This is a genomic window from Moraxella catarrhalis (assembly GCF_001656295.1).
In the GTDB taxonomy this organism is placed as follows: Bacteria; Pseudomonadota; Gammaproteobacteria; order Pseudomonadales; family Moraxellaceae; genus Moraxella; species Moraxella veridica.
This window is the reverse complement of sequence record NZ_LXHE01000010.1, coordinates 1-57,671: the sequence shown is the minus strand read 5'-3', so window position 1 is coordinate 57,671 and position 57,671 is coordinate 1. Positions and strand designations below refer to the sequence as shown.

Here is a 57,671-nt window from a genome sequence, read left to right as displayed (position 1 = left end):
AATCTCAGGCAGGTAGCGAGATGGCTTATTGGTGCAGATGGCAAGCACAAACCCTGCCTGCTTTAAGCGCTCAAGCCCTTGGGTAACCCCTATATAGCTTTTGGTTTTATCAATCGTTTGGCGAGCATATTCCGCCAAAAATATGTCATGCGCCAAATATAGCGCCTTAGCATCATCAATCTTATGTGCAGCCAGCGCACGCTCAACAAGCTTAAGCGATCCATTACCGACCCAGCTTTTGATGGTGTCGATTGGCATGATGGGCAACTCAAGCTGAGCATACATACGATTGACAGCCGCCGCCAAGTCAGGGGCGCTGTCGATCAGTGTACCGTCCAAATCAAATATAACCAGGCTTTTAGTGTGTGGTGCAGAATTTGGCATAATATGTCTCATCGGGGCTAATCAATAGTGCGGAGCAATCAAAGCATCATCAATGAATTGTAACACAGCTCATAAACTTTGGGGAATTTTGATATCCATAGCAATAATTGGCGTCAATCCTGGTCAAATCAGTTGTTTTTGATTGATATAAATGACGATTCTTGATTTAAAGTTTTATAATGATCAAAAATAAAGTTGCTTTTTGGATCTTTATGCACGGATCATGGCGACTTTAGGCTAAAGCTGACAAATTGTTGTCATTATGGCATGGTCAGCGGCGCAAAGATTTCATCATATTTGTCAAATGCCTGTAAAAATTCGTCCACGTGAGCAATCATGGCAACATTTCATTGCAATATTTGGCTGAATTTTGCCAAAACAGGGAATTTTTTGCAAAACTTTACACAGCGCCTATAAAACACGCACAGTCAAAATGAAATATTTTGTTACTATAGAACCATCTTCTTAGACAGCGGAAGAACCATCTTCTTAGACAGCGGAAAAAACCATCTTCTAAAGTCTAAAACTTGATTAATTACCAAGGAGAAAAACGATGAAAACCCTATCAAAAACTTTACTTGCTCTTTCTGTCTCGTCACTATTGGCTGTCAGCGCGAATGCAGCAATCAGCTACGGCACGTCAGCAGAAGCACAGCCTTATGTGGGTGTGAAGATCGGTCAAATTGATGCTGATCAAATTGACGGCAAAAACACTGCTTATGGCGTGTATGCAGGTTATAACTTCGACCAAAACTTCGGTGCTGAAATCGAGTATGTCGGTTCTGACACAAAAGACTTTAATGTTGGTGCTCGTCCAGTAGAAGGTGATGTGAAGTCTTATGGCGCTTATGGTACATATCGCTATAACTTTGTTAACACCCCATTTTATGCCAAAGGCAAACTGGGTATTGCTAAGACTGAAGTCGATGTGACCAGCCGCGATGCTATCCCTTACACTGATAACAGTGATAAGACAAGCCTAGCAGGTGGTGTGGGTGTTGGCTTTAAACCAGCAGCTAACTTTGGTATCGAAGCAAGCTACAACTACTTGTCAAAAGATGCTGATATGATTGGTCTAGGTGCTCATTTGGCTTTCTAATTGCCAACTGAAAAACTAAAAAAAGATCCTTGAATGAGGATCTTTTTTTTGTGGCTATTTACTAGTAATAAAAATTATTAGTGATAAACATGCCAAACTGAGGCTTAGTCAGATGACCGCCAAAGTATGACGCTGCTTTAAAGGGGTGTTATCCCAATGCTCAACGGCATGATTAAGAATTTCATGAGGTTTGGCGGCACGCATATCTTCAGTGGTGCGCTGACCTAAGAGCTTTAGTGCATATATCAGTGTTTCGCTGGGCTGTTTTGTGTCTATTGGCGTCGCAAGATTTTGTTTGGACAGTTTTTGACCATCTGAATTCATCAATAAAGGCAAATGATAAAAATAGCTCGGTATTGGTAGGCGGCATTTGTGCAGAATATCAATTTGAGCCACTGTCATGGGCGTGATATCCAGTCCGCGCATGATGTGCGTGATGTTTTGTAAGCCGTCATCAATCGCGCAAGCTAAAATATAATTAATCATTTGATTTTGGCGTTTGACCACAACATCACCCAGGCTCAAAGCTGGATTATCCCAAATCACGCCTTGTAGTCCATCGACAAAAGCTGTCTCAACATTAGGCAGCTGTAAGCGAAGTTTACTTTTAGGATGAGATTTATCCAAATTTTTATGCAGGCAAAAGCGTGGATATAGGATGGGCTGATTGAGTGCGTGGGGTTCGGCGATGTGATTTCGGTGGGCGTCGAGCTGTTTTCTTGAACATTGGCAGGCATAGGTGATGTCAGACAGTTTATCGGATAAAAAATCATTATAAATGTCTGTGCGTTTAGATTGGTAGGTAACTTCTTTGTCCCAATGTAGCCCAAGCCTATCCAAATCATGTAAAATGCTGTCTGTGTACTCAAGTCGACAGCGTTCAAAATCCACATCTTCGATGCGTAACAGCCACTCACCGCCCAATGATTTGATATGACAAAAGCTCGCTACCGCCGTGGTTAGCGAGCCTAAATGCAGATGGTGTGTCGGTGAGGGGGCAAATCGTCCAATTGGTTTTGGTATCAATGGGCTATTGACCGTGATTTTGTCTTTCTTTAATTTCAGACAGTGTCTTACAGTCGATGCATTGTGTTGCCGTTGGGCGTGCTTCTAGGCGACGCAGACCAATTTCTGTACCACATGTCTCACAATAGCCATAATCTAAGGTTTCGATGTCAGCCAAAGATTTGTCAATTTTGCGGATAAGCTTACGCTCACGGTCACGGGTACGCAGTGCCAAAGCAAACTCCTCTTCTTGAGTCGCTCGGTCGTTAATATCTGGCATGGTGTTGGTTTCTTCGTGAATATAGGTCTTTGTGCGTTCAGCTTCTGTTATTAATTCTTCACGCCAGTTTTTTAAGATGGTGCGAAAATGTGCTAACTGTGCATCAGACATATAGTCTTCGCCTTCAGTGGGCTGATAAGGGGTAAAGGTGGCTGCGTTCATCATCCCGTTTATCCTTATGGGTGCAAGTATTCATGATAAAACAAAGCTTGCAGGCTATTAAACTGCCTTACGGCAAAAAAATTGCAATTACTATATCAAAAGATGATTAAAATAGCTAATATTAATTTGCATTATTAAGACAAAATGAATGCGTATTTTGCACAATTTGTATGTAACTTGATACGATGCCTTTGTTGTCAATCTGTATCATACGGCAGCCAGCAGGCGTGTCAGCAATTTGAAAATTATCCACAAAAGGCATGAATTGACGGTCTGTGGAAGGACAGCTTAGCAGCTGAACCTGATGTGCTGGTAGCGGATGCAGCGTATGTACTTGATGCACATGTCCGCACAAAATCGTGTGAACATGAGCGTGTTTTTTAATCACATGCCAAAAATCTTGATGATTTTTGAGTAGATGAGCATCTATCCAATCTGAACCGACCTTTGTGGGGTGATGGTGTAGGGCGATGATGGTGTGTTCAGAGTGAGTGGTTAAAGTTTGATCAAGCCAAAGTAGTGTTTCATGAGTTAATAACCCAAATATTTCACCTGATACACTAGAATTTAGTAATAAAATTTGCCAATCATGCCCTGCTTGAAAAGTATACCGAAAGCAATTTTTTAGGCGTTGATCGGGCAAAATCGGCACATGTATCCGCTCTTGGTGTGCCAAATGAATGCCAATTTCGTGTGTCACATCATGATTGCCAGCGACAGCCAAATAGGGCGTTTTGGTTACTTTCAGTTGATTAAATAACCAATCATAAGCATCGCTATTACCATCATTCACCAAATCACCTGTCAAAAGCCATAAATCTGGGTTTAGATGCGTTGCTGTCTGAAAAACTGCCAAAAACCGCTGATAACTGGGGGCTTGACCAATGTCCCCCGTCAGGTGTAGATCGGATAATTGAACGATATTAAAGGTACGGTTATTGGTAATGTTAGGCATATTTGCTTAGGATTTTTTTGCAGGCAAAGGTAATAAAAAACCCAATGGCAAGCATGAGTACGATGGATAAGCCTGTTTGAATGTCAAGCCACACACTCCCCCAAACCCCTGCAGTAACAGCAATTTGGGCAAATACGATGGATAAAAATACCATCATCGTTGGTGATTGTGCAAACAAACGGGCAATCAAGGCAGGTAATATGAGAAGTCCGCTGATTAACAGACTGCCAACCGCCTGAAGTGCCACAGCACAAAATCCCGCCAAAAGCCCCATAAAAAATAGATGCTGATGTAATGGGTTAATGCCCTGAATTTGGGCAAGTGCTTCAGAGGTTGCCAGCTTAACCTGAGATTGCCAAATGAGTTTTAAAATGACCAAGCCCATTGCAATCAGCATGCCAAGTCTTGGTAAATCCGACCAATCCATATCAAGCAAGCTACCAAACAAAAACCCAAGCACATTTGCTTGTTGCTGAGTGAGCTGAGTGAGTGTCAGTAGCCCCAAGCAAAGTAGCGTGGACGCCAATACTGCCAAGGTGGCATCATTAGGAAGTCTTTTATCTTTGAGTAAGGTTAAAGCAATGATGACAGCAATGCTAATCATACCAATGCCCAAATCAGCAGGCAGGTTTAGCCATACGGCAAGTGCGATACCAAGCAATGCGCCATGTGCCAGAGTATCCGAAAAAAAAGCCATACGCCGCCACAAGACTAGGCAGCCTAACGGTGCGGATAATAATGCAATCAAGACACCAGCAATCCAAGCAGGTGCGATAATTGGTAGCCATTCACTCATGCGGTGTCTCGATGTCTATGACCGCTCTCAAGATGCTCATGATCCAAATGATGATCGCAGTGGGTATGTTGATGGATATAAGGTGCTTGGTAGCCAAACAGTTGCACAAATTCAGGTGCGATCGCAATTTGACTTGGCACGCCTTGACAGCAGATGTGCTTATTTAAGCAGATGACACGGCGAGAGCCTTTCATGACCCAATGCAAATCGTGTGATACCACAAGCATCGCACATTGTAAAAACTCAGGCAGCTGATCTAAAAACTGATACAACCAGCTTTCGCTTTCTGGATCTAGCCCTTGCATGGGTTCATCAAGGATTAATAGTTCAGGCTTATCTAATAAGGCACGCGCAAGTAGCACACGCTGTGTCTCGCCACCTGATAAATGATGCATCTGTTTGGGTAATAAAGATGTAATGGACAGCTTGTCAAAAATGTCATCTTTTTGAGCTTGAGTTAATCGCTTTGGATTGGCTTGTCTGAGCAAATCGATGACGCGTAAGGGAAGAATGGTTGGTACATTAAAGCGCTGCGGCACATAGCTGATATGACGCACTTTTTTGGTAATTTTACCGTGAGTTGGGGTTAATAAGCCCAAGATAAGCTTAACTAAGGTGGACTTGCCTGCACCATTTGGACCGATTAAGCTAATCATCTCACCTGCATGAATATTCATGCTGACACCACTCACCAAATCGCCATCGCTCACACGATAGCTGACTTGGTTTAATTGTAGGATGATTGGCGTATTATGGCTTTTGGTGGCAGTCACGACACACGCCTTTGAGTTCTATGGTGCTACGCTCAACCAAAAAGTTTGCATCTTTGGCAGCAAAATTCATCATACTATCGACAGGAAGGTTGCTACATTCTTCCACTTTTTGACAGCATCGGCAGATTAAAAATGCTGCGGCGTGCTGATCTCTGGGGTGGCAACAAGGGACATAAGCATTCATGGAGCTTAACTGATGAATCAGCCCTTCTTCAATCAAAAACTCCAATGAGCGATACACGGTCGGCGGTGCAATATTGGTTTTTTTTGCATTTGCATCAGACAAGCGGCTTTGCTGAAGTGCACTGATCAAGTCGTACGCCCCCATCGGTTTGTCTGCCTGCAAAATCAGCTGAAAGACCTCTTCACGCAGAGGTGTAAATCTAGCACCTCGTTTGGCGCAGTAAGCTTTAGCATCAGCCAAGCGCTGCTTGGGGGTTTGATGATGTTCATCATGATGATGGCTATGGCAATGATGATGAGCTAAATGCATAACAACCTTTTAAAATTGGGCAATAAATCAATAATGATCAGTGATAACCGTTATGGGTATCCACTAAGCCAACCACCGCAAAAGATTGATTTAGTCCATAAATTGATAAATTTGACCGTTGATTGACTTTAACTTTATCAGTTATATTATAGCAGTAATTATCAATCAAGACCATCATTTCAAGACCATCATTTTAAGTTATGCGGTAAACAAAACCAAGATATTATCCAATGCTTTAGATGGCAGATTTCATGTTATAAAATAACATTTTGATGTCAGCTGTGCTATAATTGAATCATTTTTAGAATTTGGGGTACTTATCAATGACAACATTTGCATCACGAACGCTTTTTAAAATCTCTGTTTTGTATCAATCTTTAAAATCTGTGATTATATTACCCATCACCACGATTTTTTCAGTATCTGCGATGGCTGGTATGGTCAGCGTCAGTAATTATCCGCTTGCACTTTTAAGCCATGAAGTTACCCAAGGTCAGCATGATGCCAAAGTGCTGCTTACTGCTGGCGATGTTGGGCATCATGGCTCACTATCACCAAGCAAAGTCAAATTGGTTGAAGACAGTGATTATGTCATTTGGTTTGGTGAATCACTTGAACAAAATTTGGTCAAAACATTGGCAGATGCACCGAATGCAATTTCATTGCTAAAATTTAACGCCTTTAACCGTCTGCCTTTAAGGCATATTGATGGTAGCCAAAAACCAGATTCAGAAGATGCACATATTTGGCTTGATCCAGAAAATGCCAAAGCCATCGTGCGTGCGTTATCTGTGGTGCACAGTCATGCCAACCCAGAATATAAAGCCAAATATGCCCAAAATGCCGCAGATTTTGAGCAGCGTATGGATAAAGCCGTTCAAAGCGTACAGGTCAATGGCATGACACCGTATTGGGCGTATCATGATGCTTTTCAGTATATCGAACAAGCGGCAGGGCTGAAATTTGCAGGGGCTTTGACGCCCGATCATCACTTAAACCCAAAAGCCAGCCAATTTAAGCTGCTTAATCAAACAAGACCACAGCCGTCCATGTGCCTTGCGTCTCAAGGGATAGTCTCAGATGGCATTAAAAATAAGCTTGGTAATGTGAGCGTGGCTGTTATTCAAGAAGACATGAGTGGAATGGGCGAGGATTTTGTCAGTGCGTGGCTAGCGCAGGTGGATGCGCTCCAAAAATGTGCTGGTATTAAATAATTCTTGCTTAGCAGAAGGCGGCTCTTTATAATCAAGCCTTTCAACCAACATCTTTAAGATTATGAGCCGTCCTGCCCAACGTAATAAAAAATCTGCCATCTATAAAGCCCAAATGCGCCAAATTTGGGCAGTTTTGGGCGTCATGATCTTTGGCTTGGTGCTAAGCTATGTGATGGCAGATGCTGATAGACTGATCGCCAAAGGTCTGTCGATCGGCGCTTTGATTGCCTTTATTGGGCAGCTGATTTTTACTCACATCGCTTACCACACTGTGGGCGCTAAGTACGCTCGTCAAATCATGCTTAATACTTATTTGGGTCTTGTGATCAAATGGGCGACGACCTTGGCTTTATTTGCTTTTGTGTTCTTAAAGATTCAACCAATCAGTACAGTTTCGGTCATCATAGGATATATTATCTTGATTATCAGCCAAAATTTGGTATTGATTAAGATAAAATAATTTGCCTATCAAATCCCTACTTGCATTATTTGTATCAAAATTATCAATCAATCAATCAATCAATCAACCCATAAAGACCATGCATCTTAGATAGAAAAGCGAGTAATTGATCGGTAGCTTTTGTGAAACATTAGATTATTTTAAAATATTAGTAATATTAGCTATCATTGATAAAACTCTTGAAAATAGTTTGATAACAAATTGTTTACTCTCAAGAGAATCATAAAATTATGCAATTTTCCCATAAATTTGCAAAATTTCGGCAATAAAATGGTGATTTGGTCTTTACATATTGCCAACACTAAAGTAAGATACTCTGTTAGTTACAAGTACAATTTATTGTTATGAATTTCATAAGTATTTATGAAATTCATTGATTTTTTAAATCAATGCAAAAGTATGGATTTTGTCGGAATTAATGGACAAGGGAAGTACGGTTGATGAAATATTAATCAGCCAAACTGCTGACAATGGATTGAAAAGAGTTAAATGGTAACTTCGTTTTTTGATTTGGCGTTTATCACCAATTTTTCTTTTTTGAGTTAAAATAAGAAGCTTATTTATGGCAGCCGAACAGACATCTACAGAATATATTGCTCACCATTTGACCAATTGGACATTTGGACACCACCCTGAATTGGGCTGGAAAGTGGCTCATGATGCCGCTGAAGCTCAGCAAATGGGATTTATGGCGATCCATGTGGATTCCATGCTGTGGTCAATTGGTTTGGGTATTTTCTTTTTGGCGCTTTTTTGGGCGGTTGGTCGTAAAGCGACTTCAGGCGTTCCAACTAAGCTACAAGCTTTTGTTGAGATGATTGTTGATTTCGTAGACAACAGTGTTCGTGAGTCTTACAATGGTCCATCAAAGCTGATAGCACCGCTGTCATTGACGATTTTTGTGTGGATTTTTTTGATGAACTTAATGGATTTGGTGCCTATTGACTGGATACCAAGCGTGGCTCAATGGGTAGGTTCATTAATGGGTCATGATCCACATCATGTATATTTCAAAATTGTACCAACCACAGACCCAAATATTACTTTGGGTATGGCGATTGGCGTATTTTTCCTAATCATTGGTTTTGGTTTGAAATATAAAGGCGTTGGTGGCTTTATTGCAGAATTTACATTGCATCCTTTTAGTGCAAAAAATCCAATTTTGCAAGCTATCTTAATCCCAATTAACCTAGTACTTGAAATTGTTACCTTATTAGCAAAACCAATCTCATTGGGACTGCGTCTATTTGGTAACATGTACGCAGGTGAGCTTATTTTCATCTTGATTGCACTGATGCCATTCTGGATTCAGTGGGCGCTGAGCGTGCCTTGGGCAATCTTCCATATTCTAGTTATTACTCTTCAGGCGTTCGTGTTTATGATGTTGACGATTGTATACTTGTCGTTAATCTCAGCAGAATCCGAACATTAATTTGAACCTTTTTTAATAACCCTTGATTTTAGGTCATAAGGAGACATCATGGATCCAGTAATCGCACAGTACACACTACTTGCAGTAGCTCTACTAATCGGTGCAGGCGCACTAGCAACAGGTATCGGTTTTGCTATCCTAGGCGGTAAATTCCTAGAAAGTACTGCTCGTCAACCTGAGCTTGGTTCACAACTACAGACCAAAATGTTCATCGTTGCAGGTCTGCTTGACGCCGTACCAATGATCGGTGTTGGTATCGCAATGCTTTTATTGTTCGCCAACCCATTCGCATAAGCTGAAACCGTCAGTTTAACGACCACCTTTGGGTCTTAGATACAAAGGTGGGCATCACCTGACTTTCACTAACAACGAGGTGATTGGATGATCAATTCAACCATTTTCGGTCAGCTGATTGCTTTTGCAATCTTTGTGCTATTTTGCATGAAGTTTGTATGGCCACCACTGATCGGCGCGATTAATGAGCGTCAACGTAAAATCGAAGAAGGCTTAAATGCCGCAGAAAAAGCAAAGGCGGATTTGGTTTCTGCTGAAAAGCAAGTAGAAGCGGAATTTGCAGCTGCTAAGACCGAAGCTGCATCTATCATTGAGCGTGCGAATAAAACCGCCAACCAAATGATTGAAGATGCCAAAGAACAAGCCCGTCTTGAAGGCGAGCGCATCATCGCCGCAGCTCATGCAGCTGTAGAGCAAGAAGCTGCCCAGACTCGTGAACAACTACGCTCACAAGTGGCCAGTCTTGCTGTACTGGGTGCTGAAAAGATTTTGCAAGACAAAATCAATGAACAAGAACACGCCAGCATGCTTGAACAGTTGGCGGCTAAGCTGTAATTAGAGGATATCATGGCTGAACTTACTACCTTAGCTAGACCATATGCCAAAGCAGCATTTGATTACGCTAAAGAGCATAATGCAATCAGCAATTGGGAAGCCTTTTTGTCGATCGCAAGCGATGTTGTACGCAATGAAGATTTTGCTTCACTGCTTAACAATCCAGCCATTTCTGCACAACAAAAAGCAGATATTCTGATGGATGCCTATGGCAAATTAACAGCAGAGCAGGCATCTCAAGCGTTAACCAACTTTACAAAACAGTTGGCAGAGCATGACAGATTGGCACTGATGCCTGAGATCACTGCTCATTACACCAAGCTAAAATCACAAGAGCTTAAACAGGTTGATGCTTACGTAACTTCAGCCTTTCCACTAACCGAAGCTCAAAGTAAAAAGCTTCAAGAGCGATTAGCGCTCTCAACAGGTTCTATCGTTATTTTGCATGAATCTGTAGACCCAAGCTTGTTGGGTGGGGCTACGATCAAGGTGGGTGACAAGTTTACTGATGGCTCAGTGCGTGGCAAGTTAAAACAATTAAAGACTCAGCTAACTGCGTAAGTAGTGAGCTGTCTAAATCAAAGGAAACAAGGCAATGCAACAATTGAATCCAGCCGAAATCAGCAATCTGATTAAGCAGCGTATTCAAGACCTTGACGTAAGCGCAACTGCAAAAACTGAAGGCGTTATCGTCAGTGTCTCTGATGGTATTGTGCAAATCCATGGCCTAGAAGAAGCTATGTATGGCGAGATGATCGAGTTTGAAGGTGGTGTGTACGGTATGGCACTAAACCTTGAACAAGATTCAGTCGGTGCAGTTGTACTGGGTGAATATCTTAGCTTGCAAGAAGGTCAAAAAGCATATTGCACAGGTCGTATTTTGGAAGTACCAGTCGGTCCTGAACTATTAGGTCGTGTCGTCGATGCGCTGGGTAACCCAATCGATGGCAAAGGTCCAATTAATGCAAAATTGACTGATAAAGTCGAAAAAATTGCACCAGGTGTTATCGCTCGTCAATCTGTTGATGAGCCTGTTATGACTGGCTATAAAGCGGTAGATACCATGATACCTATTGGTCGTGGCCAGCGTGAGCTGATCATTGGCGACCGTCAAACTGGTAAAACCGCCTTGGCAATCGATGCGATCATCGCTCAGAAAAACTCAGGCATTAAGTGTGTGTATGTTGCGGTTGGCCAAAAACGTTCTACCATTGCTAACGTCGTACGTAAGCTGGAAGAAACAGGCGCATTGGCTTATACAACCGTTGTGGTTGCTTCTGCATCTGAGCCAGCAGCGCTTCAGTATATCGCACCTTACTCAGGTTGTACGATGGGTGAGTACTTCCGTGATCGTGGTGAAGATGCACTGATTGTTTATGATGATCTATCAAAACAAGCTGTAGCTTATCGTCAGATTTCCTTGCTACTACGCCGTCCACCTGGACGTGAAGCTTATCCAGGCGATGTATTTTATCTACACTCACGCCTTCTAGAGCGTGCGTCACGAGTTAATGCGGATTATGTTGAAGCATTTACTAATGGTGAAGTAAAAGGTAAAACTGGATCTTTGACAGCATTGCCCATCATTGAAACTCAAGCTGGTGACGTATCAGCATTCGTACCAACCAACGTTATTTCTATTACTGATGGTCAGATTTTCCTTGAGTCAAACTTGTTTAACTCAGGTATTCGCCCAGCGGTCAACGCAGGTATTTCGGTATCTCGTGTTGGTGGTGCAGCTCAGACCAAAATTATCAAAAAGCTATCAGGCGGTATTCGTACAGCACTTGCTCAATATCGTGAACTTGCTGCGTTTGCTCAGTTTGCCTCGGATCTAGATGATGCTACCAAGCAGCAGCTAGAGCATGGTGTGCGTGTTACTGAGTTGATGAAGCAAAAGCAATATGCACCGATGTCTATTGCTGATCAAGCAGCAGTTATTTATGCATCAAACGAAGGCTATCTGTCTGATGTGCCTGTAGAGAAGATTGGTGCGTTTGAAGAGGCTTTCTTGCGCTATCTTCGCACAGAACACGCTGCATTGATGAATGAAATTGATGAAACTGCTAACTATAACGATGACATCGAAGGTCGTCTAAAAGCTGCGGTTGAGTCATTCAAAGCATCAGCAAGCTACTGATTGTAGCAAAGAAATATGGTGTGTTAAGCGTTTGTTTTAACGCACCATAACCCTTTTTATAATAAGTCCAGTATTGGAATAATTATGGCAAGCTTAAAAGAAATTCGTGCTAAAGTAACCAGCATTAAAAGTACGCAAAAAATTACGCGTGCAATGCAAATGGTGGCTGCCAGTAAGATGCGCCGTGCCCAAGAGCGAATGGAATCGGGTCGTCCGTATTCGGACGGTATGCGCCGTGTCATTTCACATTTAGTGCAAGCGCAATCAGATTATAAGCATCCCTATATGGTTAACCGTCCGGTCAATCGTGTTGGTTTTGTGGTTGTAACTTCTGACCGTGGTCTGGCAGGTGGTTTGAACATCAACCTATTCAAAAACTTGTTAAAAACAGTCAAAAGCTATCAAGAGCAGTCAGTTGAAATTGAATTTGCAGTGATAGGCGCAAAAGGCGTAGGCTTTTTTAAGAACTTTGGTGGTAGAGTAACCTCAGCTGTCACTGACTATGGCGATAACCCTGCGCTTGAGCAAATCAACACGCCAGTTCAAGCCATGCTTGATGACTACTTGAATGGAAAATTAGATCGCATTTACTTGGTGTATAACCAGTTTATCAATGCCATGGCGCAAAAACCAGTAGTTGAACAGATTGTACCATTGGCAGAGGGCGAGTTTAATGACAGTGAGCTTCAAGCGCACAGTTGGGATTATATTTATGAGCCGGATACTAAAACGCTCATTGATAGCTTGCTCCTACGCTATATTGAATCTGTGGTCTACCAGTCCGTTCGTGAAAACGTTGCCTCTGAACAGTCGGCTCGTATGGTAGCAATGAAGGCGGCAACAGATAATGCTGGCAACTTAATTAAAGAATTACAATTGGTTTATAATAAGCTCAGACAGGCAGCGATTACACGAGAAATCTCAGAAATCGTTGGTGGTGCTGCCGCTGTTTCTTAATTGACTAATTTTAGATAATAGGAGAACGCAATGAGCGGTCGTATTGTACAGATTATTGGTGCGGTTATTGACGTTGAATTTGACCGTGGTCAAGTGCCACAAATTTATGACGCATTGAGTGTCGATGGTACAGAAACTACACTTGAAGTACAGCAACAGTTAGGTGATGGCGTGGTTCGTACCATTGCTATGGGTTCAACTGAAGGCTTGAAGCGCGGCTTGTCGGTTTCTAATTCAGGTGCGCCAATTTCGGTGCCAGTAGGTCAAGCAACACTGGGTCGTATTATGGATGTCTTAGGTCGCCCAATCGATGAAGCCGGTCCAGTAAACGCTGCTGAAAAATGGTCTATTCACCGTGAAGCACCAAGCTATGATGAACAATCAAACTCAACCGAACTGTTAGAAACAGGTATTAAGGTGATTGACTTGCTTTGCCCATTTGCTAAAGGTGGTAAAGTTGGTTTGTTCGGCGGTGCAGGTGTTGGTAAGACCGTTAACATGATGGAGCTAATCAACAACATCGCTCTTAAACACTCGGGCTTGTCAGTATTTGCTGGTGTGGGTGAGCGTACTCGCGAAGGTAATGACTTCTACCACGAGATGCAAGAAGCGGGCGTTGTTAATACTGATGACTTTACAAAGTCTAAAGTAGCCATGGTTTATGGTCAGATGAATGAGCCACCAGGAAACCGTCTACGTGTTGCCTTAACTGGTTTGACAATGGCTGAATATTTCCGTGATGAAAAAGACGAAGCAACGGGCAAAGGCCGTGATGTTCTGCTGTTCGTAGATAATATTTATCGTTACACATTGGCAGGTACTGAAGTATCAGCACTTTTAGGTCGTATGCCATCTGCGGTAGGTTATCAGCCAACCCTTGCAGAAGAAATGGGCTTGTTACAAGAGCGTATTACATCTACTCAATCAGGTTCGATCACTTCTGTTCAAGCAGTTTATGTACCAGCGGATGACTTGACTGACCCATCACCAGCAACGACATTTGCTCACTTAGATGCAACGGTTGTACTAAGCCGTGATATTGCATCACAAGGCATTTATCCTGCGGTTGACCCACTTGATTCTACTTCACGTCAGCTAGATCCACAAGTCATTGGCGAAGAGCATTATGCAGTCGCTCGTGGCGTACAGGAAGTTCTACAGCGTTATAAAGAGCTAAAAGATATCATCGCAATTTTGGGTATGGACGAGCTATCAGAAGAAGATAAACTTGTGGTTTATCGCGCTCGTAAGATCCAGCGCTTCTTGTCTCAGCCATTCCACGTTGCTGAAGTCTTTACTGGCGCGCCAGGTAAATATGTGGCATTGCGTGATACCATCGCTGGCTTTAAAGCGATCATTGACGGTGAGTACGATGATCTGCCAGAGCAAGCATTCTATATGGTCGGCGGTATTGACGAAGTTGTTGCTAAAGCTGAAAAATTAAAAGCATAAACTGTTGCAGCCACAGTCAGATAGGGATCTGGCTGTGGCATGATCTAACGACTGCTGATCTATTGGGAGAATGATATGGCAACTTTTAAGTGCCGAGTTGTGAGTGCTAGAGAAGAGTTATATGTCGGTGACATTAGCATGTTGATTGCAAATGGTCACTCTGGCGAGATTGGCATTTTGGCAGGTCATACACCATTGATTACTTTGCTAAAACCAGGTCCTATGCGTATGAAATCTGCCGATGGATCAAGCGAAGAAGTGATTTATGTGTCGGGTGGCGTGCTTGAAGTGCAGCCTCATGTTGTAACAGTGTTGGCTGACTCTGCAGAACGCGCGCATGATTTAGATGAAGCTAAAATCGCTGAGGCTCGTCGTGCTGCTGAGCAGATGCTGGTTAATCAAACAGATACCCTGCAAACAAATGCTGCATTGGCTGCATTGGCAGAATCGGTAGCTCAGCTACAAACCATTCAAAAATATAAAAATCGTGCTTAATGCGCGATTTATATGATTAAATTGTGATAAAATAAAATCAGTTTAGGTTATTGTGGTGGTGACATCACTTTAGGATAATTATGACTGCTGCCCCTGAAAAAGAAGATATACCCCGAATCTTAATCGTCGAAGACGATGAAAGATTAGCGATGCTTACGCAAGATTATTTGCGAAAAAATGGGCTTGATGTAGCCATTGAGACTGATGGTACTCGTGCTATTCGTCGCATTATCAGTGAACAGCCTGATTTGGTTGTGTTGGATGTCATGCTGCCTGGAAGTGATGGTTTGACAGTCTGCCGTGAAGTGCGTGCGCATTACCAGCAGCCTATCTTGATGCTGACTGCACGAACCGATGACATGGACCAAGTATTAGGACTAGAGATGGGTGCGGATGATTATGTCGCAAAACCAGCTCAGCCCCGCGTGCTATTAGCTCGCATTCGTGCTTTATTGCGTCGCTCTGATACCGTGCCATCTGATACCTCTCCACAACGCTTAGAATTTGGCGATTTGGTCATTGATAATGGTGGTCGTTCGGTTACGCTTAATGACGATTTGGTTGACTTTACCAGTGCTGAATATGATCTTTTATGGTTGTTGGCGTCTAATGCGGGTCGAATTTTATCGCGTGAAGATATCTTTGAGCGTCTGCGTGGCATTGAATACGATGGTCAAGATCGCTCAATTGATGTTAGAATTTCTCGCATTCGCCCCAAAATTGGCGATGACCCAGAAAACCCAAAACGCATCAAAACCGTACGCAGTAAAGGCTATCTGTTTGTCAAAGAAGGCAATTAATTCATGGCATCTTGTTTCGACAAAGTGATGCGTGCGAAGCCAGCTGTTGCTGGCTTTCATTTTATCAGGCGCTGTTTGATATGACTTTGGTTAGTTTTGCAGAAAGAAGTATCTTTTTTAGAATTTATGCAGGACTTTTGCTTGTCTGCTTATCTGTTGCTTTTTTTGCTTATCTATTGGTAGATACCATCAACCAAGAACGGGCTCAGTCTTATCGAGAAACAGTGGCAACGGGCGTTTTTTATTTGATTGGTCAAAGTGCCATTCATCAAGAAACCAACGCCCAAAAAAATTATTGGTTAAATGATATCAGTGCGTTATTTGGGAGTAATTTTGAAATTATTCCCATGGATTCTGTTGAGTTTAAAGCCAGAGAAATGCGTCGCATTGAAGAGGCAAAAACTGTCGTACGGTACGATCCTTACACCAATCAATCGACATTTTACCATCATCTTGAGGGTACCGATGAGATTTTGACGGTCAAATTGACTCAGGTTGGTGAGCGTCAAGTACGCGCAATGACGATTTTTTTGTTAGATGATTTATCGTATTTTCATGGTTATGAGCAAAAACAGGCTCGCCTTGAATATTTGAGTGAAAAATTCAGTTATCCGATTTATCAACAGTCCATCAATAATTTGTACCTTGACCATGATCAAATCGCCAGACTAAAACGGGATGAATTGGTCATTTCTTATCAAGATGGAATTCGAGGTCAAGATTCGACCATCTCATTTATTGTCGCTTCAGAAGTTGAAGATGAAGTGATCGTGGTTGGACCTGTGGCTTTATTTAATTGGTTTCCGCTGAATCTTTTGGCAAGTGTTGCACTGATTTGTGTTTTATTGATTGCACTTGGCGTGTATGCCTTGATTTTTCCTTTAGAAAGGCGTCTTCAGTTGCTACAGCTTGGTGTTAATCGTGTGGCTCAGGGTAATCTTGATACCAAAGTTCAAGTAGTGGGACAAGATGACATTGCTAGACTGTCAATGACATTTAATGCCATGACAGAACACATCAAACGCTTGATTGAATCACAAAGAGAGCTTACTCGAGCGGTATCACACGAACTGCGAACACCTGTTGCACGCATTCGCTTTGCGGGCGATATGCTGGCTGATACAGACGATGAAGACTCTCGGCAGCTGCAAAGACAGTTTATTGATGAAGATATTGAGTCGCTCAATGAATTGATTGATGAGATTTTGACTTACGCAAAGCTTGAGGAGGGTTCTCCGAAGCTTGATTGGGAAATGGTGAATTTGCGTGATCTGATTGAGCAAATTGAGCGTGAAACCAATGCATTAGGCAAGCCCATTCAACTGATTTGTAAATTACCGCCTGCGAAAGCTGTGGCGATGGCAGATAGGCGGTATCTACACCGTGTGGTTCAGAATTTGGTGGGTAACGCGCTTCGCTACGCGCAATCAACTGTTATGTTAAGCGCTGGCGTTGTCAAGGGTGAGGCGTTCATCAGCGTTGAAGATGATGGGCATGGCATTGCAGAAGAAAATCGTGAAAAAGTCTTTATCCCATTTGCCAGATTAGATGATAGCAGAACTCGGGCATCGGGTGGATATGGCTTGGGCTTATCCATCGTTAGCCGAATTGCTTTTTGGTTCAATGCAAATCTATCGGTAGACGAAAGCCCAACGCTGCATGGCGCAAGATTTATCATGACATGGCCTGTTAAACAAGTGGGCGTCGTGGTCGCAGCCGATGAGCTAACCCAAGATAGAGTTGAAAAAACCATTCATCAAAAGGGCGCTACGTTGGATTGATTGGCGTAGTGTCAAAATCATCATTTGGCGTATCATTAATTTGGGTTATCAAAGGGATTTTGACGCAAACTTGTAGTCCGCCATTGGGATGATTGATGGCCTCAACCACGCCTTGATGAAGATGGGCAATACGGCTGACAATCGCCAAGCCCAGACCGCTACCTTGTGTGGTACGAGCAGACTCACCGCGCTCAAACGGCTGCATGATCCGCTCAAGCTGATCTTCTGCCACACCCTCGCCTTCATCTTTGACGCATAAAATCAGCGTCGGGTAGTGATCAAAGATATGATCATTTTGTATGTTTTGAGCTGGGGGTGTGATTGTTGCGATCAAATGTATTGGTTGCTCCCCATAGCGAATGGCGTTATTGACCAAATTGACAATAAGTCGCTTGATTGACAAGGGTCTGACAGGAACCGACTGAGCCACTGTAGACTCATATAAAAATCTCACGCCATCAAACTGAACCATAATTTCTTTGAATATGGCATCCAAATTGGTTGGTTTGACAGGCTCATCAGAACCATCTTTCATAAAAGAGATGAATTGTTCTAAAATGGCATCCATATCTTCAATGTCATAGACCAAACCCTCACGGAAAAATTCATCAGGTAGCATCTCGGCGGTCAACCGCATACGAGTTAAAGGTGTTCGCAAATCATGACTGATACCTGCAAGCATAATAGTGCGTTCTTTTTGAGCTTGATTGAGTGTTGTAAAGAGCCGATTAAATGCTGTATTGGCTTTGCGAATTTCATTGGGTCCTGTTTGGGTAGGTAAGGTGGTTGCGTGACCATGAAGGATATAATTGTTTGCAGCACGCTCTAATTTTTTTAAAGGACGGTTTAGTCCTCGTACCAAAACTAAAATAGTCATAATAGTCAGTAGTGGCAAGCCAAATAAAAATCCGTAAATAACGCCTGTGCTGTACTGTGAATAATACATCATCGGCTCACGAATCCAGATATCAGGATGGGCGCTGTCATGAATCCAAAGTTTGGGGGTGGGTTTGAATTTAAAATACACTTCCACCTCACGACCAAGTGATTGCGATATTTCTTCTGCCATAATTTGGGTAAGATAAACAACCACAGGTTTATCGGTGACGCTTGGAAAATCTTGGGGGTTGGTGATGATTTCAATGTGCGTATTATCTGTTAGCCATTGCATAAATTCAGGATTATCATGCCATTCATCGCCCACTGAGGTTAGTAGTTTAATTTCAGTGGATAAATAACTGGCATGGTTTTTAAGCTCAGGCAAATAAAGGCTTCTCCAAAATAATGATATGGATAATGCAACGCTAACCAAGACAATAAAGCATACCATGAGCAATGTTTGCAGTGTATTTGAATACAGTTTATAATTAATTTTTGCTAAAAAAATTCGAAATTTTTTATTCGTGTTTTTATTCATGACTAACTGCCTATGATTTGCCCAAGCGTATTTTAACACAGCTTAAACCGAGCTTTTTAAGCAAATTTTGATAAAAATTCATTTTTTGCTTTTAACTTGAGTAATTTCTTGTTATAATTAATCTTTTAGTGGTTCAGGTTCGAACGGCTCATCCTCATTAATATCGAATCTGTACCATGCTCTAATTCTTGCAAATGATTTTTAGATTTTTATTTTATAAAAGAGAGTTATCATGGTAGTTATTCGTCTAGCTCGTGGCGGTTCAAAAAAGCGTCCATTTTATCAAGTTGTTGTTGCTGATAAGCGTGCATCTCGTGATGGTCGTTTTATCGAGAAAATCGGCTTTTTTAACCCAATGGCACGAGGTCAAGAAGTTGAAACCCGCATTGATTTAGAAGCTTATAATGCTTGGATTGCCAAAGGTGCACAGCCAACAGAGCGTGTTGCTTCAATTGTTAAAGCATTGAACAAAGTAGCTTAATCGCGCTTTGATCTTACGGTTTGCGTTCATGGGAGCGTAAACCGTTTTGTGTTATTTATTTATCACGATTTTACAGTAAGCGATCACCACCTTGACTATAAAAGCAAACTCTTCTAAAACCGTTGCCCCTGAGGCTTCAGAACTGGTTAAGATTGCCACCTTAAAAAAACCTTATGGCATCAAAGGTTGGCTTTGGGTTTTTAGTGAGACGGATGAAAGAGACAGTATCTTTGAGATGCAGCCTTGGTGGATGAAAACTGCCACAGGCTTTAAGCCGATCACCGTGAAAGATTGGCGTGTGCAAGGTCAAGGGCTGGTGGCTTGTTTTCTTGAGATTGCTGATCGTAATGTCGCTGAAACCATGAATGGTACAACCATTTGGGTTTCTAAAGACAGCTTTCCTAAGCTTGCCGATGATGAATATTATTGGTCAGATTTGATCGGGCTTACCGTCATTAATGAACAAGGTGAAAATCTTGGCATCATCAAAGAGATGTTTGAGACGGGTGCGCACGAAATTATCTCGCTAAAGCCAACCCCTCAAAGTATTGATGATGAGGCACGCTTGATTCCTTGGCATAGCGATGTGGTGCTCTCGGTTGATCTGCCTAATAAAACCATGCTTGTCGCTTGGGGATCTGATTATTAATTATTTGTCATTTTTAATCCTTTTTAGGGATTGAAACTCATAAGCATTTGGGGTGGCTGCTGTGTTTTTTGCGGTGATCAGTATTCTGCCAGAGATGTTTAGCGCCATCAAAGACTTTGGCGTGGTAGGCCGCGCGGTCAAAAATGAACAAGTGGTTATCCACGTGATTAACCCAAGGGATTTTACCACCGATAATTACCGTCGGATTGACGAACGCCCATTTGGAGGTGGTCCTGGTATGGTCATGATGGCAGAGCCACTTGAAAAAGCGATCATACATGCTCAAGATTTGGCTAAGCAGGCAGGCTGTGACATCCACAATGGTCAATGCCCTGTGGTATATCTCTCACCGCAAGGAGAGACTTTGAGCGAGCCTTTGGTGGCTAGCATGCCAAGTTTGGATGGCATGATATTATTATGCGGTCGGTATGAAGGGATTGATGAGCGGCTCATTACGCGCTATGTGGACAAAGAAATCTCCATTGGCGACTATGTGCTGACGGGCGGTGAGCTGCCTGCCATGGTCTTGATGGACAGCGTGATTCGTCGATTACCTAAGGTCATGGGTGATGATCTGTCCGCCGAGCAAGATTCGTTTGTTGATGGGCTTTTGGATTGTCCGCACTATACCAAGCCACTTGAGTTTCATGGCGAAGCGGTGCCATCTGTCTTACTTTCTGGGCATCATGCCAATATTGCCAAATGGCGTTTTTTAGAACAAGTTAAGCGTACCAAGGCACGTCGCCCAGAGCTTTGGGAAGACTTTCAACCCAATAAACAGCAAGCCAAGTGGCTAAAAGACTTGGAAGATTAATTAAATCTGTATGGTTCAGATGTAGCGTGCGTGATGCCGCTTTATTAACGATGGTATGCGACTTTTTAACCATTGCTTAACTTTGTGTTTTGCAAGAAAGTTTTAGCCTCTGCCATGATTATCAGGAGAAATCTTGTGAGTAACAAACATCCTTTAGTACAAGTTGTTGAAAATGCACAACTAAGAAACCACCCAGCTTTCGCACCAGGCGACACTGTTGTTGTTCAAGTGAAGGTTCGTGAAGGCGATCGTGAGCGTTTACAGGCTTTTGAAGGCGTTGTCATCGCTAAGCGTAATCGCGGTCTAAACTCTGCATTCACCGTTCGCAAAATCTCAAGCGGTGTTGGTGTTGAGCGTGCATTCCAACTACATTCACCATTGATCGCTAGCATCGAAGTGAAGCGTCGTGGTGATGTTCGCCGTGCCAAATTGTACTACTTGCGTGAGCGTTCAGGTAAATCTGCGCGTATCAAAGAAAAATTGGGTGCGCGTAAAGGCGCAGAATAATCTGCTCTCTACCATGTCCAAAAATCCCCAAGTTCAGGCTTGGGGATTTTTATTTATTGTCTTATTTAATTTCTAGAGTGCATTCGGATGGCGTCACGCTTTATTTGCTGCAGCCTTTTGGTCTAAAATCATCATCTACATCGGTTTCACATTTCCATCCATCTTTGGAAGTATGCTTCCAGGTTAATTGTTTATTATGTAGGGCACTGGCGGCATTACCGCCAAAAACAGCTTTAATGGTGCTTTTAGTATTGCCTTCATTATTTGGTAAAGTAACAGTTGGCTTGTTGCCTTGCATCAAGTCACTATTTATTGTATCTGCTTTACAATTTTCAGCGTTGAGACCTTGAAGCAAGCACATTTCAACAGCAGTGCGTAGCTGACTGGTTTCCATCATCACACGATTAACTTGAGCGGTAATGGTGTGCTTTTGATATTGAGGTATGGCAAACATCGCTAAAACGCCAATAATCAATACCACAATCATCAGCTCTATTAGGGTAAACCCTTGCTGTGCCTTCATAAACTTATCCAAAAAATTAAAAGTGCTCATTTTGCCATACCATTTATCAATATACAATAAAAAATTATTGAAAATGAACTACTTGGTCATCAATATGATATTGCAAGCCGCATCATCAGTTTAAGAGTAATATGGTATCGCCTAAGGATACATCATCCATCAAATTTACAATACTGTATCAGGTGTTTAGACATATTTATTAATTTAATGGGATATTTTTTAAATAAATATCGATTATCTTGGGATATATTTTGTAATTATCGCGGTTTTGGGCTATTATTATAAGTGGAAAAGTAACACTTGTTTATGTTCAAAAACAAGTAAGGTTATCTTTAGGCACTTGTAAGTATAATGAACGGTCATTGACTTACAAGCACCGATTAAGATCGTTTAGTTTAAAAGAGGATATGCTATGTTAGAACAATATAGAGCTCATGTTGAAGAGCGTGCAGCATTAGGCGTGCCACCACAGCCATTGACTGATGTACAAACTGCCGATTTGGTTGAGCTGCTAAAAAATCCACCAGCAGGCGAAGAAGATTATTTGGTGGACTTGCTTGAAAATCGCGTTCCAGCAGGCGTTGACCAAGCCGCTTATGTCAAAGCTGCGTTTTTATCTGCCATTGCAAAAGGTGAGACTACCTCTCCTCTGATCTCAAAAGAGCGTGCCGTATATCTATTGGGCACCATGTTGGGTGGTTATAATGTTGCGCCACTGGTAGAATTGCTTGATAATGAAGAGTTGGCTGGCTTGGCAGCTGAAGCACTCAAAAAAACCTTGTTGGTTTTTGATGCTTTCCATGATGTCGAAGAAAAAGCCAAAGCAGGTAATGCCAACGCCAAAGCTGTGCTAGAATCATGGGCAGAGGCGGAGTGGTTCACTAGCCGTCCTGAAGTACCAGAAGAAATCACCATCACTGTATTTAAAGTGACTGGCGAAACCAACACTGACGATCTATCACCTGCACAAGATGCTTGGAGCCGTCCTGACATTCCATTGCACGCCAACGCCATGCTAAAAAATGAGCGTGATGGCATTGAGCCTGAGCAGCCAGGTGTTGTAGGTCCGCTTACCCAGATCAAAGACTTGATCGCTAAAGGCAATCCTGTGGCGTATGTGGGTGATGTTGTGGGTACAGGCTCAAGCCGTAAATCTGCAACCAACTCGGTGCTATGGTTCTTTGGTGATGAAATCCCTCACATTCCAAACAAAAAAGATGGCGGCGTGTGCTTAGGCGGAAAAATTGCACCAATTTTCTTTAATACCATGGAAGATGCGGGTGCGCTGCCTGTTGAGATTGATGTTACTGAGATGAACATGGGTGATGAAGTTACCCTGAAAATCAATCACGAAACTGCTGTTGTGACTGCTTTTAAAGACGGTCAGCAAATCGCTGAATCACCACTTAAAACGCCTGTGCTGCTAGATGAAGTGCGTGCTGGTGGTCGTATTAACCTAATTATCGGTCGCAGCTTGACGACCAAAGCTCGTGAATCATTGGGTCTAGAGCCATCTACCTTGTTCCGCACCCCAGATCAACCTGCTGATACAGGTAAAGGCTTTACTTTGGCACAAAAAATGGTCGGTCGTGCTTGCGGTTTGCCAGAAGGTCAAGGTATCCGCCCAGGCACATATTGTGAACCTAAGATGACGACAGTTGGCTCGCAGGATACCACAGGTCCAATGACTCGTGATGAGCTGAAAGATTTGGCTTGCTTGGGCTTCTTAGCAGACCTAGTGATGCAGTCTTTCTGTCATACCGCTGCTTATCCTAAGCCGATTGATGTTGTCACGCATCATACCTTGCCTGACTTTATTATGAATCGTGGTGGTGTGAGCTTGCGTCCAGGTGACGGCGTCATCCACTCATGGCTAAACCGTATGCTACTGCCTGATACTGTGGGTACTGGCGGTGACTCTCATACTCGTTTCCCGATCGGTATCTCATTCCCAGCGGGCTCAGGCTTGGTTGCCTTTGCGGCAGCAACAGGTGTGATGCCATTGGATATGCCAGAGTCTGTCTTGGTTAAGTTCAAAGGCAAAATGCAGCCTGGCATCACCTTGCGTGATCTGGTTCATGCCATTCCTTACTATGCCATCCAAGAAGGCGATCTAACGGTTGAGAAAAAAGGTAAGAAAAACATTTTCTCAGGTCGTATCCTTGAGATCGATCTGACCGAAATGGAAAATGATCTGACTGTTGAGCAAGCATTTGAGCTGTCTGATGCGTCGGCTGAACGTTCGGCTGCAGGCTGTGCCATCACGGTATCAGAAGAAAAAGTCGCTGAATACTTGCGCTCGAACATTGTTATGCTCAAGTGGATGATCGCTGAAGGCTATGGTGATGCGCGTACCTTGTCTCGCCGCGCTGAAAACATGCAAAAATGGCTTGACAATCCAAGCCTGATGAAAGCTGATCCAGATGCTGAATACGCCAAAGTTTACGAGATCGATCTATCTGAAATCAAAGAGCCGATCTTGTGCTGCCCAAATGACCCAGATGATGCTAAGCTATTGTCTGAAGTGGCAGGCGATAAGGTTGATGAAGTATTCATCGGCTCATGTATGACTAACATCGGTCACTTCCGTGCTGCAGGTAAGCTTCTATCAGAAGTACCAGCAGGCAGCTTGACGACTCGTATGTGGATTGCGCCACCTACCAAGATGGATGAGCGCCAGTTGATGGATGAAGGTTACTATAATACCTATGCGCAAGCCGGTGCACGTACAGAAATGCCAGGCTGCTCGCTATGTATGGGTAACCAAGCGCGTATCGCTCCTAACTCAACAGCGGTTTCAACTTCGACACGTAACTTCCCGAACCGCTTGGGTCAAGGCGCTAACGTTTACTTGGCGTCTGCAGAGCTTGCGTCTGTAGCAGCGGTTATCGGCAAACTGCCAACAGTTGAAGAATATCAAAAATATGCAGGCAAGCTTGATAACATGCAAGCAGAGGTATATAACTATCTGAACTTTGATCAGATGGCTGACTATACTGGTAAAGCTGACAAAATCGACGTCGCTCAGCTTAGCTAAGATATCATAACCATCCAAAATACCGTTATCTGATGATGACGGTATTTTTTTGCGTTTAAAATTTAAAAAATAATTTGCATAGACAACTATTATTTGCTATTATTAGTATATACAACTTATTAACATTTTTATCAAGTTAAATTCTATTAAAAAGGATATTATTATGACCAAATTCACTCGCACTGACACCAGCCGTGTCATCCAAGCACCCACAGGCACAAGCTTGACTTGCAAAAGCTGGCTGACCGAAGCGCCATATCGCATGATCCAAAACAACCTACATCCTGATGTTGCCGAAAATCCCCAGAGCCTTGTGGTGTATGGTGGCATTGGACGTGCTGCACGCAACTGGGAGTGTTATGACAAAATCTTGGAGACACTCACCGAACTTGAAGATAACCAAACCTTGCTGATCCAATCTGGCAAACCTGTGGGCGTGTTTAATACGCATGCGAATGCGCCGCGTGTACTCATCGCCAACTCAAACCTTGTCCCACGTTGGGCGACGTGGGAGCATTTTAATGAGCTTGACCGCAAAGATTTGTTTATGTATGGACAGATGACCGCAGGCAGTTGGATTTATATTGGCACACAAGGGATTGTGCAGGGCACTTATGAGACCTTTGCTGAAGCAGGACGACAGCATTTTGGTCATGGTCAAGATAAAAGCACTGATAATTGGAAGGGTCGCTGGATTTTGACTGCAGGGCTTGGTGGTATGGGCGGCGCTCAGCCACTGGCGGCGACCTTTGCAGGGGCTGTGTCACTGAATATCGAATGCCAGCAATCCAGCATTGATTTTCGCTTGCGTACAGGCTATGTGGATAAGCAAGCCCGTGATCTTGACCACGCTTATGAGCTCATCAAAGAGCATGCCGACAAAGGCGAAGCGGTATCGATTGCCTTACTTGGCAATGCTGCCGAAATTTTACCACAAATTGTTAAACGCGCCAAAAACGCTGGTGACAACAAGCACTTTAAGCCTGACTTTGTCACTGACCAAACATCCGCCCATGATTTGATCAATGGCTATTTGCCAATCGGCTGGACGGTTGATGAGTGGAAGGCGGCACAAGCCGATCCAAGCCAACACGAAAAATTGACCCAAGCAGCTGCCAAGTCGTGTGCGGTGCATGTACAAGCCATGCTCGACCTACAAGCCATGGGCGTGCCTGCCACTGACTATGGCAATAATATTCGCCAAGTCGCCTTTGATGAAGGGGTGAAAAATGCCTTTGATTTCCCTGGCTTTGTCCCTGCTTATATCCGTCCGTTATTTTGTCAAGGTAAAGGTCCGTTTCGCTGGGTTGCATTGTCTGGCGATCCAGAAGACATTTACAAGACCGACCAAAAGATCAAAGAGCTGTTCCCTGATAACCAGCATGTGCATAACTGGCTGGATATGGCAAAAGATCGCATTCATTTTCAAGGTTTGCCGGCGCGTATCTGCTGGCTTGGTCTTGGCGAGCGAGACAAAGCAGGCTTGGCGTTTAATGAAATGGTGAAAAACGGCGAGCTAAAAGGTCCGATTGTCATTGGGCGAGATCACCTAGATACGGGTTCTGTGGCAAGCCCCAACCGAGAAACCGAATCGATGAAAGACGGGACGGATGCGGTGTCTGACTGGGCTTTATTAAATGGTATGCTGAATGTGGCAGGTGGTGCTACTTGGGTGTCTTTGCACCATGGCGGGGGTGTCGGCATGGGCTACTCTCAGCATTCTGGCATGGTGATTGTCGCTGACGGTACGGATGAAGCTGCCGCGCGCTTGGCTAATGTGCTCGTGAATGACTGTGGCAGTGGTGTGATGCGTCATGCCGATGCTGGCTATGAGCTTGCCATTGAAACTGCCAAAAATTATGGATTAAAGTTGCCGATGCTAGAGTCTTAATCTTTGGATTAATAAAACTCAGGGCAAAAGGCGATCGATTGCCTTTTGCCCTGATGTGTTTTGATCTATAAATATTGCTCAAAGGAATTGTCTGTTTTAAGGAAAAAAATGAATAACAACCACCATTATAAGTCAAACACCTTAGCCGTCATACAGATGACTGGATTTAGCCTATTGGGCATTGCGCTGTTTTTTGTGCCGATCACCATCGGTGGCAAGCGCACCATTGCTTTTGATCATATGGCTGGCTACTTGGTGAACGAGCAGCGTACCTTGGCTGTCATTTTGTTATTTTTACTTATGATTTATGGCGTTGCCAAGCCGTTTGTTTCTGGAACATGGCGCTCAAATGCGACCAATGTGGTTTTAAGTGCGTTTAAGGTATTGGGTTTGGTCTTGGCGGTCATGTATGTGACAGGCACTGCGCCTGACATGCTGATGACCAAAGACATGCTGCCATTTTTGTTTGAAAAATTAGCGTTGCCAGTTGGTATGATCATTCCCATTGGCGCACTCATGCTGTCCTTTTTGATTGCTTTTGGCTTACTTGAGATGATGGGCGTAATCATGCAGCCTGTGATGAGACCGATTTGGCGGACTCCAGGATCATCGGCGATAGATGCTGTGGCGTCATTTGTGGGCAGTTATTCTGTCGGTCTTTTGATTACGGATCGTGTGTATCTCAAAGGGGCGTACTCTGCCAAAGAAGCGGCGATCATTGCCACTGGATTTTCGACGGTTTCGACAGCATTTGTGGTGATTGTCGCTAAGACTTTGGAATTGATGCCGTTTTGGAATGTGTATTTTTGGTCGTGTCTGGTCATTACTTTTTTGGTGACAGCGATCACAGCTCGGCTGCCGCCCATTAGAAATATGGATGATCAAAAAACCATTACTGATGAAATTGATTTTAATCAATCACGCCTAAGTCAAGCATGGCAAACAGGTGTCCAGACCGCCAAAAGTGCGCCGCCGCTGTATCGAGTTTTGGGGCAAAATCTTTGGGATGGCATCCAAATGTCTGCAGCGGTCGTGCCTGCCATCATTGCCATTGGCTTATTTGGGTTATTATTAGAAAAGTACACGCCCGTCTTTGACATTCTTGGTTTGGCTTTGGTGCCGTTTACTTGGCTGGGGGGATTGTCCGATCCTATGGGCGCTGCCAAAGGCTTGTCTTCTGGGCTGGCAGAGATGTTTTTGCCTGCGCTTTTATTGGCTCAAAACGATGTCTTGACCCGTTATGTGACCGCAGTAGTGTCGGTCTCTTCGGTGGTATTTTTTTCGGGCATGGTGCCTTGTGTATTGGCAACCAAAATCCCTTTGTCTGTCGCTCAAATGGTCTTAATCTGGTTCATACGCGTCGCATTGAGTATTTTATTTGCTTGCGCATTTGGTCATTTGGCGATACATTTGGGCTGGATCTATTAATTAATTAAGGATATTTTCATGAAAAATACGGTGTTTCTCTCAGCAGGTCGGCTGACTTTTGATCAGCTTCGCAAAATTTATAATAATCCAGTGACTATCACGCTTGATCCTGACAATTATGCTCAAATTGATCGATCGCATGAAGCGGTTCAAGCAATTATCAAAAAAGACAAAGCCGCTTACGGTATTAACACAGGCTTTGGTCTGCTTGCCAAAACACGCATCGCCGATGATGAGCTTGAACTCTTACAAAGAAACTTGATTTTAAGTCACTGCGTGGGCACAGGCGAGCGTCTGCCTGACAATGTCGTCCGCTTGATCATTGTGATGAAATTATCAAGCCTAGCCCAAGGCTGCTCTGGCGTGCGCCGCGAGGTGATTGATGCTTTGATGGGTTTGATTAATCATGACATCATGCCAATCATCCCAGCCAAAGGCTCGGTGGGGGCAAGTGGCGATCTGGCGCCTTTATCGCACATGACATTGGCAATTTTGGGTGAAGGGCAAGTGGTGGTGGATGGTCAAACCATATCTGCCAAAGAGGCGCTGGCTCAAGCTGGCTTAACACCAATCAAACTGGCAGCCAAAGAAGGACTTGCGCTGATTAATGGAACGCAAGTTTCAACAGCCTTGGCGATACGCGGTTATTTTATGGCGCAAGATCTGTTGGCGGCGGCTACAGTTGTGGGCAGTATGTCTATCGATGCTGCGCGTGGTTCAGATGCGCCTTTTGATGCGCGCATACACGAAGTGCGTGGGCATTACGGACAAATTCAAATCGCCAAAACTCATCGAGAACTGATTGAGGGCAGCGCCATCCGAGAATCTCACGCACAAGATGATGAGCGCGTGCAAGATCCGTATTGCTTAAGATGCCAGCCTCAGGTCATGGGTGCGTGCCTTGATATCATCAACCAAGCAGGCAAAACCTTACTCACTGAAGCCAATGCCGTCACTGATAATCCGCTGATTTTCCATGATGATGAGCCTGTGGCGATCTCTGGGGGTAATTTTCATGCGGAGCCAGTGGCTTTTGCTGCTGATATGCTGGCGCTGGCGCTCAGTGAGATCGGATCGATGAGTGAGCGCCGTGTTTCTTTATTGATTGATCAGACATTATCGGGCGGGCTGCCAGCATTTTTGGTGAAAAATGCAGGCTTAAACTCAGGCTTTATGATCGCTCATGTCACGGCAGCGGCTTTGGTCAGTGAAAATAAATCTTTGGCGCATCCTGCCTCCGTGGACAGCATACCAACCAGTGCCAACCAAGAAGACCACGTGTCTATGGCGACTTTTGCTGCTCGTCGTCTGTATGAGATGGCACACAACACCGCCACAGTGGTGGGAATTGAGCTGCTTGCCGCGGCTCAAGGTGTGGATTTTCATATCCATAATGGCTTATCAACATCACAAAAAATCTCTCAGGTGCACAGTCAGCTGCGTGCTGTGGTTGATTTTTATGATAAAGATCGTTACTTTGCCAGTGATATCGAACATGCCAAGCAAATGGTGTTATCAGGCGAGCTGTTAGAGAGCTGGTCGGAGCTAAGATCGGACTGGTATGTGAATGCATGATTTAATGCGTGTGATCATTTTATAATTTAATTTGGAAAAATTTATCATGGTGGATTTTGTTTCTTTTGTTGCCAGTGACTATACTGGACGCAGCGATCCTTTAGAGTCGGACAGGTCGTTATACTGGCATCAGATGGTGCAAGGTTTTGATTATCAGCGCATTGGATTGATTGGTTTTGCCAGTCATGAAGGTGTGAAGCGTAATCTTGGACGCATTGGGGCAATCTCTGGACCTACCAAAATCCGCCAATTTTTTGCCAAGCTTCCTATAACGCCAGACATCCAAGATGCGTATGGTCAATTAAATCACTTGGTCGGGGATGCAGGCGAGATTGTTTGTGAAGATTTTGCACAAATCATGCCGCATAGTCTTGAGTCCGCCCAAGCACTGTATGCCGACAAAGTGACTGAGATTTTGGCTCAAAACTCGGTCGCCATTGGCTTGGGTGGTGGGCATGAGATTGCTTTTGGTAGTTTTTTGGGCTTGTATCAATTTTTGAAATTCAAAGATACTTCCCAAAAGATTGGTATTATTAATTTTGATGCGCATTTTGACTTACGCACTGATGAGTATGCCACTTCAGGTACGCCATTTTTACAAATCAGCGAGATGGTGGGTCAGGATTTTGCGTATTTTTGTGTAGGTATCAGCCGTTTTGGTAATACCGCAAGTTTGTTTGATAAAGCCAATCAGCTTGGCGTTGACATCGTTAGTGATGATGAGTGCCATCGTCTGCCGTATGATGAGATTTGGCAGCGCTTGGCGGAGTTTATCGAGGCTGTGGATGTGCTGTATGTGACCGTCGATTTGGACTGCTTGCCAGCGGGTGTGATGCCAGCGGTCAGCGCTGTTAATCCAAAAGGCATTGACTTGGATTTGCTTGAGTTTTTACTTACTAAGATCATTGATACAAATAAAGTCAAGGTGCTTGATTTTGCGGAATTTAATCCTGCTTATGACATTGACGATCGAGGCGCAAAAGTGGCTGCTCGTCTATTGGCTGTATGCGTAGAACAGCTATTGCTGACATCGCATGATCCCACAATCTGATGCTTGATTGATTTGGTATTGTTAATGTTAAGCTAAATGGTCTGATGTGTGATTGGTCGGTTATTTTACAAATTTTAAATCTAAAAAAGATAGTAATAAAGGGGAGATGATGACTCATTTTGATACGTTGATCATTCATGCAAATTTGGCGACCATGAATGATGAATTTGGTTTTGGTGGGCAGACGCCTTATGGACAGATCCTAGATGGCGCGATCGGAATCAGCGAAGGTAAGATTCAGCATATCACCCATTCGGCTGCAGGGCTGACGGCTGATCAGGTGATAGATGCCAATCATCAGTGGCTCACCCCTGCTTTGATTGATTGCCACACTCATTTGGTCTATGCAGGTAATCGCAGTAATGAATTTGAGATGCGTTTAAATGGCGTGGATTATAAGACCATCGCCAACCAAGGCGGGGGCATCGTCTCAACGGTCAAGTCAGTGCGTCAGTCGAGTTTTGATGAGCTTTATCAAGCCAGTGAAAAGCGCTTGCAAGCTTTGATCAGCCAAGGTGTGTCAACCATTGAAATCAAATCTGGCTATGGTCTGGATTTGGAAAATGAAAGAAAAATGCTCTTAGTCGCCCAAGCATTGGGTAAAAACTACGGCATCACAGTCAAAAAAACCTATCTGGCTGCCCATGCGCTGCCACCAGAGTATAAAGATCAGCCTGATGAGTATATCGATCAAGTCTGCCAGTGGCTGCCGATTTTATATGAAGAAGGCTTGGTGGATGCGGTGGATGCATTTTGTGAAAATATCGCGTTTAGTCCAGAGCAGGTGTCAAAAGTGTTCGATGTGGCGCAGTCCTTGGGTTTGCCTGTCAAACTACATGCCGAGCAGCTATCAGATATGGGCGGTGCAGGTCTTGTGGCAGCTTATGAGGGGCTGTCCGCTGATCACATTGAATATCTTAATGACAATAATATTGAAAAAATGGCGGATAAAGGTGTCGTGGGCGTGCTTTTGCCGATAGCGTTTTATGTCCTTCGCGAGACCAAGCTGCCACCGATAGATCGTATGCGTAAGCAGGGCGTCTCTATGGCAGTCTCCACCGACTGCAATCCTGGCACATCACCGTCCACATCTTTACTGCTTGCGATGAACATGGCGTGTACTTTATTTCAGCTCACGCCAGAAGAAGCACTGGCAGGGACGACACGCCACGCCGCCAAAGCATTGGGGCTTGAGCATCAGAAAGGTCAGCTCAAAGTGGGGTTTGATGCAGACATCGCCTTTTGGGATATCAGCCGCCCTGCAGATTTGAGTTATTTGATTGGGCAAAATACCCTACAAACGCTTTTGGTGGGTGGTAAGGGTTATAATCTTAGCGCCCAATAAACCAGCGCCAAGGCTGCAAAGCGCCCAATGCCATGCCAATCAAGCCGATGACTAGGGTGGTATTTAGCATCTCTCCAAGTAGCGGCACTGCAATGATACTGGCAATAAAGGGCGCTAAGTTGGCGATACTACCTGCTTTAAAGATGCCAATTTGTGCCACCGCTTTGGCATAGGTTAATGTTGCGATGATGACCACAAAAATACCGTGAAATATCCCTTGAAATACCAAGTGTAAAGGCTTGGCTTGATCGAACGCTGGCGTGACAAAGCAGGCATAGATCAGCGTATAAATGATCGCTGACCAAATGGCGACGCCGCACATGATATGCCAGGCAGAAAAGCTCCATTTGCGCAGTAGTACCGAAAACAGCCCCCAGCATAGACCACTGGCAATAAACATCAAATCGCCGCGCCCAAAGTGCCCATCGCCAATGATCATGCTGACGGTCATAAATAGCAAAGTTATCACGATGATTGATAAACCTATGCCGGTCTGTCTGTCAATCGGCTGTCTTAGCATCAGATAGCCGATGAGCGCGGCAAATAGCGGGAATGTACCATTCAAAAACACCACGCCGTGCGCCACAGGGGCATAAAAAAATCCGCTATAAACAAACACACAATAGCCGATACTACCGGTCAAAGCTAGTACTACCATTTTAAAATCAAAAAGAAAGCGATAGTCTTTTTTCCACCATAAAATGGGCAAAAGCACAGCGGCGGCGATACCAAATCGAAGAAGTAATACATCCCAAATCTGAATCTGCCAATAGGCATTCATTCGAGCCATCAGCCCAAACGCACCCCAAATACACATGGTGATAAAGGTAAATAAATAGCCTTGTTGTTCATCAGATAAAGAGCGAAATACAGTCATAAACCACCGCGCAGACGGCAAAAACGCTATTGTATCATGCGGTATCTATAAACCCTAGCGATGAATCATCAAAAAATATTAAGCCTGAACTGCAAAGGAGCAAAATATTGTTACAAAAATGACCCATTGGTCAAAGTTATCATTTTTTGAACGAAAATTTACGTTCTGTAGTTTACAAAACCGCGCGGAATGTGTATTGTATTAGGGTCTGTGTTTTTATTTAATGTAACAAAAGAAGAGGATTCTATGAAAATATTAGTCGCGGTAAAACGTGTCGTTGACCACAATGTAAAAGTGCGTGTAAAAGCTGATGAGTCAGGTGTAGAGCTTGCCAATGCTAAGATGAGCGTTAACCCATTTTGTGAAATTGCCATCGAAGAAGCGGTACGCCTAAAAGAAAAAGGCGTCGCAAGCGAAGTAATCGCTGTCTCTATCGGCACCAGCCAGTCTTCAGAGCAAATCCGCTCAGCATTGGCATTGGGCGCCGACCGCGGTATTTTGGTTGAAACTGACGCCAAAGCACAGCCGCTACAAGTCGCCAAAATCCTAAAAGGTGTGGCAGAAGCTGAAGGTGCACAGATTGTACTACTGGGTAAGCAGGCGATTGACGACGATAATAACCAAACAGGTCAAATGCTTGCAGCGCTGATGGGCGTGGGTCAAGGTACCTTTGCTTCTGAAGTTGTGGTTGAAGGTGATAAAGTGAATGTCACGCGCGAAATCGACGGCGGTCTTCAGACGGTGGCGCTATCACTACCTGCAGTGATCACTACTGACTTGCGTCTGAATGAACCACGCTTCCCTAAGCTACCAAATATCATGGCGGCTAAGAAAAAGCCACTTGATACCAAATCACCTGCAGACTTTGGGGTGGAAATGACTTCTAAGCTTGAAACCATCAAAGTATCTGCACCAAAAGAGCGTTCAGCAGGCGTTAAGGTGTCATCGGTTGATGAGTTGATCGACAAGCTAAAAAATGAAGCGCGCGTTATTTAATACCCATTACAAAGTTTAAGGATAAAAAATTATGACAATTTTAGTATATGCAGAGCATGATAATAAAGAACTAAAGTCAGCGACCTTGTCGACCGTAACCGCTGCATCGCAGATGGGTGGTGATATCCATGTGCTAGTAGCAGGTGCTGATTGCCAAGCTGTGGCAGAAGAAGCTGCCAAAGTGGCAGGCGTAAGCAAGGTATTGGTCGCGGATAACGCTGCCTATGCCAATCAGTTGGCAGAAAATGTTACTTTGCTAGTCAAAGATTTGGCGGGTGATTATAGCCATATCGTGGCGCCTGCGACGACTACTGGCAAGAACTTTTTGCCACGCGTAGCAGCGCTTTTGGATGTGAGCATGGTCTCAGACATTACCGCTGTGGTAGATGCCAATACTTTTGAGCGCCCAATTTATGCAGGTAACGCGATTGCTACCGTGAAATCAAGCGAAAATGTATTGGTGGTATCGGTGCGTGGCACCGCATTTGAGCCAGCAGAATTGACAGGCAGTGCTTCTGTTGAGGCAGTGGACATCGCCGAAGATGCTGGTAAATCAAGCTTTGTGAAAGAAGAGCTGGCTAAGTCTGATCGCCCAGAGCTAACTTCAGCCAATATCGTCGTTTCAGGCGGTCGTGCGCTTGCCAGTGGTGAAAACTTCACCAAATACATCGAGCCTTTGGCTGATAAGCTTGGTGCAGCGGTGGGCGCGAGCCGTGCTGCAGTTGACGCAGGCTTTGTACCTAATGATATGCAAGTTGGTCAGACGGGTAAAATCGTTGCCCCAAATCTATACATCGCAATCGGTATCTCTGGTGCGATCCAGCACTTGGCAGGTATGAAAGACTCAAAAACCATCGTGGCAATCAACAACGATCCAGAGTCGCCAATCGCGTCAGTTGCTGACTACTTCTTGGAAGGTGATTTGTACAATATCGTTCCTGAGCTGACTGAAAAATTATAATTCACCATATTTTTCACAGCCAAAATACATCCAGTCATTTGATTGGATGTATTTTTTTAGATATAAAATATTAATAATGAATGTCCAAAAATACAATTTCTGGACGATTAAAAATGCGTGGGACAAATCGGGTTGATTCTTTTGCTAAGCCACGACTGACAATGAGCTCACTTGATCTGTTGGGGTCTGTATTATCAAGTTGATATTGACCGCCAGCGTAGGCTGGAAACAGCCCTTGATTGGGCGCAAACAGCCCATTAATCAAAGGTGGTAATCGCCATTGACCGCCATGGGCATGGCCGCTGACCACGATGTCAAAGGGATATTGGACATAGTCGCTCACACGCTCAGGGCGATGACTGAGCAAAATATTAATATGATCTGGATTGGCAAGCGTGCCGACAGTGTTTAGCTGAGTGTCAAATTCGCCACTGACTGGATCAGCCACACCCCAGACTGAGATTGGCGAATCGTTTAATCGCTGAACGCCCGTTCCGTGGAGAATTTGGATGCCATAGCTTTGGATTTTATCGAGGACGGTTTGGTACTCCAAGCTTGGCATATACAGCTCATGATTGCCATTGACATAATAAATATGGCGACTGACCGATCCAAGTTGTGACAGTAGGATATCGGCGTGGGTGTGCGCCAAATCATCGTCATAAATATCCCCGCCCAAAAGAATGATATCAGGCTTTTGTGCTCTTAAGATATCCATGATCTCATGCTGATGATCACCATAAAAACAGCTGTGCAAATCGGTGATGATCGCAGCGGATAAAGTCTTGGTCGCCGAGCTGGATGCGCCTTGCCAAGTGTATTTTTGCACCAGAATTTTGGTACTACTGGCAATCACAAAAACCCCAATCATAAAGAGAATAAGAACCCAAAACTGCCACTGTTTGACAACACTCATCTTGGGTATCTCCGCTGGCGCAGCATTTCATAAAAGCACACGGATCCTGCGATACTGACATTCAGGCTTTCTTGCCCGCCTGGCTGTGGCAAGGCGATGGGCGTTGCATGTTTTAAAAAGTCATCGCTCACGCCCTGACCTTCGTGCCCAAGCACCCAGGCGATGGGCTGAGTCAAGTCATGATCATAAATGACCGTGTCGGTGTGAGAGCTGGTGGCATAAAAGGGCGTTTGCACTTTTTGTAAGATTTCATCGGTAGTGATGTGCTCATAAATCGATAAAGAAAAATGAGCGCCCATGCCTGCCCGCAGCACCTTGGGTGACCAAAGGTGGGCGGTGTGTGGCGTGGTGATTACCGATTGGATGCCGACAGCAGAAGCGGTGCGCAGCAGCGTACCGATATTACCAGTATCTTGTAGCCCATCCAAAATCAAGCAGTCTGCCTGAATATTGACCAAATCAAGATCAGGAATATCAACAATCGCCATCATGTCGATGCCATCGCCTAGGGTGCGAATTTGTTTGTAGAGAGTATCGGCAATGACAATCATGTCCTTATGCTCAGCATGACTCAGTAAAGGCAAGACTTCGTGATGGCTTGCGGCACTTTGGCTAACCAAAAGCTTATTAACCGTGAGTCCCTGCTTAACATAAGCATCTAGCAAATGCACGCCTTCGATGACCGTTTGCCCGCTTTTTTTGCGGGTGCGGTGTTGCGTGAGTAAGGCTTGGGCGTGGCGAACAGTGGGATTGGTGGGAGAGGTGATGATCATAGTATGATAAATTTGACTCAAAAGTTAGGGGCGTCATGGCACTATAAAACGCCAACATTAGGAACATCAAAGCTGCGACAGCCTTCAGTGAATAAAAAGCCGCCTTCATGGCGACTTTTTGGATGGGTTATACTGGATCGCCATTCGCCAAAATGCCTGCCTTGGCGTGCAGATCTTTGACATAGTCTACTTCTTCTTTGGCGCCAAGCACCACAGGAATGCGCTGATGGATGTGGCTAGGCTGAATCTCCATGATACGCTCAACGCCATCTGTACTTGCGCCGCCAGCTTGCTCAATGATAAAGCTCATCGGATTGGCTTCATACATCAAGCGCAGCTTACCTGCCTTACCTGCGATTTTGGTGTCAAATGGGTACATAAATACGCCGCCACGAATCAAAATCCGATGCACATCAGCAATCATCGCCGCCACCCAGCGCATATTATAATCTTTATTACGCACGCCCAGATCACCTGCGACCAAGCCATCAATGTATTCTTTAATCGGATCAAGCCAGTAGCGATAATTTGACGCATTGATGGCGTATTCGGCAGTCGTCTGACTGATGGTGACTTGATCATTAATCAGCAAATACTCTTGGCTGGTTGGATCAAAGCTGAACATCACGACGCCTTGACCCAGCGTCATCGCAAGCATGGTGCTGGTGCCATAAATAAAATAGCCTGCCGCTACTTGTTGAACGCCTGGTTGTAAAAAATCAGCTTCGGTGGCTTGGCTGCCGACGCGCGGATGCGGCAAAATAGAAAAAATCGTGCCCACAGTCATATTGATATCAATATTTGATGAGCCATCCAAAGGGTCAAAAGTGACAAGCAGCGTGCCTTGATCATTGGCAGGGCTGATCTCATCCAGCTCTTCGGAGGCGACGCCTGCACAGTGCGGGTTTTGGGTGAGCGCATCAAGCAGCAGATCATTAGAGATGACATCGAGTTTTTTTTGGGCTTCGCCTTGCACATTTTCATTGCCAGTCTCGCCATGAATGCCTGCCAACGCCCCTTTATCAAGTAAGGCACTGATGGCGATACTGCTCTTTGCTAAGGTATCGATGGTGCTGGCAAGCTCAGCGCTTGCCTGTGATTGTAAATATTGAGTCAAAGTCATCATAAATGTATCCTTCAATGACGGCATGGCTTAGCAAAAGGCTAAGAGCGCGCTGTGATTTTGTGCTATTTTAACATGATTTTTGGGGCTGTGTCAGTTGATGCGTGATAAAAATAAATAATTTTATTGTTAGTAAAATTAATAAATAGCCCAACCACTAAAAATCGATTCAATGGATGTATCAAAGAAAAATATCGTTGTTTTCAAGCCAAAAAATTTGCTAAAATGGCTTAATTTATTTTTTTATTTGATCAAGTGAATATCAGGGGCTGCGCCTCGTCACTAGGTATCAAATTTTAAATGAAACTTTTTAGATAATTGATAAGGAAAACCGCCATGATCACCATTCAAGCTCGCCTAAATGCTCAGCTCGCACAGCCTCAGCTCGCTGATGATGGCGGTATCCGCCATTTTATCGGTGTGGAGGGGCTGAGCAGACGGCAGCTTGAGAGCATCATCGATAAGGCGATGGGCTATTTTGATGAAGATGGCAGGCTGATTAACACCACAGAGCTGTCTGGTAAGACGGTGATGAATTTGTTTTTTGAAAATTCCACACGCACTCGCACCACCTTTGAGGCTGCCCAAAAACGGTTGGGTGCTAATGTGCTAAACCTTGACATCGCGCGTTCAAGCACCAACAAAGGCGAGACTTTGCGTGATACCCTTTGGAATTTGGAGGCGATGAGTGCCGATATGTTTGTGGTGCGTCATTCTGCCAGTGGGGCGGCCCATTATATGGCGACCGAGGTTACCCCCAATGTTGCCATCATCAACGCAGGCGACGGCTGGCACGCCCACCCAACGCAGGCGATGCTTGACATGCTCACCATTTACCGTGAAGCAGATAAGCCCTTTGATGAACTTTCTGTGGCGATTGTTGGCGACATCAAGCACAGCCGCGTCGCGCGTTCAGACATCTCAGCGCTACAGACGCTGGGGGTCAAGGACATTCGTGTCATCGCCCCCAAGACTTTGTTACCAAAAGGCATTGAACGCTATGGCGTCTTGGTATTTGATGACATTGATAAAGGCGTGGCAGATGCTGATGTGATTATTGGCTTACGCATTCAAAATGAACGCATCGGCTCACCACTTTTGCCATCAACTTCTGAATATTTTAAAATGTATGGCATCACCGAGGCTCGTGTTAAGCTTGCCAAGCCCAATGCCATCATCATGCACCCAGGCCCTATGAACCGTGGTGTAGAGATTGCATCAAGCGTGGCAGATGGTAGTCAGTCGGTGATTTTAAAACAGGTCAATAACGGCATTGCGGTGCGTATGGCAGTGATGGCGATGGCGATGGCAGGACAACGACAAGCAGGCTATTTTAAACCTTACAACTAAGATGGATTTTTTATTTTATTTTTTACTTTTTATTTTTTTATTTTTTATAAGGATAAAGTCATGTTAACAAAATTCACAGCGTTAGCCATGGGTGTGTTGTTGTCGGTATCGGCATTGGCGGCGGATATGGCGACTTTGACGCGCCAAGCCCAAAGTGGTGATGCAGCGGCTCAGCTTGATTTGGCTAATGAGTATTATAGCCAAGGTAACCATGCCAAAGCATTTGAATGGTACACCAAAGCCGCAGGTCAAGGCGATGCAGATGCTCAAGCTATTTTGGGTGCGATGTATGCCAAAGGTCAAGGCGTGCATCAGGATTATCATAAAGCGGTTGAATGGACCACCAAAGCCGCCCATCAAGGGCATGCAGATGCTCAAACTATTTTGGGGCTGATGTATTACAATGGTGAAGGCGTGCGTCAAGACTATCGCAAGGCAGTGGAATGGACTGCCAAAGCCGCAGGTCAAGGGTTTGCAGCTGCTCAAAATAATCTGGGTGTGATGTATGAGAATGGTGAAGGCGTGCGCCAAAATAAAAGCACCGCCAAACGCTACTATGGTCAAGCCTGTGATAATGGAGAACAGCTAGGCTGTGATGACTACCGCAGGCTAAACCAACAAGGCTATTAGACGCTGATGATGCCCCGTATCCCAAATCAAGCAAATAGATTGCGAGAACTGGGGCATCAAGCGTGGCGGACGGTGGGCAATCGGTGATTTTAAAACAAGTCAATAACGGCATTGCGGTGCGTATGGCGGTGATGGCAATGGCGATGGCAGGACAACGACAAGGAGGGCATTTTAAACCTTACAATTAAGATGGATTTTTATTTTTTATTTTATTTTTTATAAGGATAAAGTCATGTTAACAAAATTCACAGCACTAGCCATGGGTGTGTTGTTGTCGGTATCGGCAATGGCTGCAGATATGGCGACGGCGGATATGGCGACTTTGACACGCCAAGCCCAAAGTGGTGATGCAGCGGCTCAGTCTGATTTGGCTGATGAGTATTATCAGCAAGGTAACCATGCCAAAGCATTTGAATGGTACACCAAAGCTGCCAATCAAGGGGAAGCAGAGGCTCAACATAATCTGGGTGTGATGTATTATGAGGGTCAAGGCGTGCGCCAAGATTATTATAAATCGGTTGAATGGTACACCAAAGCCGCCAAACAAGGGTATGCAGATGCTCAATTTAATTTGGCGCTGATGTATGCCCAAGGTGATGGCGTCCGCCAAGACTATCATAAAGCGTTTGAATGGTTTACTAAAGCCGCCAATCAAGGGCTTGCAGAGGCTCAGTTTAGTCTGGGTGTGATGTATGATGAAGGTCAAGGTGTGCGCCAAGATTATTATAAAGCGGTTGAATGGTACACCAAAGCCGCCAATCAAGGGTATGCAGGGGCTCAATTTAATTTGGCGCTGATGTATTATGAGGGTCAAGGCGTGCGCCAAGATGATCAAGAAGCGGTTGAGTGGTACACCAAAGCCGCAGGTCAAGGTCATGCAGAGGCTCAATATAATCTGGGTGTGATGTATTATGAGGGTCAAGGCGTGCGCCAAGACTATCATAAAGCGGTGGAATGGTTTACCAAAGCCGCCAATCAAGGGTTTGCTCAGGCTCAAAATAATCTGGGTGTGATGTATGATGAGGGTCAAGGCGTGCGCCAAAATATAGCAACCGCCAAAATTTACTACGGACAAGCCTGTGATCATGGGCTGCAAAAAGGCTGTGATAATTATCGATTACTTCATCAGCAGGGCCATTAGCACTGATGCATACCCAGTTTGTCCTAAATCAAGCAAAGAAAGAGACTGTTATGAAAAACCTACTTCCCCAAGACTGGCAGCCGCCGCACATCTCAGAGGCGGACACTGCGGATAAATGGCTGATACCACCCATCGTGGATCTGTGTGCGCGCCTAAGGGAGCCTGGGCATCAGTCACATGGTACGCTGGCAAGCGAAGGGCGAGCGGCGCGCCAAAATGGTATCCTGCATATCGTGCTGCCACCAGACACCGATCCTGTGCTCGAAAACGGCTCGCTCTTAAAGGGTCTGCGTGAGAAGGCGTGGGCGGATGGGGGTATTCATTTACATGTATTGGGAGCATTGACTCAGGGTCTGGAAGGTAAGCAGCCTGCGAACTTGGCAGGGCTTAAGCAGGGCAATGCGATCGCAGTGACGAATGCAGGCGCAGGCTTTGAGAATGATTTGGTGCTACTGCGCTGCTTGGAGTATGCGGCGACTTTTGGGCTAAAAGTGTTTTTTTATCCTGATGAGCCAAGCCTATCAAAAGGCGGCGTGGCGCATGAAGGCTACATTGCGTCCTTTCATGGCTTGCAGGGTATTCCTTGGCTGGCTGAGACCATTGCGCTGTCTAAGCAGATTTTGATGACCGAAGAGACAGGCATCAGCGTGCATTTTAGCCAGATCACTTGCCGCACTTCGGTAGAGCTGATTCGCCATGCCAAGCAAAAAGGCTTGCCCATTACCTGTGATGTGGCGATGCATCAGCTGCATCTGACCGATGATGATATCGAAGGCTATGATGCCAATGTCTATGTGCTGCCACCTTTACGCTCTAACACTGACCAAAAAGCACTCATCGCAGGTCTAAAAGATGGTACCATTGATGCCATCTGTAGCCATCATGAGCCGCTGTCATCGAGTGCTAAGCAGGCGCCATTTGCTGAGAGTGCGCCAGGGATTAGTAATTTTGATACCTTTGTGTCGCTTGGGGTGAAACTGGTGGCGGATGGTGTGTTAAGTGCCGAGCAGCTGGTAGAAAAAATCTGCCTAAATCCTGCCAAAATCGCAGGCATTACAGATTATGAGCGCATTGGCGGGGCGGTACTCATTGACCCAAATCAAGCATGGACGGTGACCAAGGACACCATGCTATCAGCAGGTAAAAATACACCGTTTATGGGTGAGACGCTGGTGGGTAAGGTTGAGCGCGTGTTTTTTGAGGGCTAAGTTTAGATCTTAAAATCAAGACCTGTTTTTACAGGTCTTTTTTGTCTTGAGCGGACAGAAAATTGGTGCTATAGTGAAAAAAACTAAGGATGGTAAACGATGCAAAAAATACTGTTTTTATTTGTGCCTGCAACACGACTTGACAGAGTACCAAAGGCGCGCGATTCTGGGGCGGATAAGATCATCATTGATCTAGAAGATGCGGTGGCGGACGACCAAAAGCAAGATGTGCGCACGGCTTTGAGGGCGTTTGATGCTACCGCTCAGCACAGCTATTGGCTACGAATCAATGCCAGTCATACTGCAGAGTATCACTTGGATATCGCCTGCATCAAACAGCTAAATAATTTGGCAGGCGTGCTACTACCCAAATGCCAAAACGCTCTGCAGGTCGAAAGCCTGCACCATCAAATAAACACGCCTGTGATCGCCATGATCGAGACAGCAGTGGGGATGGCAAATATCGCCAATATCGCCACATCTAAAGGCTTGTGGGTGATGAGCTTTGGCAGGCTGGATCTGATGCATGAGCTGGGCGTGCGACTAGGGTCGCAAGCATCGAAGCTGATTTTTGATAAAATTCGCGCTGATTTATTGATCCATTCTGTGGCAAACGGCTTGAATCCGCCCATTGAGACGATTTTTGCTGAGTTTGATAATGAGGCAGGCTTAAGGGCGTGCGTGCGTCATTGGAGCGACTTTGGTTTTGGGGGGCAGCTTTTGATACACCCCAAACAAATCACGACCGTACGCCAAGTGCTTAAGATGGACGAAGATGAGTTGGCATTTGCTCAAGCGATTTATCAAAAATATCAAGAAACAGGCGATACGGTCTTTGCCATCGATGGTAAAATGGTGGATCTGCCGCTGATTCATTGGGCAAATCATTTACTCAAAACCGCCAAAAACTAAACTTTGATAAATTAAGCTTGGTCTGTGGTGATGGCGATGGCTTGGCTGATGCTGTGATGACCGCTGAGCACCATAAATAACCGATCTACCCCAAGTGCGATACCAGAGCACTCAGGCAGCGCATCACAGGCAGCAAGCAGGCGAGTGTCTATGGGTATGATGGGCAGCCCCAAACGCTCGCGCTCATCATTATCCGCTTCAAAACGCTTTAGCAGCTCTTGGCTACTGGCAAGCTCATCATAGGCATTGGCGATCTCGATGCCATCAATGTACAGCTCAAAGCGTCTGGCTACCTGATGCCCATCAGCGTCGGTGGTCATCTTGGCAAGGGCGGCTGTGGCAGGTGGATAATTCATAATCAGCGTGGGCGCATCAAGCCCCAGATGCGGCTCAACCAAATGACTGAATAACAAATCCAGCCAGCCTTGCTGATCGTCTGCCATGTCAAGGTGAATCCCATGCGCCAAAGCACAAGCGCGCAGCCCATCTATGCTGCCGCTAAAAGGATGCACGCCTGTGTACTTTATAAATGCCTCAGCATAGCTCATATAAATAAGCTCAATGGCTTTGCCATAAACCGTGCTCAAAAAAGCTGCCAGCTCTTGCGCCAGCTCATCTAAGCTAAAATGCGGGCGATACCACTCAAGCATGGTAAATTCGATGTTATGCCGAGCGCCTTTTTCATGATCGCGAAACACTTGGCATAGCTGATAGATAGGCACCTGATAGCTTGCCAGCAGCCGTTTCATGGCAAACTCAGGGGAAGTGTGCAGATAGCCTGTGACCTTACCGCCTTGAGTGTGAAAGCGCGCCTGAACCGACTCGATATATACATCGGTATTGCCAGCGTGCGACAGAATCGGTGTGGTCACCTCCATCACGCCCTGCTCATCAAAAAACGCACGAATCTTTTGTAAAAGCTTGGCTCTTTTTTTAGCATCCGCCAACGATAAGGTAGGGGCAAAGTCACTGCTCATGGTATCATTACTCAGCATAATATCTGTACATTATTCACAGTCAAAAATCCACTCTCGGCGCAGGCGATAATGTTTACGCAAAGCATCAAAATCAGCGCCTGACACGCCTGCTTGATTGACCGCTCTTAGGTCGTGATAATCAGCGTTGATGTCATAAAACTGTCTCAGATTCTCTAAGGTTTGATCGCTCAAAAGTTTGGAGAAGTGATACGGATTGGGCGGCAGTAAAGCGTCAAATCTTTGAATGATCGGCAAATCAAACTTACGGCAAAAGGCTTGATAAATCATATCAGTGCCGCGAATTTTACCCTCAAGCGTATAGCCTGCGATGTGCGGCGTGGCTATGCTTAGGGCGTCAAACAAAGGCGCGCTGATCGTCGGCTCATCGGGAAAGACATCCAAAACCACTTGCAAATTTTTATGATTGATCGTGTCGATCAATGCCTCTTCTTCGATAATCTCGCCGCGAGCGCTGTTGATGAGCAGGGTGTTTGGGCGTAATTTTTCAAAGATTTGCGCATTAAACATCCGATATGTTGGATATGCGCCTGAGTGCGTCAAGGGGGTGTGAATGCTGATAACATCAGCGGTCAGCACTTCTTCAAAGCTTGCGTTATTGATCTTTGACGCCCTTAAAAAAGGATCAAATCCAGCGATTTGCCAACCTAATTGATCAGCATAGTACGCCAATGTGCTGCCGATATTCCCAAGTCCGATGATGCCCAGCTTGATGGGTTTTTGGTTAAATTGTAGGCAGGTATTTAAAATGGCGGTGACCACATATTGGGCAACCGAGTGCTTACTACATCCTGCAGCGTTGGTAAAACTGATTTGATGTTCAGCCAAATATGTGCTATCCACATGATCAGTGCCGATGGTGGCAGAGCCAACAAACTTAAGCGGTGTACCTTTTAAGTCACCAAGATTTTCTGCAGTCACTTGAGTGACCGATCGGATAAACAGTGCGTCTGGTCGATGATCGGCAAGGCTTTGATGGTTAATGGCGCGTCCTGCCATTTTGATGACTTTGATGGGATGATGAGCTAAATAATCATCAAGATTGGCGATGTTTTCATCAGCAAGTACAGTCAGCATTATTTCACCTTAGTGCAATGATCGTCTGTACCCATGATGGCGTCGTGATTGAGTACAGGGGCGGGGTCGGTATCGGCTAATAATGCTCTGCCATCGGCAACCGTAAAGCCGCTGCTACGACTGGCAAAAATTTCATTTTTGTGCTGGCTGATCCACTCTCGCCAAACAGCCAATCCAATCGCCAACACCACAGGACCAATAAACAGACCGACAAAGCCAAATGCGGTCAAGCCGCCGAGCACGCCAATAAAAATGATAATAAAAGGAATCTTTGTAGCACCGCTGATCACGATGGGGCGAATCAAATTATCCACCCAGCTGATCACCAACATCCCCCAAAGTCCAAGCCCAATGCCTTCGGTCATCTGCCCTTGAGAGATCAGCCAAAGCGCCACCGCACCCCAAGCAAAGGGCGTGCCAAAGGGAATCATGGCAATGATAAAGGTAATCAAGGTCAGCAAAATGGGGTTTGGTGCACCTGCCACCACATATCCGATCCCAGCCAGCAGCGCTTGAGCCAGCGCAGTCAATCCAATGCCATACACCACCGCTTGTGTGGTTGCTCCTACCGAGTCAATGTAATCATCAATGCGGTCGCCGATGATGTTACGCATGGCTTGACGGATCTGTCTGATCAGGCTTAAGCCATCACGATAAAAGAAAAATACCGTCATCAGCGCCATACCGAGCTTGGCGAGATTTTTTAGGGCGGCATCGAAGGCGACTTTGCCATAATACAGATGTGATTGCACCCACTGGCGCACCGCCTCCATCGTGGTTTCAGGGTTTTTGTTAATCTCCCAAAGCGTGTCTTTAATCGTCTGTCCGATAACAGGTAGGTCCTTGATTTGGCTGGGTAAATCTAAATATCCTGCTTGTAGGCGACGAATTGCCATGCCAACAAAACTTAGCACTTCATGTTGTAGGTAGAACACACCCACAATAAGCGGTACGCCAATCATAAGCGAGATGCAAAAAGTCATCAAAAACGCACTAAAACTGGGGCTTAGACGGACTTTGGTGTGAAAAAAGGTATAAATGGGAAAGGTAACATATGCCAAAATCCCTGCCCATAATGCTGGCACGATAAAAAATTGCACCACCTGTAAACACAGTATGATAAGTACCGTTAATAAGATAAACGCAAGTAAACGCTGTACGACCAACTCTTTGGTCCATTGTTCGATCATGACGCGCTGCCAATCCCCATAAAACGATTTTTAGTTGTTGTTTGATGACACATCATACAGCCAAGTGTGAAATGGTTTGGATGCTTTATTAGTTTTGGCTGTCATAAATAGTCCTATTATGCACCAAAATTAATAAAATATCTCGTCGGATTTGGATTATTTTTAAAGATTTTTCTTGCTATAGTTGTGCTGATCAACATCACAGGCGCAAGTTTGGGTTAAATCATCTTAAATGAGCGGTCGTGGCGGCAGTTGCTTATTTGACCAAGCGATTTAAGGCGTTGGCAAAGGCGATTTTATCCTTATCGCCATAGGGTTTTTGACCGCCCATTTGGGCAGGATCGAGCACGCCCGTACCACGCAGAGTATCCATAAAATCACGCGCATTTAATTTGGGCTTAATGTTTTGAAGGGTGTATTCTTCTCCGCGCGCTGTGAGGACTTTGGCGCCTTTATTTAAGACATCATTGGCAAGCGGAATATCGCTTGTAATCACCAAGTCTCCAGCCTCTGCCGCCTGTACGATATACTCATCTGCCACATCAAACCCTGTGCCGACCACCACAGACGATAAAAACGGCGACGGCGGCAGTTTGGTCATCCGATTTGCCACGAATACCGCCATCGTCTGAGTGCGATTGGCGGTCTTGATAATCAGCGCTTTGGCGATGTTGGGAATGGCGTCGGCATCAATGAGTATTTTCATGGCAAAAAAGTGCGGCAGTGGATGACAGACAAGCGGATGCTATGAAAGCAGCTGCTCGATGTTTGCAACGGTTTGATCAAGTGCATCGGTCATCACCGTGATGTGCCCGATTTTGCGTCCTGCGCGCTCATCTTTATGATAATGATGCAAATGCACCCCAGAGTGCGCTAGCACCAAATGAGCATCTGAATAAGTGCCAATGATATTTAGCATGACCGATGGCTTGATCACTTGGGTATCGCCCAGCGGCAAGCCAGCGACGGCGCGAATGTGGTTTTCAAATTGACTGCAATGAGCGCCTTCAATACTCCAGTGACCAGAGTTATGCACGCGCGGCGCGATCTCATTGGCGATTAAGCCTGAGTCAGTCACAAATAGCTCAAGCGTCAGTACGCCCACATAATCAAGATGGCTTAGAATTTTACCGATGTTGGATTGGGCTTGCTCGGTCAGATGATCGGCATCGGCAGCAGGCGCAATGGTCTTTGATAAGATACCATTGGTGTGATGATTTTCAACCAGTGGATAATAGCTGATGTCACCATCTTGAGCGCGTACGGCGATGATGGAGACTTCGCGGCTAAAGTTAATAAACCCTTCAGCAATCAGTGGTGCAGGTGTATCGGTCAGACCACCATCGCCAGTGACCGCGCCGCCAAGCTCATCCCAAGCCGCGCCGATTTCATCGATAGTTTTTATGAAAAATTGTCCTTTGCCGTCATAGCCGCCACGGCTGGTCTTTAAGACCAAAGGTAGTCCAAGGGTTTTGGCGGCAGTCTGTAACTCATCCAAGCTTTCTACCGCCATAAACGGTACGGTGTCGATGCTTAACTCATTAAATAAGGCTTTTTCTGCCAATCGGTTTTGGGCGACTTCCAAAGCATTGGTGGGTGGGAATAAGCCGCCTTTATACTCAAGGCTTGCCAGTGATTTGGCTGTCTTGACAGGCGTATTTTCAAATTCTAAAGTAAAGACATCGCTGACAGCAATAAAATCATCAAGCTCATCGTATTTAAACACTTGCCCATATAAAGCAGCTGGCGCATTGTCAGCATCTTCTAAAAAGACGCAGCGATAGCCGAGCTTTAGGGCAGCTTGAGCAAGCATCATCCCAAGCTGACCGCCGCCAAGAATACCGATGGTTTTGATGGAAGTAGTCATAAAAAATATCCGAAAAATCTACAAAAAAAAATTTCGGATATTATCGCATATTTTAATAAAAAATGGGCGTTAATTTGCCAAATACCGATCCATCAGGGATTGATGATTCCAGGCGTTGGGCTGGCAAGCACGGTATCGGTTTGCTTGGTGCGAAATTCATCAAGCAGCTGTGCCAAGCGGCTGTCATGCAGCGCCAAAATCTGCAGGGCAAGTAAGCCAGCATTAAATGCGCCAGCGGTACCGATTGCAAGCGTGCCAACCGCCACGCCTTTTGGCATCTGTACGATGGATAATAAACTGTCCCAGCCACTCAATGTACTGGATTTGACAGGCACGCCAAGTACAGGCAGTGGGGTTTGGCTAGCGCACATTCCTGGTAAGTGTGCTGCGCCGCCAGCGCCTGCGATGATGACTTGCAAGCCTTTGTCTTTGGCGGCTTTGGCATAATCAAATAGCTTATCAGGCGTGCGGTGCGCTGATACTACTTCACACTCAAACGCCACGCCAAAATCTGCCAAAATCTGCGCCGCTTCAGACATCGTTGCCCAGTCTGATTGAGAGCCCATGATGATACCGACTTTTGGGGTGCCAGCAGGTGAAGTGATGGGAGCAGGCTGAGTTGGGTGAGACATGATTTTTCCTTAAAAATAGTAAACGAATAAATTAGCACATTTGCTAAAAAATGGCAATTTTTGGGTTTATTCTTTGGGCGTATCTTTGGCATGAATATACTGCACAAAATACTCATCTGACAGCTTGGGGTTTTGGGTGTCAAACTGATAAGCGGTCAGATAGCCATTCATGCCTGCGGAATAATCAGTACAAACTACTTGCTGCGATAAGATGCTTGGCGTGCCATTGAGCCAATAATGACCAATAAAAATCGGCTTATGGGTGGTCAGCTCAAAATCCATCGGCAAAGGCTTGATGTCTGAGTCGCTGGGCAGATTCATCGTCGCTCTAGTGCCAAGCTGTGCAATCTCAGACAGTGGGCGATTTTGCCAGTCTTTTTGCCACCATTTGACACGAGTACGCTTGCGCACGATGTCATGCCCATCCACGAGCACCACGCCTGCAGGTAAGGGGCTCTCGATGCCTTTTAGGAGTCTTTCAAGCGCGTAAAATTCGGTGGAGTCATTGATGGAGGTTGCGATGATACCGCGCTGGGTGATGCGATGATCTGGGGTGAGATAGGGCGCAAGTGCTGCTTGTGCCTTGGCGTCCCAGCAGGCGTGTACGATGTTCAGATCAGGTAGTTCAAGCCACAACGGTAGCTCATAAAGGCGAGACAGCCAATAATAATAGCTGTCAGAACCGATCGGCGCTTCATCCAAAAATGCTTGATGCTGTTTGGTATTTCGGCTGGTGTGAGGGCGGCAATAGTCGCCGTCAGGATGCGGTGTGGCATAGCCGATGGCGTTATATTCATGATTGCCCATCACAGCGAGTGCAGCACCGTGATCTAGCATATCAAAGATGATTTGCAAGGTGTCTAGCTGACGAGCGCCGCGATCAATATAATCACCAATAAAAATCGCTTGATGACCGCTCGGCGGCTGATAGCATTGCCCGTCGTGCCGATAGCCAAGCTGCTCAAGCAGCCCAATCAGCTTGTCTGCTTGTCCGTGTATGTCCCCAATAATATCATAAATCATAGCATTCCCCTTAATGTCAATTACTATAGCATATTTGACAAAAATGGGTAAAGCTTAGCCAAGCTGTGATCCACTAAAAACGACTGAGCCGTCTTACAAAATCTTGCCCAAGATTGCTAGAGTCTGTTGAACATTCATATCTTAAGCCATTGATAAGCAAAAGCTAGAGCCACATTATTTTCAAAGTTTCTTTTTAGCTTACAATCCAATTTCAAGTAGAATGGGTTTAAGTCTTTTGTATTGCTTATCATTTAGCGCTTATCATTTAGCATGAGTCTGGGCTTAGTCATAGCGAGTAGTTCTCTTTTTGGGTCAGAGCTTAAAGTGTACTACTCGCTATCTTTTTGGTAAAATTTTCTTTCTCAATGTTTAATACGCCCTAATATTAAGCGATTAAAAAATGCGATAACTTGTTCGCTTACTATATCAAAAATGATATATACATTGAAATAACTTAGATCTGACTCATGAGTCAGATTGTCTTGAAATTCGACATTTCTCTATTGATCTCTACTAGTACTAAGGATAGTTCTTTTGAGACATTATAATTTTTGTATTATAAATAACAAAACCTTAAAATACCTTTACTGCATAAACCAACCATGACTTGCGACAATCGACTGTCCTGTAAAGACGTTGGTTGGAAAAGATGCTAGAAATAATGCCAACTGAGCTATATCATCAATAGTTGTGAATTCTTTATCAACTGTATTTACTAACATGATTTCGTCAATAACTTGTTGTTCTGTTATGCCTTTTTCAAGTGCCTGCTCAGGAATTTGTTTTTCAACCAAAGGAGTTTTCACAAATCCAGGGCAGATTACATGAGATCTGACATTAAATTGTGCACCTTCTTTAGCAAGCACTCGATTCAATCCTAGCAAGCCATGCTTTGCAGTCACATAAGGGGCTTTATAGAAGCTAGCCTCATGAGAATGAACAGACCCAATATAAATGACTGTACTTAAGTTTAGATCCTCATACATAAATTTAAGAGCGGCCTTTGTGGTTAAAAACGCCCCATCCAAATGTATACTCAACATCTTTTTCCAGTCCTGGAAATTCAATTTATCGATAGGGCTAATAATTTGTATGCCAGCATTAGAAATTAAGATATCTATTTTCCCAAACATGGTGACTAAATCTTTAACACCTTGATTTACCGAGCATTCTTCCGTTACATCCATTTCAATAGCTATCGCTATTCCTTGATTTTCTTCAATTTCTTGAACTACCAAGTCAGCTGAATGCTTATTAATATCGGCCACACCAACCTTTGCACCCGCTTGCGCAAAGGTGAGCGCCATCCCTCGCCCCAACCCACTACCGGCACCCGTAATAAGTACAGCCTTCCCAGTTAAATCTTGACGACCTTTCATCTTATCAGCTCCAATGATTTATATTTAAAAAGAACCAAAAACCGTACCTAATATAATAACTACAGTAGTGGCTAAGATAGGTATAGCAATGGTAACAGCTGCCAGATTGGCATAAGCTGACTTATGGGTTAGACCACAGATTGCCAACAAGGTCACTACCGCTCCGCTATGTGGTAAAGTGTCAAGTCCTCCAGCAGCCATCACTGCAACTCGATGCATTAATTCTGGATCAATACCTGCTATTAATGCCATTTGCAGATAGTCTTCTCCCAAAGTGGATAATGCTATACTAAGACCGCCAGATGAAGAGCCTGTAATTCCTGCTAAAGTTGTCATAGCTACCGCTTCAGAAATTAAAGGATTTGAAGGTGTTAAGTTCAAAATACTGTCACGAATTAATATAAAGCCAGCTAATGATGCAATAACTGCTCCATAGCCAACCTCTGAAGCGACATTAAATATAGGCAACATTGAGTCAAAAGTCCCCTGATTTAAACTTTTTCTAAAGTTTTTCCAATGCCTATAGTTTAATATAATTAAACTTAAAATTGCGGTCGCCATAGCTATAATGATTGACCATAGTCCGAGCATACTACCAATATTGAATTCAGGATATAATTCCTGAAATATTGAAAGATTAATAGTCGGAAATATAAGATAGGTCAGTAGAGCATTTATTCCTATAACCAATATGAGTGGAATAATAGCCAACATAAAGGGCATATGATTAACTTTAATATTTTCAAATTTTTCTTCACTATGAATTCCATAGCCCTCACCAGCTGCTTGTGCTTTTTTGGCACGGCTATTTAACCAAAAAACGCCTCCAAAAAACATGATTATAGCCCCAATGGTTCCTAAAACTGGAGCTGCAAAAACATGAGTTTCATAATAAGGTATTGGGATAGCATTTTGAATAGCGGGAGTGCCCGGCAAAGCCGTCATAGTAAATGTAAAAGACCCCAAAGCGATAGACGCTGGAATCAACCTTTTGGGAATTTCTGCTTGCATAAATAGTTTTGCCGCAATTGGATAAATAGCAAATGCTACAACAAAAAGAGATATGCCGCCATATGTCAAAATTGCACATATTAATACAACAGACAAGATTCCATTTCTGCCACCTAGCTTATCTACAACGAATGTTGCAATACTACCTGCAGCCCCCGAATCTGCCATTAACTTACCAAAAAGAGCTCCTAATAAAAAAATCGGAAAAAATCGAAATAAAAAATCACTGAATGCCTTCATAAAGACTATTGTATAAGAAGGTAAACTATTTAGCGCGTCACCACTTAATACAACTGCTAATATAGCCATAGCTGGTGCTAAGATTAATACCGAGTAACCTCGATAAGCAAGGTACATAAGCAACAGCAATGTTAAAATTATAGGCAAGATTCCATCCATAAATACACATCCCTTTTATTGTGTATACCGTTTATATTTTTATTATACTTAAGATTCAAATATTTATAAAGTAAATTTGATCCTATTTAGAGTCTGTTGAACATTCATATCTTAAGCCATTGATAAGCAAAAGCTAGAGCCACATTATTTTTAAAGTTTCTTTTTAGCTTACAATCCAATTTCAATTAGAATGGGTTTAAGTCTTTTGTATTGCTTATCATTTAGCATGAGTCTGGGCTTAGTCATAGCGAGTAGTTCTCTTTTTGGGTTAGAGCTTAAAGTGTACTATCTCGCTATTTTTTTGGCAAAATTTTCTTTCTCAATGTTCAACACGCCCTAAGTAAAAATCCAGTTCTTGAGACTGGATTTTTTTGTGCATTATTGGAAAATCTGCCTTTATAACACGATTGATGGTTAGATGATTGATAAAAATGGATTGTTTTTGTATGAAAAATAGCTAAATCTGGTGGCTTAATGGCTAAAATTTGCCTGATAAAAAACTCATAGCCTGTCGTTTTAAACAGGTATTTTTTATGGCAAATACAAAAGGTAGTCATATCCTAGCAAAGATTATTTATGTTAAGGTTATTATCATTGATTTTTAAGTTTTGTGATATTGGCTTAATAAATGACCAAGTAAATCAAAGCGTGAAAATTGTTTATAATTTATTACATATAATAATGATAATTATTTACATTATTATAATTTGAGGTTATACTACCCAAAACCCAAAAAAAGAGGGCAACTTCTATGAGACATTTTCAGCCAAAATATCTAACTTTATGTTTATTAATCATGTTAAGCACACCAGCGATGGCTCAAAAGTCAGATGATGATTTGCCATCTGTTACGCTTGATGCTGTTGTCGTTACCGCTGAAGCTCAGGTTAAGCAGTCTTTGGGGGCGTCTATGATTTCTAAGCATGATTTAGAACGAATGCCTGTCAAATCTGACATCTCTGAAATTGTTCGTAAGATGCCGGGCGTAAATTTGACAGGCAACTCTGCAACAGGCCAACGAGGTAATAATCGCCAAATTGATATTCGTGGCATGGGTCCTGAAAATACGCTGATTTTAATTGATGGTAAGCCCGTCACTTCTAGAAATAGTGTCCGTTATGCTTGGCGTGGCGAGAGAGACACTCGTGGTGATTCGCAGTGGGTTCCTGCAGAGGCCATTGAATCTATTGAGGTATTGCGTGGGCCTGCCAGTGCTCGTTATGGTAGTGGTGCTATGGGCGGTGTGGTGAATATTATCACCAAAAAAAATTACTCATGAAAATCAAGGTTCGGTACAAGTTTATATGGAGCACCCAAAAAATGATAAACAAGGTGCCTCGCATCGTATTAGTGCCAGTTTCAGCGGTCCTATTATAGATGATAAATTGGGCTTTCGCATCTATGGCAGTTATAATAAGACCGATATGGATGATGTGGATATTAATCCTCTTGTACCATATTATAATGCCAGAGGCAACGGATATTTGACTCGTGCAGCAGGGCGTGAGGGCGTAAAAAATCAAGATTTGGGCGTGTATTTAAATTATCAAATTACCCCCAATCATGCCTTGAGTTTTGATGCTGCTTATGGTCGTCAAGGCAACTTGTATGCAGGTGATACACAGTACTCCAATCATGATGCCTCCAACCATGATACTAGCGATAGAACCAAAGTAAGCAATGCCCATCTCAATAGTCTTATTGGTAAAGAGACAAATATCATGCGTCGCCATGCATATTCTTTGGCATATGATGGCATATATGATTGGGGTGATGGTAAGTTGACTTTACAAAACAACAAAACCAAAAATACTCGTTTGAATGAAGGTTTGGCAGGTGGACCAGAAGGCGTCATTGACCATAGAGCTTCTCATTTTGAAGATACCAAATTAAATACACGGCGTATACATGGTGAGGTCAATATACCTTTGCAAATCAAAGTACCCCAAAAATTGACGGTTGGTGCAGAATATACGCATGATGAGCTGATTGATAAAGCGAATATGGACGAAGGCACAGCAACAGGCACAGACCCAAATGCGATCTATTCAGCTGCATTTGTTACTGGTGATAGAAGCCAGTCAAAATCTGAAATCCTATCCATTTATGCTGAAAATAATCTGTCACTGGGCAATAAAACCAACCTAGTTTTGGCAGGTCGTTATGACCATCATAATAAATCTGGCGGTAACTTTAGCCCTGCTTTAAACCTAACGCATCATCTTGATGATCATTGGACACTAAAAGCTGGCGTAGCCCAAGCTTATAAAATACCAAATCTGTACCAAAATACCGAAGGTTATTTATTGGGTACTCGTGGCGGTGGTTGCCCAATTGGTCTTGTGCCAATGGGTCAATGGTGCGTATTGCAAGGTAATGAAAAGCTAAAGCCTGAAACATCACTGAATACCGAACTTGGCATACAATATCAAAAAGATACGGTTCATGCTCATTTGACTTATTTTCATAATGATTATAAAAATAAGATTGCTGCTGGCACAAGCATACTTAATACAGTTACCCTACCTTATGCGGCAAATAATGGTAGAACAACTAATATGACTTATAATTTATTAAAATGGGAAAATGTTCCGAAAGCAAAAGTTGAAGGCATTGAGGGCAGTTTGGTTTTACATTGGGGGAATATTCGTTGGACAAATAACATTACTCGTATGATGAAATCGGTAGACCAGCGTACAGGTAATCCCTTATCGCTGATACCTAATTATACCTATAACTCAATCATTGATTATCAAATTACTGATGACTGGGATATGAATTTCACCTTGACCAAATATGGTCGTCAAAAGGCACGCCAAGTAGCAGAAAATGTCATTGAAAACCGAACGGGTGATGGACTTTTGCATAATAAAGATGCTAAGGGTTATCATATTGCATCAATCAACACAGGCTACCGATTTAATGATGCTTTGACTGCTCGTATGGGTATCAATAATATATTTGATAAGCAAAAGTTGCGTGATCACAACATTGGTCAGACTTATAACGAGCCTGGGCGTACTTACTTTGCTGGCTTAAAATACCAATTTTAACCGTGGACTAATTGTATTATATTTATAAAATCATTCATAACAATATTTATAAAAATGATGAAAAAATTTATGCAAATAAGCTTTTATAAAGCCTGTTTTATGATGATGACGGTGATGCTAATGGGTTGTACTACTTTATCTACCACAATGTATCAATCTGATGGCTGGCAACCTGTAAGCATATCAAATAGTTATGAAAAAGCCATTCATTCTAATTTTACTCATAAAGACCATCTGATTCAGGTAGCAAAAATTGGCAATCAACCTAAAAATGGCTATGCAGTGGTTTATGTACTTGATGGCAATGCGTTTTTTTCGCCAAGTGTGTCCATTGCCCAAATGCTACAGGGTAGACCCAGTGAAACCAATCCAAAATCTTTGCTTGTGGTGGGTATTGGCTATAATACAGGGCGTAGGCTTGATGTCTTTAATCGTACTCATGATTATACACCGCCTGCTGCCAGCTATCCTGCACCAAACGGTGAGCAGGTGAAATTTGGTGGGGCGAACATGCTTTATCAATTCATCACACAGGAGCTGACGCCGATATTAGATGATGAATTTGGCATCAACTCACGGCATCGCACACTGATTGGGCATTCATATGGCGGGTTATTTGGGCTATATTCATTGCTCAATCATGGCGATGGATTTGATCATTACCTCATTGCCAGCCCATCAATTTGGTGGAATGATAAAAGCATTTATGAATATAAAGCAGGCTTTATGCCCGCATCTAATGTTGGCAATGTCATCATCACGCTAGGTGAGCAAGAGTTAAATGCCAAGCGTCATAACCCAAATGCACCTACGACCGATTTACAAGGCAGTGATGCTTATCAAACCATGCTATTTTTAAAAGATAATCTACCAAATGCTAAAGTTGACTTTCATTTTAATTTGGGTCAATCACATGGTCTGAATGCTTATCCATCTATGATTCAAGGCATTAAAATGGCATATGATGCCTGCCGTTTGGATACAACATGCTAAAATTGGCTTGGTAAATTTGTAAATTTGTTTAATGTTGAAACAGTATTCATAGTCATCAAATGATTGGGGTATTTTAGAGTCTGTTGAACATTCATATCTTAAGCCATTGATAAGCAAAGGCTAGAGCCACATTATTTTCAAAGTTTCTTTTTAGCTTATCAAAGCGTGTGGCAATCGCTCGATAATCTTTAATTTTGCAAAAAGCATTTTCGACTAAATGCCGAAACTTATATAAATACCAGTCCATATGGTCATTGGATTGCTTACTATTTGATTTTCGTGGAATGTTTGCATGCGTTTTTTTTCTTCAACATACGTACGAAAATCCTGTGAATCATAGCCTTTATCAGCACTTAGCATGACAACATTGCTTAAATCAACTTTATCTATCAAGTCTTTTGCCATTTTGATGTCATGGGTTGTGCCATCAGTGATGATAAAGGTCATTGGATTACCATGAGCATCAACGGCTAAATGTATTTTAGTTGTATTACCCCCATGACTTTTAGCAATCGCTTGGTCTTTAGGGTTTGCTCCACTGCTATGTTGATGGGCTTTGATGTGGCTACCATCAATAAAGACCCATTCCATGTCTGGTTGGTTTATTACTTTGTTAAACAGTAAAATGAGCTTGTTATTGGCTGACCAACGGTTGAAGGCTTTGTAAACTGTATTGTGTTTCTAAAAATATCTGGGTAGGTCTCGCCATGGTAAGCCTAATTGCATTCGATACAATACACCTTCTACAGTCTTTCGTAAGTTGGGTTTGTCATACAATCCAATTTCAAGTGAAATGGGTTTAAGTCTTTTCCATTGCTTATCATTTAGCGCTTATCATTTAGCATGAGTTTGGGCTTAGTCATAGCGAGTAGTTCTCTTTTTGGTTCAGAGCTTAAAGTGTACTATCTCGCTATTTTTTT

At 43.9% G+C, this 57,671-nt stretch carries 53 protein-coding genes and 3 pseudogenes (1 of these 56 running past the window's edge); 33 read left to right on the top strand and 23 right to left on the bottom strand.

The annotated features are described in order from the left end of the window. Window positions 1-384 carry the 5' portion of a phosphoglycolate phosphatase gene (locus tag AO382_RS05125; protein WP_064618712.1) on the bottom strand. 312 nt of this gene lie to the left of the window's left edge, so the window shows 384 of its 696 coding nt (coding positions 1-384); it begins with the start codon at window positions 382-384; its stop codon lies off the left edge, out of view. A gap of 553 nt (window positions 385-937) precedes the next feature. On the opposite strand from AO382_RS05125, the gene AO382_RS05120 reads away from it, so the two are divergent. Further along, window positions 938-1,483, top strand: a complete 546-nt coding sequence (locus AO382_RS05120; RefSeq protein WP_064618706.1) for a porin family protein — start codon at window positions 938-940, stop codon at window positions 1,481-1,483. Window positions 1,484-1,591: 108 nt separating this feature from the next. Here the strand turns inward: AO382_RS05120 and gluQRS are convergent, their stop codons facing one another. The 6 genes from gluQRS to AO382_RS05090 all read right to left on the bottom strand — a co-directional run bounded on the left by gluQRS (window position 1,592) and on the right by AO382_RS05090 (window position 5,947). Continuing rightward, a complete protein-coding gene (gene gluQRS, locus AO382_RS05115; protein WP_064618704.1) occupies window positions 1,592-2,509 on the bottom strand; it encodes a tRNA glutamyl-Q(34) synthetase GluQRS in 918 nt (305 codons plus the stop codon). Window positions 2,510-2,513: 4 nt separating this feature from the next. After that, on the bottom strand, window positions 2,514-2,933 hold the full coding sequence (gene dksA, locus AO382_RS05110; protein WP_003658944.1) for an RNA polymerase-binding protein DksA: 420 nt from the start codon (window positions 2,931-2,933) through the stop codon (window positions 2,514-2,516). A gap of 118 nt (window positions 2,934-3,051) precedes the next feature. After that, window positions 3,052-3,885: a metallophosphoesterase gene (locus AO382_RS05105; protein ID WP_064618702.1), complete on the bottom strand. Its 834-nt coding sequence runs from the start codon at window positions 3,883-3,885 to the stop codon at window positions 3,052-3,054. Then, window positions 3,878-4,681, bottom strand: coding sequence for a metal ABC transporter permease (locus AO382_RS05100; RefSeq protein ID WP_064618700.1), 804 nt, complete (start codon window positions 4,679-4,681; stop codon window positions 3,878-3,880). The genes AO382_RS05105 and AO382_RS05100 overlap by 8 nt, the downstream gene beginning before the upstream one ends. Beyond that, the gene (locus AO382_RS05095) at window positions 4,678-5,454 is read right to left on the bottom strand and encodes a metal ABC transporter ATP-binding protein (protein ID WP_064618698.1); all 777 of its coding nucleotides are present in this window, start codon (window positions 5,452-5,454) and stop codon (window positions 4,678-4,680) included. Before AO382_RS05095 ends, AO382_RS05100 begins: the two co-directional genes overlap by 4 nt. Further along, the gene (locus tag AO382_RS05090) at window positions 5,432-5,947 is read right to left on the bottom strand and encodes a Fur family transcriptional regulator (protein WP_064611803.1); all 516 of its coding nucleotides are present in this window, start codon (window positions 5,945-5,947) and stop codon (window positions 5,432-5,434) included. The genes AO382_RS05095 and AO382_RS05090 overlap by 23 nt, the downstream gene beginning before the upstream one ends. A 323-nt stretch (window positions 5,948-6,270) precedes the next feature. On the opposite strand from AO382_RS05090, the gene AO382_RS05085 reads away from it, so the two are divergent. From AO382_RS05085 to AO382_RS05030, 12 genes are all read left to right on the top strand, one after another. Beyond that, window positions 6,271-7,161, top strand: coding sequence for a metal ABC transporter substrate-binding protein (locus tag AO382_RS05085; RefSeq protein ID WP_064618696.1), 891 nt, complete (start codon window positions 6,271-6,273; stop codon window positions 7,159-7,161). A gap of 61 nt (window positions 7,162-7,222) precedes the next feature. Then, the gene (locus tag AO382_RS05080; RefSeq protein ID WP_064618694.1) at window positions 7,223-7,621 is read left to right on the top strand and encodes an ATP synthase subunit I; all 399 of its coding nucleotides are present in this window, start codon (window positions 7,223-7,225) and stop codon (window positions 7,619-7,621) included. Window positions 7,622-8,183: 562 nt separating this feature from the next. Then, a complete protein-coding gene (gene atpB / locus AO382_RS05075) occupies window positions 8,184-9,053 on the top strand; it encodes a F0F1 ATP synthase subunit A (protein ID WP_064605943.1) in 870 nt (289 codons plus the stop codon). 48 nt (window positions 9,054-9,101) lie between these two features. Continuing rightward, complete coding sequence (gene atpE, locus AO382_RS05070) at window positions 9,102-9,347, top strand: F0F1 ATP synthase subunit C (protein WP_003658962.1); 246 nt, start codon at window positions 9,102-9,104, stop codon at window positions 9,345-9,347. Window positions 9,348-9,434: 87 nt separating this feature from the next. Next, the gene (locus AO382_RS05065; protein ID WP_064611799.1) at window positions 9,435-9,902 is read left to right on the top strand and encodes a F0F1 ATP synthase subunit B; all 468 of its coding nucleotides are present in this window, start codon (window positions 9,435-9,437) and stop codon (window positions 9,900-9,902) included. A 12-nt stretch (window positions 9,903-9,914) separates the two neighbouring features. Further along, window positions 9,915-10,463 (top strand): F0F1 ATP synthase subunit delta, encoded by a 549-nt coding sequence (locus AO382_RS05060; protein WP_064618692.1) that lies wholly within the window; start codon window positions 9,915-9,917, stop codon window positions 10,461-10,463. A 34-nt stretch (window positions 10,464-10,497) separates the two neighbouring features. Next, window positions 10,498-12,042, top strand: a complete 1,545-nt coding sequence (gene atpA / locus AO382_RS05055; RefSeq protein ID WP_049236596.1) for a F0F1 ATP synthase subunit alpha — start codon at window positions 10,498-10,500, stop codon at window positions 12,040-12,042. A gap of 84 nt (window positions 12,043-12,126) precedes the next feature. Further along, window positions 12,127-12,999 (top strand): F0F1 ATP synthase subunit gamma, encoded by an 873-nt coding sequence (atpG, locus tag AO382_RS05050; RefSeq protein ID WP_064618690.1) that lies wholly within the window; start codon window positions 12,127-12,129, stop codon window positions 12,997-12,999. A 30-nt stretch (window positions 13,000-13,029) separates the two neighbouring features. Continuing rightward, window positions 13,030-14,451: a F0F1 ATP synthase subunit beta gene (atpD, locus tag AO382_RS05045; protein WP_064611795.1), complete on the top strand. Its 1,422-nt coding sequence runs from the start codon at window positions 13,030-13,032 to the stop codon at window positions 14,449-14,451. 75 nt (window positions 14,452-14,526) lie between these two features. Further along, window positions 14,527-14,946, top strand: coding sequence for a F0F1 ATP synthase subunit epsilon (locus AO382_RS05040; RefSeq protein WP_064611794.1), 420 nt, complete (start codon window positions 14,527-14,529; stop codon window positions 14,944-14,946). Window positions 14,947-15,026: 80 nt separating this feature from the next. After that, window positions 15,027-15,746, top strand: a complete 720-nt coding sequence (locus AO382_RS05035; RefSeq protein ID WP_064611793.1) for a response regulator — start codon at window positions 15,027-15,029, stop codon at window positions 15,744-15,746. An 80-nt stretch (window positions 15,747-15,826) separates the two neighbouring features. After that, window positions 15,827-17,527, top strand: coding sequence for an ATP-binding protein (locus tag AO382_RS05030; RefSeq protein ID WP_201030218.1), 1,701 nt, complete (start codon window positions 15,827-15,829; stop codon window positions 17,525-17,527). Here the strand turns inward: AO382_RS05030 and AO382_RS05025 are convergent. Next, window positions 17,514-18,944, bottom strand: coding sequence for an ATP-binding protein (locus AO382_RS05025; RefSeq protein ID WP_064618686.1), 1,431 nt, complete (start codon window positions 18,942-18,944; stop codon window positions 17,514-17,516). The genes AO382_RS05030 and AO382_RS05025 overlap by 14 nt on opposite strands. Before the next feature lie 232 nt (window positions 18,945-19,176). Between AO382_RS05025 and rpsP the strand changes: the two genes are divergently transcribed. The 4 genes from rpsP to rplS all read left to right on the top strand — a co-directional run bounded on the left by rpsP (window position 19,177) and on the right by rplS (window position 21,395). After that, complete coding sequence (gene rpsP, locus AO382_RS05020) at window positions 19,177-19,425, top strand: 30S ribosomal protein S16 (protein ID WP_064611790.1); 249 nt, start codon at window positions 19,177-19,179, stop codon at window positions 19,423-19,425. 97 nt (window positions 19,426-19,522) lie between these two features. After that, on the top strand, window positions 19,523-20,074 hold the full coding sequence (rimM, locus tag AO382_RS05015) for a ribosome maturation factor RimM (protein ID WP_064611813.1): 552 nt from the start codon (window positions 19,523-19,525) through the stop codon (window positions 20,072-20,074). A 61-nt stretch (window positions 20,075-20,135) separates the two neighbouring features. Next, window positions 20,136-20,888, top strand: coding sequence for a tRNA (guanosine(37)-N1)-methyltransferase TrmD (gene trmD, locus AO382_RS05010; RefSeq protein WP_064618710.1), 753 nt, complete (start codon window positions 20,136-20,138; stop codon window positions 20,886-20,888). Between the two features lie 135 nt (window positions 20,889-21,023). Next, on the top strand, window positions 21,024-21,395 hold the full coding sequence (rplS, locus tag AO382_RS05005) for a 50S ribosomal protein L19 (protein WP_064611789.1): 372 nt from the start codon (window positions 21,024-21,026) through the stop codon (window positions 21,393-21,395). Window positions 21,396-21,495: 100 nt separating this feature from the next. On the opposite strand, the gene AO382_RS05000 is transcribed toward rplS, so the two are convergent. After that, entirely contained in the window at window positions 21,496-21,918 is a 423-nt protein-coding gene (locus AO382_RS05000; protein WP_064618684.1) for a pilin, read from the bottom strand. Between the two features lie 412 nt (window positions 21,919-22,330). Here AO382_RS05000 and AO382_RS04995 point away from each other — a divergent pair, with 412 nt between their 5' ends. The 6 genes from AO382_RS04995 to hutI all read left to right on the top strand — a co-directional run bounded on the left by AO382_RS04995 (window position 22,331) and on the right by hutI (window position 32,245). Beyond that, a complete protein-coding gene (locus AO382_RS04995; protein ID WP_064618682.1) occupies window positions 22,331-24,955 on the top strand; it encodes a bifunctional aconitate hydratase 2/2-methylisocitrate dehydratase in 2,625 nt (874 codons plus the stop codon). Between the two features lie 163 nt (window positions 24,956-25,118). Beyond that, a complete protein-coding gene (gene hutU / locus AO382_RS04990) occupies window positions 25,119-26,846 on the top strand; it encodes a urocanate hydratase (RefSeq protein ID WP_064618680.1) in 1,728 nt (575 codons plus the stop codon). Window positions 26,847-26,954: 108 nt separating this feature from the next. Beyond that, window positions 26,955-28,274 carry a YjiH family protein gene (locus AO382_RS04985; protein WP_064618678.1) on the top strand — a complete coding sequence of 440 codons (1,320 nt, stop codon included), beginning with the start codon at window positions 26,955-26,957 and terminating at the stop codon, window positions 28,272-28,274. Between the two features lie 18 nt (window positions 28,275-28,292). Next, entirely contained in the window at window positions 28,293-29,849 is a 1,557-nt protein-coding gene (gene hutH / locus AO382_RS04980; RefSeq protein ID WP_064618676.1) for a histidine ammonia-lyase, read from the top strand. A gap of 46 nt (window positions 29,850-29,895) precedes the next feature. Then, the gene (gene hutG, locus AO382_RS04975; RefSeq protein WP_064618674.1) at window positions 29,896-30,900 is read left to right on the top strand and encodes a formimidoylglutamase; all 1,005 of its coding nucleotides are present in this window, start codon (window positions 29,896-29,898) and stop codon (window positions 30,898-30,900) included. Window positions 30,901-31,006: 106 nt separating this feature from the next. After that, window positions 31,007-32,245: an imidazolonepropionase gene (hutI, locus tag AO382_RS04970; protein WP_064618672.1), complete on the top strand. Its 1,239-nt coding sequence runs from the start codon at window positions 31,007-31,009 to the stop codon at window positions 32,243-32,245. On the opposite strand, the gene AO382_RS04965 is transcribed toward hutI, so the two are convergent. Further along, window positions 32,232-33,152 carry a DMT family transporter gene (locus AO382_RS04965; RefSeq protein ID WP_064611779.1) on the bottom strand — a complete coding sequence of 307 codons (921 nt, stop codon included), beginning with the start codon at window positions 33,150-33,152 and terminating at the stop codon, window positions 32,232-32,234. The two genes, hutI and AO382_RS04965, sit on opposite strands and share 14 nt — an antisense overlap. Before the next feature lie 216 nt (window positions 33,153-33,368). Here AO382_RS04965 and AO382_RS04960 point away from each other — a divergent pair, with 216 nt between their 5' ends. Then, window positions 33,369-34,118, top strand: a complete 750-nt coding sequence (locus AO382_RS04960) for an electron transfer flavoprotein subunit beta/FixA family protein (RefSeq protein ID WP_049236567.1) — start codon at window positions 33,369-33,371, stop codon at window positions 34,116-34,118. A 31-nt stretch (window positions 34,119-34,149) separates the two neighbouring features. Next, the gene (locus AO382_RS04955) at window positions 34,150-35,079 is read left to right on the top strand and encodes an electron transfer flavoprotein subunit alpha/FixB family protein (RefSeq protein WP_064618670.1); all 930 of its coding nucleotides are present in this window, start codon (window positions 34,150-34,152) and stop codon (window positions 35,077-35,079) included. Window positions 35,080-35,149: 70 nt separating this feature from the next. Here AO382_RS04955 and AO382_RS04950 read toward each other — a convergent pair whose 3' ends face one another. The 3 genes from AO382_RS04950 to AO382_RS04940 form a co-directional block, all read right to left on the bottom strand. Further along, window positions 35,150-35,995, bottom strand: a complete 846-nt coding sequence (locus tag AO382_RS04950) for a metallophosphoesterase (RefSeq protein ID WP_064618668.1) — start codon at window positions 35,993-35,995, stop codon at window positions 35,150-35,152. Beyond that, window positions 35,992-36,768 (bottom strand): TrmH family RNA methyltransferase, encoded by a 777-nt coding sequence (locus AO382_RS04945; RefSeq protein WP_064611816.1) that lies wholly within the window; start codon window positions 36,766-36,768, stop codon window positions 35,992-35,994. The genes AO382_RS04950 and AO382_RS04945 overlap by 4 nt, the downstream gene beginning before the upstream one ends. A gap of 127 nt (window positions 36,769-36,895) precedes the next feature. Beyond that, a complete protein-coding gene (locus AO382_RS04940; RefSeq protein WP_064618666.1) occupies window positions 36,896-37,894 on the bottom strand; it encodes a class 1 fructose-bisphosphatase in 999 nt (332 codons plus the stop codon). A 333-nt stretch (window positions 37,895-38,227) separates the two neighbouring features. On the opposite strand from AO382_RS04940, the gene AO382_RS04935 reads away from it, so the two are divergent. From AO382_RS04935 to AO382_RS04915, 6 genes and pseudogenes are all read left to right on the top strand, one after another. Then, window positions 38,228-39,241: an aspartate carbamoyltransferase catalytic subunit gene (locus AO382_RS04935; RefSeq protein ID WP_064618664.1), complete on the top strand. Its 1,014-nt coding sequence runs from the start codon at window positions 38,228-38,230 to the stop codon at window positions 39,239-39,241. A gap of 60 nt (window positions 39,242-39,301) precedes the next feature. Then, entirely contained in the window at window positions 39,302-39,871 is a 570-nt protein-coding gene (locus tag AO382_RS04930) for a tetratricopeptide repeat protein (protein ID WP_064618662.1), read from the top strand. Window positions 39,872-39,924: 53 nt separating this feature from the next. Beyond that, window positions 39,925-40,059 (top strand): annotated as a pseudogene (pyrB, locus tag AO382_RS10665) (aspartate carbamoyltransferase catalytic subunit); the annotation flags it as partial. 44 nt (window positions 40,060-40,103) lie between these two features. Further along, entirely contained in the window at window positions 40,104-41,012 is a 909-nt protein-coding gene (locus AO382_RS04925; RefSeq protein ID WP_064618660.1) for an SEL1-like repeat protein, read from the top strand. Window positions 41,013-41,062: 50 nt separating this feature from the next. Beyond that, window positions 41,063-42,220: a dihydroorotase gene (locus AO382_RS04920; protein WP_064618658.1), complete on the top strand. Its 1,158-nt coding sequence runs from the start codon at window positions 41,063-41,065 to the stop codon at window positions 42,218-42,220. A 99-nt stretch (window positions 42,221-42,319) separates the two neighbouring features. Continuing rightward, a complete protein-coding gene (locus AO382_RS04915; protein ID WP_064618656.1) occupies window positions 42,320-43,132 on the top strand; it encodes an HpcH/HpaI aldolase/citrate lyase family protein in 813 nt (270 codons plus the stop codon). A gap of 11 nt (window positions 43,133-43,143) precedes the next feature. On the opposite strand, the gene epmA is transcribed toward AO382_RS04915, so the two are convergent. The 9 genes from epmA to AO382_RS04870 all read right to left on the bottom strand — a co-directional run bounded on the left by epmA (window position 43,144) and on the right by AO382_RS04870 (window position 52,705). Then, entirely contained in the window at window positions 43,144-44,109 is a 966-nt protein-coding gene (epmA, locus tag AO382_RS04910; RefSeq protein ID WP_064618708.1) for an EF-P lysine aminoacylase EpmA, read from the bottom strand. A gap of 30 nt (window positions 44,110-44,139) precedes the next feature. After that, on the bottom strand, window positions 44,140-45,204 hold the full coding sequence (locus tag AO382_RS04905) for a 4-phosphoerythronate dehydrogenase (RefSeq protein ID WP_064618655.1): 1,065 nt from the start codon (window positions 45,202-45,204) through the stop codon (window positions 44,140-44,142). Beyond that, window positions 45,204-46,394 (bottom strand): AI-2E family transporter, encoded by a 1,191-nt coding sequence (locus tag AO382_RS04900; protein WP_064618654.1) that lies wholly within the window; start codon window positions 46,392-46,394, stop codon window positions 45,204-45,206. Before AO382_RS04900 ends, AO382_RS04905 begins: the two co-directional genes overlap by 1 nt. Before the next feature lie 256 nt (window positions 46,395-46,650). After that, window positions 46,651-47,100: a YaiI/YqxD family protein gene (locus tag AO382_RS04895; protein ID WP_064611495.1), complete on the bottom strand. Its 450-nt coding sequence runs from the start codon at window positions 47,098-47,100 to the stop codon at window positions 46,651-46,653. 39 nt (window positions 47,101-47,139) lie between these two features. Next, window positions 47,140-48,261 (bottom strand): 5-(carboxyamino)imidazole ribonucleotide synthase, encoded by a 1,122-nt coding sequence (locus AO382_RS04890; RefSeq protein ID WP_064618652.1) that lies wholly within the window; start codon window positions 48,259-48,261, stop codon window positions 47,140-47,142. A gap of 92 nt (window positions 48,262-48,353) precedes the next feature. Then, window positions 48,354-48,893, bottom strand: a complete 540-nt coding sequence (gene purE, locus AO382_RS04885) for a 5-(carboxyamino)imidazole ribonucleotide mutase (protein ID WP_064618650.1) — start codon at window positions 48,891-48,893, stop codon at window positions 48,354-48,356. 66 nt (window positions 48,894-48,959) lie between these two features. Next, window positions 48,960-49,916, bottom strand: a complete 957-nt coding sequence (locus tag AO382_RS04880; protein ID WP_064618648.1) for a metallophosphoesterase — start codon at window positions 49,914-49,916, stop codon at window positions 48,960-48,962. A gap of 584 nt (window positions 49,917-50,500) precedes the next feature. After that, on the bottom strand, window positions 50,501-51,295 hold the full coding sequence (locus AO382_RS04875; protein ID WP_064618646.1) for a 3-hydroxybutyrate dehydrogenase: 795 nt from the start codon (window positions 51,293-51,295) through the stop codon (window positions 50,501-50,503). A gap of 24 nt (window positions 51,296-51,319) precedes the next feature. Next, complete coding sequence (locus AO382_RS04870; RefSeq protein ID WP_064618645.1) at window positions 51,320-52,705, bottom strand: GntP family permease; 1,386 nt, start codon at window positions 52,703-52,705, stop codon at window positions 51,320-51,322. Between the two features lie 751 nt (window positions 52,706-53,456). On the opposite strand from AO382_RS04870, the pseudogene AO382_RS04865 reads away from it, so the two are divergent. Beyond that, a pseudogene (locus AO382_RS04865) lies at window positions 53,457-55,758 on the top strand (FepA family TonB-dependent siderophore receptor). A gap of 69 nt (window positions 55,759-55,827) precedes the next feature. After that, window positions 55,828-56,751 carry an alpha/beta hydrolase gene (locus tag AO382_RS04860; RefSeq protein WP_064618642.1) on the top strand — a complete coding sequence of 308 codons (924 nt, stop codon included), beginning with the start codon at window positions 55,828-55,830 and terminating at the stop codon, window positions 56,749-56,751. 91 nt (window positions 56,752-56,842) lie between these two features. Here the strand turns inward: AO382_RS04860 and AO382_RS04855 are convergent. Continuing rightward, window positions 56,843-57,546, bottom strand: a pseudogene (locus tag AO382_RS04855) (IS5 family transposase). Between the last annotated feature and the right edge of the window lie 125 nt (window positions 57,547-57,671).

Excerpts from the sequence above, each read along its gene's own strand:
- epmA (WP_064618708.1), bottom strand. The coding sequence starts at position 44,109 with ATGAGCAGTGACTTTGCCCCTACCTTATCGTTGGCGGATGCTAAAAAA.
- AO382_RS05120 (WP_064618706.1), top strand. The coding sequence starts at position 938 with ATGAAAACCCTATCAAAAACTTTACTTGCTCTTTCTGTCTCGTCACTA.
- AO382_RS04955 (WP_064618670.1), top strand. The coding sequence starts at position 34,150 with ATGACAATTTTAGTATATGCAGAGCATGATAATAAAGAACTAAAGTCA.
- AO382_RS05090 (WP_064611803.1), bottom strand. The coding sequence starts at position 5,947 with ATGCATTTAGCTCATCATCATTGCCATAGCCATCATCATGATGAACAT.
- AO382_RS04925 (WP_064618660.1), top strand. The coding sequence starts at position 40,104 with ATGTTAACAAAATTCACAGCACTAGCCATGGGTGTGTTGTTGTCGGTA.
- hutH (WP_064618676.1), top strand. The coding sequence starts at position 28,293 with ATGAAAAATACGGTGTTTCTCTCAGCAGGTCGGCTGACTTTTGATCAG.
- AO382_RS04900 (WP_064618654.1), bottom strand. The coding sequence starts at position 46,394 with ATGATCGAACAATGGACCAAAGAGTTGGTCGTACAGCGTTTACTTGCG.
- AO382_RS04960 (WP_049236567.1), top strand. The coding sequence starts at position 33,369 with ATGAAAATATTAGTCGCGGTAAAACGTGTCGTTGACCACAATGTAAAA.
- hutI (WP_064618672.1), top strand. The coding sequence starts at position 31,007 with ATGATGACTCATTTTGATACGTTGATCATTCATGCAAATTTGGCGACC.
- AO382_RS04920 (WP_064618658.1), top strand. The coding sequence starts at position 41,063 with ATGAAAAACCTACTTCCCCAAGACTGGCAGCCGCCGCACATCTCAGAG.
- AO382_RS05030 (WP_201030218.1), top strand. The coding sequence starts at position 15,827 with ATGACTTTGGTTAGTTTTGCAGAAAGAAGTATCTTTTTTAGAATTTAT.
- AO382_RS04860 (WP_064618642.1), top strand. The coding sequence starts at position 55,828 with ATGCAAATAAGCTTTTATAAAGCCTGTTTTATGATGATGACGGTGATG.
- hutU (WP_064618680.1), top strand. The coding sequence starts at position 25,119 with ATGACCAAATTCACTCGCACTGACACCAGCCGTGTCATCCAAGCACCC.
- atpD (WP_064611795.1), top strand. The coding sequence starts at position 13,030 with ATGAGCGGTCGTATTGTACAGATTATTGGTGCGGTTATTGACGTTGAA.
- AO382_RS04880 (WP_064618648.1), bottom strand. The coding sequence starts at position 49,916 with ATGATTTATGATATTATTGGGGACATACACGGACAAGCAGACAAGCTG.
- AO382_RS04915 (WP_064618656.1), top strand. The coding sequence starts at position 42,320 with ATGCAAAAAATACTGTTTTTATTTGTGCCTGCAACACGACTTGACAGA.
- AO382_RS04985 (WP_064618678.1), top strand. The coding sequence starts at position 26,955 with ATGAATAACAACCACCATTATAAGTCAAACACCTTAGCCGTCATACAG.
- hutG (WP_064618674.1), top strand. The coding sequence starts at position 29,896 with ATGGTGGATTTTGTTTCTTTTGTTGCCAGTGACTATACTGGACGCAGC.
- purE (WP_064618650.1), bottom strand. The coding sequence starts at position 48,893 with ATGTCTCACCCAACTCAGCCTGCTCCCATCACTTCACCTGCTGGCACC.
- AO382_RS04935 (WP_064618664.1), top strand. The coding sequence starts at position 38,228 with ATGATCACCATTCAAGCTCGCCTAAATGCTCAGCTCGCACAGCCTCAG.
- AO382_RS04945 (WP_064611816.1), bottom strand. The coding sequence starts at position 36,768 with ATGATCATCACCTCTCCCACCAATCCCACTGTTCGCCACGCCCAAGCC.
- AO382_RS05100 (WP_064618700.1), bottom strand. The coding sequence starts at position 4,681 with ATGAGTGAATGGCTACCAATTATCGCACCTGCTTGGATTGCTGGTGTC.
- AO382_RS05105 (WP_064618702.1), bottom strand. The coding sequence starts at position 3,885 with ATGCCTAACATTACCAATAACCGTACCTTTAATATCGTTCAATTATCC.
- AO382_RS05060 (WP_064618692.1), top strand. The coding sequence starts at position 9,915 with ATGGCTGAACTTACTACCTTAGCTAGACCATATGCCAAAGCAGCATTT.
- AO382_RS04905 (WP_064618655.1), bottom strand. The coding sequence starts at position 45,204 with ATGCTGACTGTACTTGCTGATGAAAACATCGCCAATCTTGATGATTAT.
- AO382_RS05000 (WP_064618684.1), bottom strand. The coding sequence starts at position 21,918 with ATGAAGGCACAGCAAGGGTTTACCCTAATAGAGCTGATGATTGTGGTA.
- AO382_RS05040 (WP_064611794.1), top strand. The coding sequence starts at position 14,527 with ATGGCAACTTTTAAGTGCCGAGTTGTGAGTGCTAGAGAAGAGTTATAT.
- AO382_RS05065 (WP_064611799.1), top strand. The coding sequence starts at position 9,435 with ATGATCAATTCAACCATTTTCGGTCAGCTGATTGCTTTTGCAATCTTT.
- AO382_RS05025 (WP_064618686.1), bottom strand. The coding sequence starts at position 18,944 with ATGAATAAAAACACGAATAAAAAATTTCGAATTTTTTTAGCAAAAATT.
- AO382_RS05035 (WP_064611793.1), top strand. The coding sequence starts at position 15,027 with ATGACTGCTGCCCCTGAAAAAGAAGATATACCCCGAATCTTAATCGTC.
- rpsP (WP_064611790.1), top strand. The coding sequence starts at position 19,177 with ATGGTAGTTATTCGTCTAGCTCGTGGCGGTTCAAAAAAGCGTCCATTT.
- AO382_RS04875 (WP_064618646.1), bottom strand. The coding sequence starts at position 51,295 with ATGAAAGGTCGTCAAGATTTAACTGGGAAGGCTGTACTTATTACGGGT.
- AO382_RS04870 (WP_064618645.1), bottom strand. The coding sequence starts at position 52,705 with ATGGATGGAATCTTGCCTATAATTTTAACATTGCTGTTGCTTATGTAC.
- atpA (WP_049236596.1), top strand. The coding sequence starts at position 10,498 with ATGCAACAATTGAATCCAGCCGAAATCAGCAATCTGATTAAGCAGCGT.
- atpE (WP_003658962.1), top strand. The coding sequence starts at position 9,102 with ATGGATCCAGTAATCGCACAGTACACACTACTTGCAGTAGCTCTACTA.
- AO382_RS04995 (WP_064618682.1), top strand. The coding sequence starts at position 22,331 with ATGTTAGAACAATATAGAGCTCATGTTGAAGAGCGTGCAGCATTAGGC.
- atpG (WP_064618690.1), top strand. The coding sequence starts at position 12,127 with ATGGCAAGCTTAAAAGAAATTCGTGCTAAAGTAACCAGCATTAAAAGT.
- atpB (WP_064605943.1), top strand. The coding sequence starts at position 8,184 with ATGGCAGCCGAACAGACATCTACAGAATATATTGCTCACCATTTGACC.
- AO382_RS05085 (WP_064618696.1), top strand. The coding sequence starts at position 6,271 with ATGACAACATTTGCATCACGAACGCTTTTTAAAATCTCTGTTTTGTAT.
- AO382_RS04890 (WP_064618652.1), bottom strand. The coding sequence starts at position 48,261 with ATGACTACTTCCATCAAAACCATCGGTATTCTTGGCGGCGGTCAGCTT.
- AO382_RS04950 (WP_064618668.1), bottom strand. The coding sequence starts at position 35,995 with ATGAGTGTTGTCAAACAGTGGCAGTTTTGGGTTCTTATTCTCTTTATG.
- AO382_RS05080 (WP_064618694.1), top strand. The coding sequence starts at position 7,223 with ATGAGCCGTCCTGCCCAACGTAATAAAAAATCTGCCATCTATAAAGCC.
- AO382_RS04930 (WP_064618662.1), top strand. The coding sequence starts at position 39,302 with ATGTTAACAAAATTCACAGCGTTAGCCATGGGTGTGTTGTTGTCGGTA.
- AO382_RS04940 (WP_064618666.1), bottom strand. The coding sequence starts at position 37,894 with ATGATGACTTTGACTCAATATTTACAATCACAGGCAAGCGCTGAGCTT.
- AO382_RS04895 (WP_064611495.1), bottom strand. The coding sequence starts at position 47,100 with ATGAAAATACTCATTGATGCCGACGCCATTCCCAACATCGCCAAAGCG.
- dksA (WP_003658944.1), bottom strand. The coding sequence starts at position 2,933 with ATGATGAACGCAGCCACCTTTACCCCTTATCAGCCCACTGAAGGCGAA.